Origin of the sequence: Kitasatospora sp. NPDC049258 (assembly GCF_040678895.1) — a bacterium.
Taxonomy (GTDB): domain Bacteria; phylum Actinomycetota; class Actinomycetes; order Streptomycetales; family Streptomycetaceae; genus Kitasatospora.
On record NZ_JBFAQT010000004.1, the window covers coordinates 56,854 to 114,524 of the forward strand.

Consider the following 57,671-nt stretch of genomic DNA (forward strand, 5'->3'; position numbering starts at 1 on the left):
GGGCCGCCTGTGCACCCCCAGCGGGAGCGCAGGCGGCCCGCCGTCTGCCCGCGGTGCGCCGGGGCGTGAGCAGCGCTACGGCGCGAGCCGCTACGGCGCGAGCCGCTACGGAGCGACCGCGTAGGCCTCCACGCCCCACAGCGAGTACCCGTAGGCGGTCGCCCTGGTCACCCCCTGCACCCGCAGGTACTGGGTGTCCGGCGCGTCGAAGCGCACCGTCTCGGTGCCGCCGGTGCTGTCCTCGACCGTGGCGACGGTGGTCCAGCTGACCCCGTCCGCGGAGGTCTGCAGCCGGTACGAGGAGGCGTACGCCTCCTGCCAGTGCAGCACCGCCGAGCCCAGCCGGACCTTCGCCGGCAGCCGGACCTGCACCCAGGCGTCGTCCACCGCCTTGGCCGCCCAGCGGGTCTTCGGGTCGCCGTCGGTGACGGCGGAGGCGGGCTGGGAGGCGGCCGCGTCGCCGGAGGAGCTGGCGGTGCCGGTCCTGGCCAGGTCCGGACCGCCGGTGGGCGGCACCACGTGCACCAGCAGCACCTGGCGCGCCGTCAGCGTGCCCGAGGTGAAGGTGACCGGCACCTGGTAGGTCCCCGAAGGGGTGCCTGCGGCTGCGGTGACCAGCAGCGGAGCCCCGACCTTCGCACCGCGCGGCACGGTGACGGCCGCCGCGGGGGTGACCGTCAGCCCCTTGGCCTCGGCGGGCACCTCGGCCTTCAGCTGGCCGGTCGCCCCTTCCGGCCGGCCCGCCTCCAGCACCGCCTTGGCCTGCGCCGGGGTCGGCTGGCCGGCCACCACGTCCAGCGGCGCGGCGGGCAGGCTCAGCCGGGCCGCCGGCACGTCGGCGTACCAGGGGATGATCTGGTTGACCACCGGCGCGTCGCCGCCCGCCGCCCAGACCAGACGGATCGCCTCGGCCGCGCCGCCACCGGCCGGCAGCTCGTTGTACCCGGGGTTCACCGGGCCGATCGGCACCCAGCTGCCGTCCGGGCGGCGCACCTGCGCGGTCGCGGTGGCCCGGACGGTGGGGTCGGTGAGCACGGTCACCCGGTCCAGCGGGCGGGGTGCGCCGAGCTCGACGGTGAGCGGTGCGGTGCTGTTGCTCGGCACCCCGGCCGCCCGCCAGGCGGTGTCCGGGTCGCCGTCCAGCACCGCGGCGGCGGAGGAGCCCGGTGCGGCCGGCGGCGCGCTGACCGAGGCCGGGCTGTCGCCGGGCGCCGCCACGCCGAACTCGCGGATCGCCACCGCGGTCTTCTGGCCCGCCGTGGCCCGCAGCCGGACGGCCTTGACCACCGTGCCGGCCGGGACGTCCACCGAGATGCTCGGCTGGTTGTGCACCTTGGCCAGCTGGTGCCAGCCGCCGGAGCCGGTGGAGTACTCCAGCACCGCGTCGTGCAGGTAGTCGCCGGCCGCGGCGGCCGCGTCCGGGGAGTCGCCCCAGGAGCCCATCAGCACCGTGACCCGGCCGATCGGCCGGGCGGTGCCCAGGTCCAGGCCGACCGTGTCGCCCGGCTGCGGCGGGCCCGCACTCCAGTAGAAGGTGCCGGCCTCGCCGTCCGCCATCAGAGCGGGCACGTGGTCGTGCGCGCTGCCGAAGGTGCTGCTGGCGGTGATCCCGCCGGCCGTTATGCCGGACCAGGTGTCGGCGGACTGCACCGCGCGCTCCAGGAAGCCGTCCAGCACGTCCGCGCCGACCGTCACCGGGCTGCCGTCCAGCCGCTCGCGCAGGCTGCGCAGCCGGACCCGGGCGTCCCAGGCGGCGTTGCCGTCGCCGCCGCGCTGCGCCAGCAGCATGTCGACGGCGGCCTGGCCGGCCTGGCCGTACCCGGCGAGCTTGGTCAGCCAGGGGCCGGTCTCCGGCCCGATCGGGTCGTCGCCGAGGGTCTGCGGGGCCGCGGCCATGGTGCGGAAGGCGTCCCGGAGCGGGCCGGCGGCCTCGGTCAGCCGGGCCAGGTCGGGGGTGTTGCCGGCGGTCGGCTCCAGCGCGGCCCAGAAGTGCTCCAGCAGCGGCAGCAGGTAGCTCGACTCCTGCCGGGACAGCGGGGACGAGGAGCTGTTGCCGGCCAGGGCGGTCAGCGCGGCCAGCTCGGCGTCGTTCGCGGCCAGCGAGTGCAGCGCCGAGCGCCAGGAGTCCAGCGGCTGGTAGCCGTCCGGCTGCCAGCCGAAGTCCGCCGCGGTCGCCAGCGGGATCCGGGAGGCGACCGGCTGGCTCATCGCGGCGGTCAGCAGGACGGCCGAGCGCTTCGCCACCTCGGGGTCGCGGCCGGCGTAGCCGCCCAGGTAGAGCCGCTCCGGGGTGGAGTCGTTCACCGGGTAGTTGTCCATGGTGACCAGCGGACGGCCGAACAGCCCTGCGGTCTCGTCGAACTGACTGCCCGTCACCTTCGCCGGGATCGCCGCGCCTCCGCTCCAGGCGACCTGGACGTCCTTGGGCAGCGCCGCCGCCAGCGCAGTCCGGTACGGGGTGGCGCCCTGCTTCTGGTACTCGGTCGGCATCACCGAGAGCGGGGCCGGCTCGGGGTGCTTGGCCAGCCGCTCGCGGACCTTGCCCACCAGCGCGGCCTGCGCCTTGGCCGCGGCCGCCGGACCGGTGCCGTACGCCTTCCGGTCGGCGCCGCAGTGCCATTCGTCGTAGCTCACGTCGAGGAACTGCAACTGGAAGGCGCGGAAGCCCAGTTGGCGCAGCGCGTCGAGCTTGTTGAGCAGCGCGTCCAGATCCTTGCCGGAGCTGTAGCAGAACGACTGCCCGGGGTCGATCGCATAGCCCAGGGTGACGTGGTTGGCCCGGGCCCGGGCGGCCAGCGCGCGCAGCTCCTCCGCCTGGGCGGCCGGGTAGGCCTCGCGCCAGCGCGACAGCCGGTACGGGTCGCCGCCCGGCGCGTAGAGGAAGAAGTTCTGCTTGGTGCGGCCGAGGAAGTCGATCTGGTCGAGCCGCTCCTCGGCGCTCCACGGGGTGCCGTAGAAGCTCTCGGCGGTGCCGCGGACGGCGGCGCCGCTCGGCCAGTCGCGGATGGTCAGGCCGGGGAAGCCCTTGGCCCCCTCGCCCTGCCCCTGGCCGGGGGCGAGCGGCGAGAGCAGCTGCCGCAGGCTCTGCGCGGCGTAGAAGGTGCCCGCGCCGTCGACGCCGGACAGCACCACGGCGCCGTAGCTGCCGCCCCCGGGGGCGGGCAGCTGACCGGCGGCCAGCACGTAGCCGCCGGCCGGGAGTCCGGCGGCGCTCTGCTGCTCGGCGCCGCCGGCCGCGGCCAGGTCGTGCAGCAGCCGGTCCGCCTGCTCGCCCGGTCCGCCCAGGTAGACCACCAGTGCGCCGGCGGCCGGGGCGGGGGCCTCCGGCACCGGGGTGACCTCGGTGGCGCCGGCGGTGCCCAGCACCTGCCGGACCGCGTCCAGCGCCGCGTCGTCCGCACCGTCACCGGTGACCAGCGTGACGGCCTGCGGGACGCCGACCGGCCGTCCGGCCGCCCGGAGCTGCTGGGGGCGCGGGTACACCTGCGGGTCGGCCAGCGAGCCGAGCGGGGTGACGGCGGCCGGGGCGCTCATGGCCCGCCGGTCGCCGACCGGTGCGGCGTACCCGGGCGGCGCGCTGATCAGCAGGCCGCCGACCACCGCGGCGGCCGACAGGGTGGCGGCCAGCTGGAGGGCGCCGCTGCGGCGGCCGGCCTTGCGTTCCGCCCGTACCGAGGCGAGCAGCGGCCGGGTGCCCTTGATGTCGGCGATGAAGCGGTCGGCGGCCTTGGGCGCCAGCTGACGGGCGGTCCGGGCGGCCGTCCGCCGGGCGGTCAGCGCGGCCGGGTGCCACAGCACCTCGCGCAGCGCCTGGCTGTGCTCGATCCGGTGCCTCAGCCGCCGTCCCGCCGCCTCAGAAACGCGCGCCTGCACAGGAGCCTCCTCGCACCGAAAGCGCAGCTCACCGACGCCGCCGCCGCGGATCACCGAACTGCCGCACCACCCTTGACCCGCCTCGCCGCCACAGCCCACCAGTTGCCCGGGGCGGTGTCAACGTCACCGGCGTGTATGTCTGATATATCCGGAAAGCGGCAACGATCGGCCCGCCCGGGCGCCGTGGCGACGGTGCCGGCGCGGGAGCCGGCCGCCGACCGGCGGGCCCCCGGTGGCCGCCGCGGCGCTGTCCTCGTGTCGGTCGGGGTCGCGGGCCCCCGGGACGGGTAGGACTGTGGCTGTTCACCATTGGGTGCCCTCCAGACCACAGGGAGCCGCAGCGTGGCCGCATTCCTGGACCGTGACGAGACCGGCAGCAACGGGCAGCAGGTGCCCGCCGAGGACAGTCCGGCACCGCCGCCGGAACTGGTCGCGCTGGCCCACGCGTACGGGGTGGACAGCACGTACGACCCGGGCAGCGGCCCGGTGCCGGTGGCGCCGGACACGCTGGTGGCGGTGCTCGCCGCGCTCGGTGTGGACGCCGCCACCCCGGAGTCGGTGCGCGCCGAGCTGGAGCGCCACCGGGCCGAGCAGGCCGCCAGGTTGCTCCCGCCGTGCGTCGTGGCCCGGGCCGGTCGGCGCACGGCGCTGGACGTGCCGGCCGCGGCGCAGTTGAGCATCGAGCTGGAGGACGGCGGCAGCTGGACGCTCCCCACCGGCCACTCGCACTGGCTCCCGGCCGACCTGCCGCTGGGCCGGCACCGCCTCACCGCCCGGCTCGGCGCTCGCGCGGGCAGCGCCGCGCTGATCGTGGCGCCGCAGCGGGTGCCGGAGCCGGCCGGCGGCGGCTGGGGCTTCCTCGCCCAGCTGTACTCGGTGTTCTCCGAACGCTCCTGGGGCATGGGCGACCTGGGCGACCTGACCGAACTGGTGCAGTGGGCCGGCAACGAGCTGGGCGCCGACTTCGTCCAGCTGAACCCGCTGCACGCCGGCCTGCCCGGGGCCCCCTGCGACCCGTCCCCGTATCGCCCCTCCTCCCGGCGCTTCGCCGATCCGGTGCACCTGCGGATCGAGGCGGTGCCCGAGTACGCCTACGCCGACCTCGGTGAACTGCCGCGCCGCGCCGAGCACTTGCGTGCCGAGGTGCTCGAACACGACGGGCTGATCGACCGTGACGCGGTCTGGGCGCTGAAGCGCCAGGCGCTGGAGGTCCTGCACCGGGTGCCCCGGGGGGTGGGCCGGGACGCCGCCTACCGGGCGTTCGTCCACCGCGAGGGCCGCTGGCTGGAGCAGTACGCCATCTGGTGCGCGCTGGCCGAGGTGCACGGCAGTGACCGGCACCACTGGCCGAAGGGCCTGCGGCATCCCGACAGCCCCCATGTGCGGCTGGCCGCGCAGGAGTTGGCGGACCGGGTCGAGTTCCACCGCTGGCTCGCCTGGCTGGTGGACGAGCAGCTCGGCGGGGCGCAGCAGGCCGCCGAGCGGGCCGGGATGGGCGTCGGCCTGATCCACGACCTGGCCGTCGGCGTGCACCCGGACGGCGCGGACGCCTGGGTGCTCCAGGACGTCCTGGCCGAGGGCATCTCGGTCGGCGCCCCGCCGGACGCCTTCAATGCGCACGGCCAGGACTGGGGCCTGCCGCCGTGGCGCCCCGACGCCCTCGCCGAGGCCGGCTACGCGCCCTACGCGGAGCTGCTGCGGTCCTCGGCCCGGCACGCCGGGGCGATCCGGATCGACCATGTGATGGGCCTGTTCCGGCTCTGGTGGGTGCCGGCCGGCCAGCCGCCGACCCGTGGGGCGTACGTCCGCTACGACGCCGAGGCGATGCTCGGGGTGCTGGCGCTGGAGGCGCACCGGGCCGGCACCCGGGTGATCGGCGAGGACCTCGGCACGGTCGAGCCCGGGGTGCGCGAAGAGCTGACGGCCCGCGGCATCCTCGGCACCTCGGTGCTCTGGTTCGAGCGGGACTGGCAGGACAAGGGGGCGATCCTGCCGCCCGAGCGCTGGCGCTCCGGCTGCCTGGCCACCCTGACCACCCATGACCTGCCGAGCACTGCCGCCCGGCTGACCGGGGAGCACGTCGAGCTGCGGCACCGGCTGGGGCTGCTGGCCCGGCCGCTGGGCGAGGAGCAGGCCGAGGCGGCGGCCGAGCTGACCGAGTGGCACGCCGAGCTGGTCCGCATCGGGCAGCTCGCGGCCGAGGACGACCTGACCCCGGAGGCGCTCTACGGCTTCCTGCTGGCCACCCCGGCTCAGCTGGTCGGCGTCTGGCTGCCGGACGCGGTGGGCGACCCGCGCCCGCAGAACCTGCCCGGCACCTGGGACCAGTACCCCAACTGGCGGCTCCCGCTGGCGGACGCCGCCGGGGTGCCGGTCACCCTGGCGCAGCTGGCCGCCGCGCCCGGCACCGCCCGGCTGGCGGCGGCCATGGCGGGGCGCACCGCGGCGGGGCCCGCCGTCCCGGTGCGTACCGGAAGGCCCACCCCGGCGCGCGGGGGCCGGTAGACGGCCGGTACCGTGGAAAACGTGGACAAGAGGAACGCTTTGCGCGCTGGTGCGGTCTCCGCAGCGGCCACGCTGATGATGCTGCTGATGTCGTCGCCCGCCATGGCGCTGATCCGGGACGACGGCGACGACCCGGGCCAGGGTCTGACCGTCGCGCAGACCCTCGGTCTGTTCGTCGGGATCCCGGTCCTGTCGTTCGTCGTGATCGCCGGCCTGTGCATGCTCTCGGCGCGCCGGCACGGCAGCAAGTAACCGACCGCCGTCCGGCGCTCGGCCGCCGGGCGAAGCAGCAGACCCCCGCCACCTCCTCCGAGGTGACGGGGGTCTTGCGTGCTCCCGACCGTCAGTGGCCGAGCGCCCGGGCGCCGGCCGCGCGGTCGGCCTCCTGGGCCTTCAGCGCGCGCTCGATGCCCGCCCGGGATTCGACCACCTGGCGGCGCAGGGCCGGCGCCGGGTCGGCCGAGGCCAGCCAGGCGTCGGTGGCGTCCAGGGTGGCCTGCTCGACCTGGTAGGACGGGTACAGACCGACGATGATCTGCTGCGAGATCTCGTGGCTGCGGGTCTCGTAGATCCCCTTGACCGCCGCGAAGTACCGGGCGGTGTACGGGGCGAGCAGCCCACGCTGGTCGGACTGCTGGAAGCCGCCGATGACGGCCTCCTGGACGTAGTTGGTGAGCTCGTCCGACTCCACCACCGAGGCCCAGGCCTCGGCCTTGGCCGCGGCGGTCGGGCGGGCGGCCCGGCAGCTGGCGGCGTGCTCCTGCCCGGCGGCGGTGTTGTCACGGGCCAGCTCGGCCTCGACGGCCTTGTCGTCCGCGCGGCCGGTGGCCACCAGGCGGCCGAGCAGGGTCCAGCGCAGCTCGGTGTCGACGGCCAGGCCGTCCACCGTGGCGGAGCCGTCCAGCAGCGCGGCGAGCAGCGCGAGCTGCTCGTCGGAGCGGGCGGCGGAGGCCAGCGTCCGGGCCCAGGCCAGCTGGTGGTCGCTGCCGGGGGCGGCGGCGCGCAGCTGCTCCTCGGCGGCGGCGGCCCAGCGGGCCAGGCCCTGCTCGCGCCAGGCCGGGTCGGCGTAGGCGTCCAGTGCCACCTTGACCTGGCGCTGCACCGACTGGACCACGCCGATGTCGGACTCCCGGCCGAGGCCGGACAGCGCCAGCGCCAGGTAGTCGCGGGCGGCCAGCTCGCCGTCGCGGGTCATGTCCCAGGCCGAGGCCCAGCACAGCGCGCGCGGCAGCGAGTCGGTGAAGCCGCCCAGGTGCTCGGTCACCGCGGCCAGCGAGCCCTCGTCCAGGCGGACCTTGGCGTAGGAGAGGTCGTCGTCGTTGAGCAGCAGCACGGTGGGCTTGCGGCGGCCGACCAGCTGCGGCACCTCGGTGCGCGCGCCGTCGACGTCCAGCTCGATCCGGTCGGTGCGCACCAGCGTGCCGTCCTGCAGCTCGTACGCGCCGATCGCGATCCGGTGCGGGCGCAGCACCGCCTCGCCCTTGGCGCCGGCGGGCAGCGCCGGGGCCTCCTGGAGCACGGCGAAGGAGGTGATGGTGCCGTCCTCGGCCAGCTCCAGCTCCGGGCGCAGGATGTTGATGCCGGCCGTCTCCAGCCACGCCTTGGACCAGGTCTTGAGGTCGCGGCCGCTGGCCTTCTCCAGCGCGCCGAGCAGGTCGCCGAGGCGGGTGTTGCCCCAGGCGTGCTGCTTGAAGTAGGCGCGGACGCCCTCGAAGAAGGCGTCCTGGCCGACGTAGGCCACCAGCTGCTTGAGCACCGAGGCGCCCTTGGCGTAGGTGATGCCGTCGAAGTTGACCTGGACGTCCTCCAGGTCGTTGATCTCCGCCATGATCGGGTGGGTGGAGGGCAGCTGGTCCTGCCGGTACGCCCAGGTCTTCATCTGGTTGGCGAAGGTGGTCCAGGAGCCGGGCCAGCGGGAGCCGGGGGCCTCGGCCTGGCAGACCGCCTCGGCGAAGGTCGCGAACGACTCGTTCAGCCAGAGGTCGTTCCACCACTCCATGGTGACCAGGTCGCCGAACCACATGTGGGCCAGCTCGTGCAGGATGGTGGCGGCCCGGGCCTCGTACGAGGCGTCGGTGACCTTGGAGCGGAACACGTACTGGTCGCGCAGGGTGACCGCGCCCGCGTTCTCCATCGCGCCGGCGTTGAACTCCGGCACGAAGAGCTGGTCGTACTTGGCGAACGGGTAGGCGAAGTCGAACTTCTCCTGGAAGTAGTCGAAGCCCTGCCGGGTGACCTCGAAGATCGCGTCCGCGTCCAGGAACTCGCGCAGCGAGGGGCGGCAGTAGACGCCGAGCGGCACCCGCTGGTCGCCCTTGACGTACTCGTCGAACACGCCGACGTACGGGCCGGCCACCAGCGCGGTGATGTAGGTGGAGATCCGCGGGGTGGGCTCGAAGGCCCAGACCTGGGTCTCGCCCTCGCCGGTCGGGGTCGGGGTGGGGGAGTTGGAGACCACGACCCAGCCGCGCGGGGCGGTCACGGTGAAGGTGAAGGTGGCCTTCAGGTCGGGCTGCTCGAAGCTGGCGAAGACCCGGCGGGCGTCCGGCACCTCGAACTGGGTGTAGAGGTAGGTCTCGCCGTCCACCGGGTCGACGAAGCGGTGCAGGCCCTCGCCGGTGTTGGTGTACGCGCAGTCGGCGACCACCCGGAGCTCGTTCTCGGCCGCCAGGCCCGGCAGGGCGATCCGGCTGTCGGCGAAGTTGGCCAGGTCCAGCGGCCGGCCGTTGAGCACGATCTCGGACACGCCGGGCGCGACCAGGTCGATGAAGCTGTCGGCGCCCGGCGTCGTGGCGGAGAACCGGACCACGGTGGTGGACCGGAACGTGCCTCCCGCCCGGGCGGTGCCCAGGTCGAGATCGATCTCGTACGCGTCCACGTGCAGGAGCTGGGCCCGGGTGCGGGCCTCCTCACGGGTCAAGTTGGTGCCAGGCACTCGCAGGACTCCTTTGTCAGGCTCGGATGCACAGGCATCCTCCCATGCCCGGTCCGGCGTGGACCTGCGTATATCGGGGGTGGCCGAGGGCCCCGGCGCAGGTTTCAGAACGGTCCCGGTTGGCGCTTGACCCGGCGGAGGGCGGCGGCTGAGCCTAGAGTTCAGAAGTTGAAGCTGAACAGTTGGTTGAGGGATCAACACCGTCAGGTGACGATCACCGAGGCCACCGGAGCTCCGCCGCAAAGGCGCGGCAGGGGCGGGGACGGTCGAGTCCCCGTGCCCTGGGAGGGTGAATCATGTCGATGGACACACCGGGATCGCAGTCCTCGTTGCACCGGGCCAATCTCGAACGGGTGCTGCGCGCGGTGCGGATGGCCGGCTCGCTCACCCAGGCCGAGATCGCCCGGGGCACCGGGCTGTCGGCCGCCACGGTGTCCAACATCGTCCGGGAGCTCAAGGAGAGCGGCACCGTCGTGGTCGCCGACACCTCCTCGGGCGGGCGCCGGGCGCGCAGCGTCTCGCTCAGCGGCGACGCCGGGATCGTGGTCGGCGTGGACTTCGGCCACACCCACCTGCGGGTCGCGGTGGGCAACCTGGCGCACCGGGTGCTCGCCGAGGAGAGCGAGCCGATCGACGTCGACGTCTCGGCCCAGCAGGGCTTCGACCGGGCGGAGGCGCTGGTCGAGCGGCTGCTGGCGCAGGCCGGCTTCCGCCCGGACAAGGTGATCGGCGTCGGCCTCGGCGTGCCCGGGCCGATCGACCTGGAGACCGGGGCGCTGGGCTCCACCGCGATCCTGCCCGGCTGGACCGGCATCGCCCCCGGCAAGGAGCTCTCCCAGCGCCTCGGCATGGAGGTGTACGTCGACAACGACGCCAACCTCGGCGCGCTGGGCGAGCTGGTCTGGGGCGCCGGGCGCGGCCTGAGCGACCTGGCGTACATCAAGGTGGCCAGCGGTGTCGGGTCCGGGCTGGTGATAAACGGTCAGATCTACCGCGGCCCGGGCGGCACCGCCGGCGAGATCGGCCACATCACCCTGGACGAGGCCGGGCCGGTCTGCCGCTGCGGCAACCGCGGCTGCCTGGAGACCTTCGTCGGCTCCCGCTACCTGCTCAACCTCTTGAACGCCAACCACCCCGGTGAGCTGACCCTGACCAAGGTGGTGCAGCTGGCCCAGCAGGGTGATCTGGGCTGCCGCCGGGTGATCGCGGACGCGGGCCGGCAGATCGGGATGGGCGTGGCGACCCTGTGCAACCTGCTCAACCCGCGCCGGATCATCCTCGGTGGCGACCTGGCGGAAGCCGGTGAGCTGGTGCTTTCCCCGATCCGGGACTCGGTTGCCCGGTATGCGATCCCCAGTGCCGCCCGGCAGCTCTCGGTGGTTCCGGGCACCCTCGGTGGCCGCGCCGAGGTGCTGGGCGCGCTGGCGCTGGTGATGAGCGAGATGGGCGAATCGGGCGCAATCCGGCACACCGGCGTCACCGCGGCCGCCCAGGCCTGACCCGGCGACAGAGGCGGCGCCGGGGCCTGCGCCACCTGCATGGTCTCGGCTTCGCCTTCAGGAAGATAACGAAAGGGTTCGAATTTTCGGTCTTCCGGTTTTACTTATTGACGACAAGCGGACGATCCGGGTTGACTCCCTTCCACCTCGCCGCAACGTTGCGGCTCTGTCAGGGAGGCACCCCCACCATGAACGCAATGATGCGTCGCGCTGTCATCGGTACCGCCGCGGTTTCGATGGCCCTCTCCATGGCCGCCTGCGGCAAGGCCGGCAGTGACAAGAAGGACAGCGCCGCGTCCGGCGACACCAAGTCGATCGGCCTGCTGCTCCCCGAGAACGCCTCGTCGACCCGCTACGAGTCCTTCGACAAGCCCTTCATCGAGGCCAAGGTCAAGGCCCTCTGCGCCGACTGCAACGTCAAGTACAGCAACGCCGAGGGTTCCGCCGCGAAGCAGAAGCAGCAGTTCGACACGCTGATCGCGCAGGGTGTCAAGGTCATCATCCTGGACGCGTTCGACGCCAAGTCGACCCAGTCCTGGGTCAAGGAGGCGGCCGACAAGGGCGTCAAGGTCATCGCGTACGACCGCCTGGCCACCGGCCCGGTCTCCGCCTACGTCTCGTTCGACAACGAGAAGGTCGGCGAGCTCCAGGGCCAGGCCCTGGTCGACGCCCTGGGTGCCAAGGCCGCCGACGCCAACATCGTCATGATCAACGGTGACGACGCCGACCCGAACGCCGGCAAGTTCAAGTCGGGTGCCCACAAGGTCCTCGACGGCAAGGTCAAGAAGGTCGTCTACGAGCAGTCCGGTGAGTGGAAGCCCACCGTCGCGGGCCAGAAGGTCGGCGCCGCCATCACCCAGCTCGGCAAGGACGGCTTCCAGGCCGTCTACTCCGCCAACGACGGCATGGCCGCCGCGATCATCACCCAGCTCAAGGGCGCGGGCATCACCGTCCCGGTCGGCGGTCAGGACGCCGGCCTCGACGCGATCCAGCGTCTGGTCTCCGGCGACCAGGCCTACACCATCTACAAGGCCTACAAGCCGCTCGCCGACTCGGCCGCCGAGCTCGCCGTCGACCTGCTGCAGGGCAAGGACATCAAGTCCGTCGCCTCCTCCACCATCGACAGCGACACCGACAAGGCCATCCCGGCCAAGCTGCTGGAGCCGAAGGTCGTCACCAAGGCGAACATCCAGGACACCGTGATCGCCGACGGCCTGTACAAGGCCGCCGACATCTGCACCGGCGACTACGCCGCCGCCTGCGCCACGGCCGGCCTGAAGTAACCCCACCAGCGGGCGACGCTCCCCTCCGGGAGGGCGTCGCCCGCCCTGGCGCGGCGTGCGGACTTCCCGCCTTCCACCGGTGAAGGCGGTCCGCCGCGCCCCCAAACCTTTTCGCACTACCCCTTCGCGCCCGGGTCGGCGCGCGGTGGCCGTGCCCTGCCCACCAGAGCAGGCGGCGCGGGAATGAAGGAGATGGTTCACGTGACAGGCGCACCCGTACTGGCGTTGCGCGGGGTCTCCAAGCGCTTCGGTGCCGTCCAGGCGCTGACCGACGTCCACCTGGAGGTGCACGCCGGTGAGGTGGTCGCCCTGGTGGGCGACAACGGCGCCGGCAAGTCGACGCTGGTGAAGACCATCGCCGGCGTCCACCCGATCGACGAGGGTGCCATCGAGTGGGAGGGCGCGCAGGTCGGCATCAACCGGCCGCACGACGCCCAGGCACTCGGCGTCGCCACCGTCTACCAGGACTTGGCGCTCTGCGACAACCTCGACGTGGTCGGCAACCTCTTCCTCGGCCGCGAGCTGAAGCGCTTCGGCACGCTGGACGAGGTCGCCATGGAGAAGCGCGCCAAGGAGCTGCTCGACACCCTGTCGATCCGCATCCCGAGCGTGCGGATCCCGATCGCCGCGCTCTCCGGCGGTCAGCGCCAGGTGGTCGCGATCGCCCGCGCCCTGGTGGGCGACCCGAAGATCGTCATCCTGGACGAGCCGACCGCCGCACTCGGCGTCGAGCAGACCGCCCAGGTGCTCGACCTGGTCGAGCGGCTGCGCGACCGCGGCCTCGGGGTGATCCTGATCAGCCACAACATGGCCGACGTCAAGGCCGTCGCGGACACCGTCGCGGTGCTCCGCCTGGGCCGCAACAACGGCGTCTTCGAGGTGGCCACCACCTCGCACGAGGAGATCATCTCCGCCATCACCGGCGCCACCGAGAACGCCGTGACCCGGCGTCAGGCACGTCTCGCGGAGGACGCGAAGTGACCACCAACCAGACCACCACCGACACGCCGCCGGCCGCGATCGACCCCCGGCTGCTGGTCCGCGAGGCGGGCTTCGCGGGCTACGTCGAGGAGTTCAAGCGGAAGATGAAGAGCGGCGACCTGGGCTCCGTCCCGGTCGTCCTCGGCCTGATCCTGATCGCCGCCATCTTCCAGACCGTGTCGGGCGACTTCCTGAACGCGGACAACCTCACCAACATCACCAAGTGGATCGCCGGCCCCGGCCTGATCGCGGTCGGCATCGTCTTCGTGCTGCTGCTCGGTGAGATCGACCTGTCGCTCGGCTCGGTGGCCGGCGTGTCGGCCGCGATCGCCTCGGTGCTCTCGGTGCGCTCCGGCATCAACGAGTGGCTGGCCGTCCTGATCGCGATGGCGGTCGGCATCGGCATGGGCGCGCTGCACGGCTTCTTCTTCGCCAAGATCGGCGTCCCGGCCTTCGTGGTCACCCTGGCCGGCATGCTGGCCTGGATGGGCCTGCAGAACTCGGTGCTCGGCGACAAGGGCACCGTCAACCTGCTCAACGACGGTGTGATCGCCAAGCTGGACACCTACTTCCTCGGTGACGGCGACGTCTTCTTCACCTGGGCCTTCGCCCTCCTGGGCATCGTGCTGTTCGGCGCCGGCCAGCTGATCGACAGCCGCCGCCGCGCCGCCGCCGGCCTGTCCGCCCGCCCGATGAGCGAGATCGCCCTGCGCACCGGCGTGATCGCCGTGATCGGCCTGGTCGCGGCGTACATGCTGAACCAGGACCGCGGCCTGCCGCTGCCCCTGGTGGTGTTCTTCGGCATCGTCGTCATCACCGACTTCGTGCTGCGCCGCACCTCCTACGGCCGGCAGATCTTCGCGGTCGGCGGTGGCGTCGAGGCCGCCCGCCGGGCCGGCATCAACGTCGCCTGGGTCCGGATCTCGGTCTTCATGATCTCGGCCGGCATGGCGGCCCTGGGCGGCCTGTTCATCGCCTCCCAGCAGGGCTCGGCGGACAAGCTGCTCGGTGGCGGCAGCGTGCTGATGAACTCGATCGCCGCGGCGGTCATCGGCGGCACCAGCCTGTTCGGCGGCCGCGGCAAGACCTGGTCGGCGCTGCTCGGCATCCTGGTGATCCAGTCGATCATCACCGGCCTGGACCTGGTGCACGTCAACCAGGCCATCCAGTACATGATCACCGGCGCGGTCCTGCTCGGCGCGGTCGTGCTGGACTCGGTCTCCCGCCGCACCCAGAAGTCCTCCGGCCGGGGCTGACCCCCGCGTACGGTGTGAGGCTCGGCACCCGAACCGATCGGGTGCCGGGCCTCGTCGTGTTCATCGGTGCTGATAGGACTGTGCGGACGGACCGGAAGGCCGCCGAGGCAGTGGCGGTGTGACAGTACGACAACCGCCGTGCCGCGTGGCGTCCGGCAGGCGGACATTAGACTCGACCGGTCAAGGGTGTGCCGGTCCGCGCCGATGCACCCCGCACCCACGGGCGACGGCGCCCATCGGGCCCGCCCTGGGTCCGGGAACTGTGAACGAGGAGGAACGGGTGGCCCTGCTGACCCGCATTAGGGGACCGCGCGATCTCGACCGGCTCACCCCGGCGCAGCTGGCCGACCTGGCCGAGGAGATCCGCGGCTTCCTGGTCGAGGAGGTCTCCAAGACCGGTGGCCACCTCGGGCCGAACCTCGGCGTGGTCGAGCTGACCATCGCGCTGCACCGGGTCTTCGACTCGCCGCGCGACCGCATCCTCTTCGACACCGGCCACCAGAGCTACGTGCACAAGCTGCTCACCGGCCGCCAGGACTTCTCCCGGCTGAAGATGAAGGGCGGCCTGTCCGGCTACCCGTCCCGGGCCGAGTCCGAGCACGACGTGATCGAGAACTCGCACGCCTCCACCGTGCTCGGCTACGCCGACGGCCTGGCCAAGGCCAACAAGATCCAGGGCCACCGCGACCGTCCCGTGGTCGCCGTGATCGGCGACGGCGCGCTCACCGGCGGCATGGCCTGGGAGGCGCTCAACAACATCGCCGACGCCAAGGACCTGCCGGTCGTCATCGTCGTCAACGACAACGAGCGCTCCTACTCGCCGACCATCGGCGGCCTGGCCAACCACCTCGCCACCCTGCGCACCACCCAGGGCTACGAGCGCTTCCTGTCCTGGGGCAAGGACGCGCTGCAGCGCACCCCGGTGGTCGGCCAGCAGCTGTTCGAGACCCTGCACGGCGCCAAGAAGGGCCTCAAGGACTTCATCGCCCCGCAGGGCATGTTCGAGGACCTCGGCCTCAAGTACATCGGCCCGATCGACGGCCACGACCTCACCGCACTGGAGTCCGCGCTCACCAAGGCGCGCGGCTTCGGCGGCCCGGTGATCGTGCACTGCCTCACCGAGAAGGGCCGCGGCTACCACGCCGCGGAGAACAACGACGAGGACCGCTTCCACGCGGTCGGTGTGATCCACCCGGAGACCGGCCTGCCGATCAAGACCTCGGGCAAGGACTGGACCTCGGTGTTCGGCGAGGAGATGGTCGCCCTCGGCCGCGAGCGCCGGGACATCGTCGCGATCACCGCGGCGATGCTGCACCCGGTGGGCCTGGCCCCGTTCGCCAAGGCCTTCCCGAACCGGATCTTCGACGTCGGCATCGCCGAGCAGCACGCCGCGGTCTCCGCCGCGGGCCTGGCCACCAACGGCCTGCACCCGGTGGTGGCGGTCTACGCGACCTTCCTCAACCGGGCCTTCGACCAGGTCCTGATGGACGTCGCCCTGCACAAGCTGGGCGTCACCTTCGTGCTGGACCGCGCCGGCGTCACCGGCACCGACGGCGCCTCGCACAACGGCATGTGGGACATGTCGATCCTGCAGGTCGTCCCCGGCCTGCGGCTGGCCGCCCCGCGCGACGCCGACCAGGTCCGCGCCCAGCTGCGCGAGGCCGTCGAGGTCGACGACGCGCCGACCGTGGTCCGCTACTCCAAGGGCACGGTCGGCCCCGCCGTGCCGGCCGTCGGCAAGGTCGGCGGGATGGACGTGCTGCGCGAGAACCCCGCGCGCGAGGACGGCGACCGGCGGGCCGACGTGCTGATCGTCTCCGTCGGCGCGATGGCCCCGGTCTGCCTGGAGACGGCCGAACTGCTGGCCGCCGAGGGCATCACCGCCACCGTGGTCGACCCGCGCTGGGTCAAGCCGGTCGACCCGGCGCTGCCGGGCCTCGCCGCCGAGCACCGGGTGGTCGTCACGGTCGAGGACAACGGCCGGGCCGGCGGCGTCGGCTCGGCGATCGCCCAGACGCTCCGCGACGCCGGCGTGGACCTGCCGCTGCGCGACTTCGGCATCCCGCAGGAGTTCCTGGACCACGCCAGCCGCGGCGAGATCATGGCCGAGATCGGCCTGACCGCCCCGGACATCGCCCGCCAGGTCAGCGCGCTGGTCTCGCGGCTCGGCGCCCGGGCCGTCCAGGCCTGACCCCGGCCGGGAGCCCTCGCCCGACGGCCCCGGGAGCGGCACCGCCCGTTCCCGGGGCCGTCGTGCGCCGGCCCCGACCCCAGCCCGCGCCCCGACCCCAGCCCGCGCGCCGACCCCAGCCCGCGCGCCGTCCTCCGCGATCGGACTATTGTCGTACCGATGCCGGGACCGGCAGCGTCATCGCAGAAACCGCCCGGTAGGTTGTCACCTGTGCCCCTCAACACCAGCCGCCTCGCCGCCCTGACCGCACGCGTGCCCGAGCGCGTCCGGACGGGGTACTGGACCAGGCTGGTCCCGGTGCTCGCGCTGCTCGCGGTGGTCACCCACATCCCGTCCTTCCTGCGGCCGGTGTGGAGCCCGGACGAGGGCTACCTCGCCACCCAGGCCCGGATGCTGGCCGACGGCGGCGTGCTCTACGACACCGTGGTGGACCGCAAGCCCCCGCTGCTGCCCTGGCTCTACGAGGCCTGCTTCGCGGTCTTCGGATCGGCCTCGCTGTGGCCGCTGCGCACCCTGGCGATCGTCGCCCACCTGCTCACCGCGGTGCTGCTGGCCTCGCTGGCCCGCGGCCGCTGGGGCAACCGGGCCGGCGCCGGAGCGGGCCTGCTCTACCTGCTGCTCTCCATCGGGCTCTCCCCGGAGGACACCCAGGCGGCGACCTTCGAGGTCTTCATGCTGCCCGCCATGGTCGCCGCCTTCCGGTACGCCGAGCGGCGGCGCTGGCTCGCCGCCGGGATCGCCGTGGCGCTCTGCTCGCTGACCAAGCAGACCGGCGGCGCCGTGATGCTGCCGGTGCTGTGGATGCTGTTCCAGGACGCCCGGCACCGCGGGGTGCGCTGGCAGCCGGCCCTGTTCAAGATCGGCTTCGGCTTCGCGCTGCCGATAGCGCTGGTCGCCGCGATCCTGACCAAGCCCAAGGGCTTCCTGTTCTGGGTGGTCACCGGCAGCGGGGACTACGCCACCCTGGGCTCCAACTGGCTCCAGATGCTCGGCCGCGCGCTCGGCAACTCCGGCATCCTGCTGGCGGCCGGCCTCGGCTTCCTGGCCCCGGTCGGCTACCGGCTCTGGCGGCGCCGGCGGCGCGGGCTGCCGGCGGCCGCCGCGGCCGAGGAGCACGGCTCCACCAGCGACCTGTGGATCTGGCTGCTCTCCTCGGCGGTCGCGGTCAGCGTCGGCTTCCACTTCTTCGGCCACTACTACCTCCAGCTGATGCCGCCGCTGGTGATGCTGGGGGTCGGCGCCGTCTCCACCTCGGCCGTCTGCTGGCGCCCGGTGATGGCGTACTCGGCCGTGGCCGCGACCTTCTTCTGGGGGCTGGCGGTCTTCTGGCCCGGCCAGCGGCTCGTCCAGACCACCGAGGTGGCCACCGCGGTGGCGGCCCAGACCACGCCCAAGGACACCGTGCTGGTCTGGGGCATGCACCCCGAGCTGTACTGGCTGGCGGATCGCCGCCCCGCCTCCCGCTACCTGACGGCCGGCTTCCTGACCAACTTCAGCGGCGGCAAGGACGGCCAGCAGGTCGGCGAGCAGTACAGCGTCTCCGAGGCCTGGCAGACCTTCGACGCCGAGCTCCAGGCCAAGGGGCTGCCCGAGGTGGTGGTGGACGACTCCGGCACCGCCCCGTACAACCCCGAGCTGGTGCCCCGGATCGAGAGCCTCCTGGAGTCCCACTACGAGGTGGTGGGCATGACCGGCGACACCGTCATCTACCGCCTCAAGCGCTGACCCCCACCACGGACTCCCGCCCGGCGGCATCCACCTCCCGCCCGGCGGCATCCATCTCCCGCCCGGCGGCAGCCGCAACGCAGAACGGCGGAGCAGCCCCCGCCGGGGCCACTCCGCCGTCCTTCAGGCCGTGGTTCAGACCGGGATCGAAGCCAGACCCGGGGCCAGGAACCGCTTGCCGTTGACCCGCTCCGAGACGCCCTCACGGTCCAGGTACGGGGTGATCCCGCCCAGGTGGAAGGGCCAGCCGGCGCCGGTGATCATGCACAGGTCGATGTCCTGCGCCTCGCCGACGACGCCCTCGTCCAGCATCAGGCCGATCTCCTGCGCGACGGCCTCCAGGGCCCGGGCGAGGACCTGCTCCTCGGTCAGCGCGGTGTCGCCGAACGACAGCAGCGCCAGCACCTCGGGGTCCAGCACCTGCTGGCCGTCCTGCCAGACGTAGAAGCCGCGCTTGCCGGCCTTGACCAGCTTGCCGAGGTTCTCGGAGACGGTGAACCGCTCCGGGAAGGCCGCGGCCAGGGTCTCCGACACGTGCAGGGCGATGGCCGGGCCGACCAGCTCCAGCAGCACGATCGGGGACATCGGCAGGCCGAGCGGCAGCACGGCCTTCTCCACCGTCTCGATCGGGGTGCCCTCGTCGATGGCGCCCTGGATCGCGTCCATGAAGCGCAGCAGGATCCGGTTCACCACGAACGCCGGGGCGTCCTTGGTCAGCACGGCCGTCTTCTTCAGCTTCCGGGCGACCCCGAACGCGGTGGCCAGCGAGGCGTCGTCGGTCTTCTCGGCGCGGACGATCTCCAGCAGCGGGAGGATCGCGACCGGGTTGAAGAAGTGGAAGCCGACGACCCGCTCCGGGTGCTCCAGCTTCGAGGCCATCTCGGTGACCGACAGCGAGGAGGTGTTGGTGGCCAGGATGGTGGTCGGCGAGACCACCGCCTCCAGCTCGGCCAGCACGTTCTGCTTGACGCCCATCTCCTCGAACACGGCCTCGATCACGAAGTCCGCGTCCCCGAAGGCGACCGCCTTGTCCAGGTGACCGGAGACCAGGCCCTTGAGCTTGTTGGCCTTGTCCTGGCCGATCCGGCCCTTCGCCAGCAGCTTGTCGACCTCGGCGTGGACGTAGCCCACGCCCTTGTCGATCCGCTCCTGGTCGATGTCGGTCAGGACGACCGGCACCTCCATCCGGCGGGCGAAGAGCAGCGCCAGCTGCGAGGCCATCAGGCCCGCGCCGACCACGCCGACCTTGGAGACCGGGCGGGCCAGCGACTTGTCCGGGGCACCGAACGGGCGCTTGGCCCGGCGCTGCACCAGGTTGAAGGCGTAGATGCCGCTGCGCAGCTCGCCGCTCATGATGAGGTCGGCCAGGGCCGCGTCCTCGGCGTCGAAGCCCGCCTGCAGGTCCTGGTCCTTGACCTGGGCGATGATGTCCAGCGCCTTGTAGGCGGCCGGCGCGGCGCCGTGCACCTTGGCGTCGGCGACCAGGCGGCCCCAGGCGACGGCGTCGTCCCAGGCCTTGCCGCGGTCGATCTCCTCGCGCTCCACCACGGTGGCGCCGGTGAGCACGGCGGCGGCCCAGTTCAGCGACTGCTCCAGGAAGTCGGCCGGCTCGAAGATCGCGTCCGCGATGCCGAGCTCGAACACCTCCTGGCCCTTGAGCTGCTTGTTCTGGCTCATCGAGTTCTCGATGATGACCTTGACGGCCTTCGCCGGGCCGATCAGGTTCGGCAGGATGGTGCAGCCGCCCCAGCCGGGGACGAGGCCCAGGAAGACCTCGGGCAGCGAGAACGCCGGGACGCCCGAGCTGATGGTGCGGTAGGTGGCGTGCAGGCCGACCTCGACACCGCCGCCCATCGCCGCGCCGTTGTAGAAGGCGAAGCTGGGGACGGGCAGCGCGGCGATCCGCTTGAAGACGTCGTGGCCGCCCTTGCCGATGGCCAGCGCGTCGCTGTGCTCCTTGAGCACCTCGACACCCTTGAGGTCGGCGCCGACCGCGAAGATGAACGGCTTGCCGGTGATCGCGACGGCGACGATGTCAGCGGCGGCGGCCTCGGCCTCGACCTGGTCCAGCGCCTCGGACAGCTTGGCCAGCGAGCCCGGGCCGAAGGTGGTCGGCTTGGTGTGGTCGAAGCCGTTGTCCAGGGTGATCAGCGCCAGCTTGCCGGCCGCGAGCGGCAGGTCCAGGTGGCGTACGTGCGCGGTGGTGACGACCTCGCCGGGGAACAGCTCGGCGGCGCGCTTCAGCAGCTCAGTGGTGCTCATGGTCACTTACCACCCTCGAAGTGCGGGTTCTCCCAGATGATGGTGCCGCCCATGCCGAACCCGATGCACATGGTGGTCAGGCCGTAGCGGACGTCCGGGCGCTGCTCGAAGCGGCGGGCCAGCTGGTTCATCAGGCGCACGCCCGAGGAGGCCAGCGGGTGGCCGAAGGCGATCGCGCCGCCGAACGGGTTGACCCGCTCGTCGTCGTCGGCGATCCCGTAGTGGTCCAGGAAGGACAGCACCTGGACCGCGAAGGCCTCGTTGACCTCGAAGGCCTGGATGTCGTCGATCGTCAGGCCGGCCTTGGCCAGCGCCTTCTCGGTCGCCGGCACGGGGCCGATGCCCATCACCTCGGGCTCGACGCCCGCGAAGGCGTACGAGACCATGCGCATCTTGACCGGGAGGCCGAGCTCCTCGGCGACGTCCTCGGCGGCCAGCAGCGAGGCGGTGGCGCCGTCGTTCAGACCGGCCGAGTTGCCCGCGGTGATGTTGCCGTGCGGGCGGAACGGGGTCTTCAGGTTCGCCAGCGACTCCATGGTGGTGCCCGGGCGCATCGGCTCGTCCGTGGTCGCCAGGCCCCAGCCGGTCTCGCCGACCTCGGGGTTGGTGTTGCGGATCGCGATCGGCACCAGGTCGGGCTGGATGTCGCCGTTGGCGTACGCCTTGGCGGCCTTCTCCTGGGAGCGCACCGCGTAGGCGTCGCAGCGCTCCTTGGTGAGGTGCGGGAAGCGGTCGTGCAGGTTCTCGGCGGTCATGCCCATGAACAGGGCGGACTCGTCGACCAGCTTCTCCGAGACGAAGCGCGGGTTCGGGTCCACGCCCTCGCCCATCGGGTGCCGGCCCATGTGCTCGACGCCACCGGCGACCACGATGTCGTAGGCGCCGAAGGCGATGCCGCCCGCGGTCGCGGTGACGGCGGTCAGCGCGCCGGCGCACATCCGGTCGATGGAGTAGCCCGGGACGGACTTCGGCAGGCCGGCCAGCAGCGCGGCGGTGCGGCCGATGGTCAGACCCTGGTCGCCGATCTGCGTGGTGGCCGCGACGGCGACCTCGTCGATGCGCTCGACGGGCAGGTTCGGGTTGCGGCGCACGAGCTCCCGGATGCACTTGACGACCAGGTCGTCGGCGCGGGTCTCGTGGTAGATGCCCTTCGGGCCGGCCTTGCCGAACGGGGTGCGGACGCCGTCAACGAAGACGACGTCCCTCGCGGTACGAGGCACGGGGGCTCTCCTCCCAGGGGGACATGACGTTAAACGCAGACCTCGGCTCACGGGTGGAGCAGCGCTGCTTCACGGCCATGCTACCCGCCGGTAACTAGGTTGCCCATAGCTCACCACCGGATCTGCCCGTGTGTCCCCCGACACGTGTCCGCAGGAGAGCGCGCAGGGGCGCCGGGGGTGTCCCCGGCGCCCCTGCGGTGCGGCCCGCCGCCTACTCGGCCGGGGCCGGCGGCTCGTTGAACGCGGTGGCCAGCGCCGGGCCGACCAGATCGGTCTGCCACCCGCGGGCACCCAGCCGGCGCAGCGCCGCCGAGACGGTCTCGGCCGTCGCCTCGGCCGGCGGCTCCCAGGACACCCGGCGTACCAGGTCCGGGGTGATCAGGTTCTCGGCCGGCAGGTTGTGCTGCTCGGCCAGCGCCGCGACGGCCGCGCGGGCGCCGGTGAGCCGGGCCGCGGCCACCGGGTCCTTGTCCGCCCAGGCCCGCGGCGGCGGCGGACCGTCGTGCGGCGCGGAGGACGGCGGCAGCTGGTTCTCCGGGATCTCCCGGGCCCGCTGCAGCGCGGCCAGCCACTGGTCGAGCTGCCGGCGGTTCACCCGCGGACCGAAGCCGGACACGGCCAGCAGGGCCGGGGCGTTCAGCGGCATCGCCAGCGCGGCGTTGACGATCGCCAGGTCGGGCAGCACCCGGCCGGGGGAGACGTCGCGCTCCCGGGCGATCCGGTCGCGGGTCTGCCAGAGCTCGCGCACGGCGGCCAGCTGCCGGCGGCGGCGGACCTTGTGCAGCTGCGAGGTGCGCCGCCAGGGGTCGACCCGGGGGGCCGGCTTCGGTGCGTCGACCAGCGCGGCGAACTCCTCCAGCGCCCAGTCGAGCTTGCCCTGGGCGGCCAGCTCCTGTTCGAGCGCGTCCCGCAGCTCGACCAGCACCTCGACGTCCAGGGCCGCGTACCGCAGCCAGGGCTCGGGCAGCGGACGGGTGGACCAGTCCACCGCCGAATGCTCCTTGGCCAGCGAGAGCCCGAGCACGTTCTCCGTCATCGGACCGAGCCCGACCCGGGGGAACCCGGCCAGTCGCCCGGCCAGTTCGGTGTCGAACAGCCGGCGCGGCCGCATGCCGACCTCGGCCAGGCAGGGCAGGTCCTGGGTGGCCGCGTGGACCACCCACTCGGTGTCGGCCAGCGCCTCGCCGAGCCCGCTCAGGTCCGGACAGGCGATCGGGTCGATCAGCGCGGTGCCGGCCCCCGCCCGCCGGAGCTGGATCAGGTAGGCCCGCTGGCCGTAGCGGTAGCCGGAGGCCCGTTCGGCATCGACGGCGACCGGGCCGGTGCCGGCCGCGAAGGCGGCGACGGTCTCGGCCAGTGCCTCCTGGTCGGCCACGACGGGTGGCAGCCCCTCCCTCGGCTCGAGGAGCGGGACCGGGGCTGCTTCTTCTGGGATGGCTGCTACGGCGTCGGTCACCCCCCAAGGGTACGACGGCACCCGCTCCCGGGAGTGTTGTCGGACTGGTCAGACCGGGTTCGGACATATGCCGGAGACCGGGCCGGGCCGCCGGGAAGGGGAGGGACGGTGAAAAAGGCGGCGGCCCGGAGGAAACGTTCCTCCGGGCCGCCACCGCTGTGTCGGGGATGTGTGGGCCGGATCAGTGGATGATGCCCGTCCGCAGTGCGACGGCGACCATGCCCGCCCGGTCGCCGGTGCCCAGCTTGCGGGCGATCCGTGCCAGGTGGCTCTTGACCGTCAGCGCGGACAGGCCCATCGCGACGCCGATCGCCTTGTTGGACTGGCCCTCGGCGACCAGCCGGAGCACCTCGACCTCGCGGCCGGAGAGCTCCCGGTACGCCGAGGTCTGGGCGCCGGGAGCGCCGGGCGCACCCGGGGCACCGGGCGCTCCGGCCGCACCGGGCACCCCCGGCATGCCGGGCCGCCGCATCCGGCCGGCCATCCCGGCCGCACCGAGCGGCATCCCGGGGCGGCCGGGCATCGCGACGTTCGTCCTGGTCCCGGTGACCACGTAGCCCTTGACGCCGCCGGCCAGCGCGCTGCGGACCGCGCCGATGTCGTCGGCGGCGGAGAGCGCCAGACCGTTGGGCCAGCCCGCGGCGCGGGTCTCGGCGAGGATGGTCAGCCCGGAGCCGTCCGGGAGGTGGACATCGGCGATGCAGATGTCACGGGGGGTGGTGACCCGGGGGCGGGCCTCGGCAATCGAGGAGACCTCGATGACGTCGCGCACACCCAGGGCCCACAGGTGGCGGGTGACGGTGTTTCGGACGCGTGGGTCGGCGATGACCACCATGGCGGTGGGCTTCGTCGGACGGTACGCGACCACGTTTGCGGGGTGCTCGAGAAGGACCGACACCAGGCCTCCTGTGGGGAGTGGCGGACGGAACCCCGATGGGGCGGTCGGAGTGTTCCGCGTATGGAAAGGGTCACTGACACCTTCGGCAGCATGCGTGCCCGGCTTTAGCGAATGATCACGATCTAGTGAGTAACAATACGGACAATTCGCGCAGGTGACTGATGCGACATGCCCAGAAATCGCACAGGCTCGATCGATCTCCGACCTCAGATGGTCAAGTTTGGTCGGGTAATTGACACAGACCGCGACGGAAGTCACACTCCGTCAGCCCTGCGGGTGGCGTGGCGTCCAGCGTGCGGGGATGCCCTCTCAGTGGGGGCGCGGACGGCGGCGCGCGGGCATCGGCACCACTCCGCCGAGTGACGGGGCGTCCGGCAGCGGCAGCGGGGTCGGCACCGCCGGCGGCAGGCCGGCGCAGATGCAGAGCAGGTCGCCCCAGGCCGCCAGGTGCCGTTCGAACCGGCCGTCGGACGGGGTCCAGGAGGCGCGCAGCTCGATCTCGGTGGAGGACGGCCGGTCGGCGAGCGCGCCGAAGTACTGCGAGGCGCACCGGGTCACCGTGCCGCCCGGCGCCGTGTACCCGGCGCCGTGCGCCTGCAGCGCGTCCATCAGCCAGGCCCAGCCGACCTCGGTGAGCATCGGGTCGCCGGCCATCTCGGGCTCCAGCTCGGCCCGCGCCATGGTCACCACCCGGAAGTCGCCGTGCCAGGGCTCCTGGCCGGCCGGGTCGTGCAGCAGCACCAGCCGGCCGTCGGCCAGCTCCTCGCCGTCCACCTCGACCGTCGCGCCGATCGCGTACGCGAACGGGGCCAGCCGGCGCGGCGCGGGGGTGGGGGAGAGCACCAGCTCGGGGCGCAACCGAGCCCCGGCCAGCGCCTCGACCGCGTCCCGGAACTCGATCGGCGCCGACTCCTTGCCCGTTCCTCCACCGTGTGCGGGGTGCCCGCCGACCGCTGCCATGGTCTGAAGACTAGGTGGCGCGGCGCCGCATTCCGAGTACCTTTCGCCGGTCCGGCGTGCCGGGCGGGCCGCGAGCCGGGCATCTTGGACGAATCCACTACCCGCCCGGGCCGGGGGCGTGCCGGGCGCGTGCGAAGATTTGGAGCGTGAGCGAGACTTCCGCGGCCACCCCCGCAGCCCAGACCGGTCAGCAGCCCCTCGCGCGCCGCGGCGCCGCGTACGACTCCGCTTTCCTGCGGGCTGCCCGGGGTGAGCCGGTGCCGCACACCCCGGTGTGGTTCATGCGGCAGGCCGGCCGCTCGCTGCCGGAGTACCTGAAGGTGCGTGAGGGGATTCCGATGCTGGAGTCCTGCATGCGGCCGGAGCTGGTGAAGGAGATCACCCTGCAGCCGGTGCGCCGGCACGGGGTGGACGCCGCGATCTTCTTCAGCGACATCGTCGTCCCGCTCAAGGCGGTCGGCATCGACGTCGAGATCAAGGGCGGGGTCGGCCCGGTGATCGCCGACCCGATCCGCACCGCCGCCGACCTGCAGCGGCTGCGCCCGCTGGAGCCGGACGACATGCCGTACATCACCGAGGCCGTCGGCCTGCTGGTGGACGAGCTGGGTGGCACGCCGCTGATCGGCTTCGCCGGCGCCCCGTTCACGCTGGCCAGCTACCTGGTCGAGGGCGGCCCGTCGAAGAGCTACGAGAACACCAAGGCCATGATGTACGGCGCACCCGAGCTGTGGGCCGAGCTGGTGGACCGGCTGGCGGGCATCACCGCCGCCTTCCTGAAGATCCAGATCGAGGCCGGCGCCTCCGCGGTCCAGCTCTTCGACTCCTGGGCCGGCGCGCTCGCCCCCGAGGACTACCGTCGCTCGGTGCTGCCCGCCAGCAGCAAGGTGTTCGACGCGGTCGCCCCGTACGGCGTGCCGCGGATCCACTTCGGGGTCAACACCGGCGAACTGCTCGGCCTGATGGGCCAGGCCGGCGCGGACATCGTCGGGGTGGACTGGCGGGTGCCGCTGGACGTCGCCGCCGAGCGGGTCGGCCCCGGCAAGGGCCTCCAGGGCAACCTGGACCCGGCGGTGCTGTTCGCGCCCACCGCGGTGGTCGAGGCCAAGGCCCAGGAGGTGCTGGACGCCGCGGCCAAGGCGGTCGGCGACAGCCACCACATCTTCAACCTGGGCCACGGCGTGATGCCGAGCATGGACCCGGACGCGCTGAGCCGGCTGGTCGCCTACGTGCACGAGGCCAGCACCCGCTGAGCCCTGGCCGCCCGGTGCCCCCTCCGCCTGGACGGGGCACCGGGCGGCGTCGTCACTGCGGCGGGGCGGGAGCGGCCTGCGGCTCCGGCGGCGCGGTGGGCTGCGCCGGGACGGCCCCGGCCTCGGCCTCGGCCCCGGCCGGGTTCCCGGCGCGCCGCCGCCGCCGGCGCGGCCACCACAGCAGCAGCCCCGCCGGCACCAGCACCAGCAGGAACGGCGCCAGCGCGGCCAGCGCCACCAGCAGGCCCTGGACGATCGCGACCAGGACGTGCCAGCCGCCGCCCGCCGCGTGGCCGACCGAGGCCCACAGCCCGTCCTTCCTCGGCTTCGCCGGGGCCGGTTCGGCGGTCCGCTCGGCGTGCAGCTCCAGGGTGATGGTGGAGAACGAGGTCCGCGCGGACAGGGCCTGCTGCTGGCTCTTCAGCGACTCCAGATCGGCCTCGCGGCGGCTCAGCTCGCTCTCCAGCGAGACCACCTCCGCCAGCGTCTTCGCGTCCGCCATCAGCGCCCGCACCCGGTCCACGCTGGCCTGCTGGGTCTTCACCCGGCTGTCCACGTCCACCACCTGCTGGGTCAGGTCGTCCGCCTGGCTGGTCAGCCTGAGCGTCCGGGTGCCGAGCGCGGCCAGCTGGTCCAGGGCCCGCTGGTGGCCGCTGGAGGGCACCTTCAGGGTGAGCTGGGCGTCCTTGCCGGAGACGTTCTGGTTGGCGAGGTAGCCGCCGGCGGCCTGCGCCGCCTCGGTGGCCGCCGTCACCGCCTTGTCGATCTCCTTCACCTCCAGGCTCAGCTGCGCCTTGTACTCGATGTACCTCGGATCCGGGGCCGGGGCCGGGGCCGCCGACGGCTGGGCGGCGGGCTGGGCGGCCCCGCCGCCGGGGGCCGCCTTCCCGTCCGCCGGCGCCTTGCCGTCCGCGACGGCCGGCTTGCCGCCCTCCGCGACGGCGGCGGGGGCCGCCGCCTGGTCGCCCGCCGAGGCGCTGCTCCCGCCGGACCCGGCGCCGCACCCGCTCAGCAGCAGGACCGCCGCCACCCCCAGCGCGACCACAACTCTTCGTTCCGCCATGCTTCCTGGCCCTCCCCGTTGTCTTGGCACCGCCGTCGGTGGGCGGGCACTGCCGATTCGACGCGGCCGTGTCCCCGCAGGATCCCGCCGGTTGATCCCAACTCGGTCACGTACCGGCCGCGTTCGGATGTAGGCCGGGGGAGTCGGACGGCCGGTCAACCTCCGTGCACGCGCCCGTCGGTATCGTCCGGGCGAAGCCGGAGCGGCCGGCGCCCCGCCCGGTCGCGGTCGATCCGGACGGGCTGGTCCTGGGGCGCCGGGTAGGACCTGGGAGACTTCCAGGCATGGCAGAACCTCATGTCGTGGTGGTCGGTGGTGGCATCGCGGGGCTGGCCGCGGCCGCGTTCCTGAGCTCCGGAGCGGGCCGGGTCACCCTGCTGGAGGCCTCCGGGCGGCTCGGCGGGAAGCTGATGGCGGGGGAGGTCGGCGGCGTCCGGGTCGACCTCGGGGCGGAGTCGATGCTGGCCCGTCGGCCGGAGGCGGTGGAGCTCGCCCGGCTGGTCGGGCTGGGGGCGGAGCTGGAGCCGCCGAGCACCGCCAAGGCGGCCGTGTGGACCAGGGGCGGCCTGCGCCCGCTGCCCGCGGGGCAGGTGATGGGTGTCCCCGGCGACCTGGACGCGCTGGCGGCCTGCGGGGTGCTCTCGCCCGAGGGGCTGGAGCGGGCCCGGCACGAGGTGGCGGCCGAGGCGGGCGAGGACGTCGCGATCGGCGCCTACGTCGCGGCCAGGCTCGGCCGCGAGGTGGTCGACCGGCTGGTCGAGCCGCTGCTCGGCGGCGTCTACGCGGGCCGCGCCGACGAGATCTCGCTGCGCGCCGCCGTCCCGGCGCTGCTGCCGATCGCCCAGGGGGGCGGTTCGCTGGTCGAGGGCGTGGGCGCGCTGGCCGGCCGGGCGAAGGACAGCGGCCCGGTCTTCCAGGGGCTGCGGGGCGGCATCGGCACCCTGCCCGAGGCCGTCGCGGCCTACTGCCGCAAGGCCGGCGCCGAGCTGCGCACCGACAGCCCGGTGACCGAGCTGCGCCGCACCCCCGAGGGCTGGCAGCTCGTCACCGGCGGCGAGGTGCTGTCCGCGGACGCGGTGGTGCTCGCCGTCCCGGCCCCGCGGGCGGCCGCGCTGCTGCGGCCCGACCTGCCGGGCGCGGCCGGCGAGCTGGACGGGATCGAGTACGCCGGGATGGCGCTGGTCACGATGGTCTTCCGGCGCGCCGAGCTGGCCGCGCCGCTCACCGGCAGCGGCTTCCTGGTACCGCCGGTCGACGGCCGGTCGATCAAGGCGTCGACCTTCTCCTCGAACAAGTGGGGCTGGCTGGACCGCGCCGCCCCGGACGCCTTCCTGCTGCGCACCTCGCTCGGCCGCTACCGCGAGGAGCAGGCGCTCGCGCTGGCGGACGAGGAGCTGGTGGCCCGGTCGCTCGCCGACCTGGCGGAGGCGGTGGGCCTGCGCGCGAAGCCGTACGACACCGCCGTCACCCGCTGGGCCGGCGGTCTGCCGCAGTACCCCGTCGGGCACCTGGACCGGGTGGCCCGGATCCGGGCCGCCGTGGCGGGGGCCGGCGCTCTGGCGGTGTGCGGCGCGGCGTACGACGGGGTGGGCATCCCGGCCTGCATCGCCGGTGCCCGCCGGGCGGTGGCGCAGCTCGCACAGCACGTCGGCGGGCCGACCCCGGCGCGGGGCGGATCCGGTACGGAAGGGACAATGGGCGCATGACTGAGACCACTGAAGAACAGCCTGTGAAGAAGAAGGCCCGCGACCTCAACCAGGTCATCCGCTACACCATGTGGTCGGTGTTCAAGCTGAAGGGTGAGCTGCCCGAGGACCGGGCCGCGCTGGCCGCCGAGGTGGAGGAGCTGTTCGCGCAGCTGGACGCCAAGGACGTCACCGTCCGCGGCACCTACGACGTCTCCGGCCTGCGCGCCGACGCCGACCTGATGGTCTGGTGGCACGCGGAGGACTCGGACGACCTCCAGGAGGCGTACAACCGCTTCCGCCGCACCGCCGTCGGCCGGGTGCTGGAGCCGGTCTGGTCGAACATGGCGCTGCACCGCCCGGCCGAGTTCAACAAGTCGCACATCCCGGCGTTCCTGGCCGACGAGCGCGCGCGCGACTACGTCTGCGTCTACCCGTTCGTCCGCTCCTACGAGTGGTACCTGCTCCCGGACGAGGAGCGCCGGGCGATGCTCGCCGAGCACGGCATGATGGCCCGCGGCTACCCGGACGTGCGGGCCAACACGGTCGCCTCCTTCGCGCTCGGCGACTACGAGTGGCTGCTCGCCTTCGAGGCGGACGAACTGCACCGGATCGTCGACCTGATGCGTGACCTGCGCCCGTCCCGGGCCCGGCTGCACGTGCGCGAGGAGGTCCCGTTCTTCACCGGGCGCCGCAAGCCCGTCGCGGAGCTGCTGGCCGGCCTGGTCTGAGCCACCGCTCCCGGCCGCCGATCGGGCGGGCGGCGCGCGGCGCTCAGTGCCGCAGCGCCGCCCGCAGCCGGGCGTCGGTGACCGCCTCGGGACCGACCATCGCCACCGCCGTGAGCAGTTCCCGCTCGGCCTCGTCCACCGGGCCGCCGTGCTGCTGCGGCAGCGTGGCCGAGCGCAGCGCCTGCTCCCCGGCCGGCGCGGCCCACCGGGTGTAGGGCTGGACGTCGACCCGGGCCATCAGCAGGGTGCCGCCGGTGAGGATCAGCGGTAGCGAGAACCAGGCGAGCGCCGCCCCCGTGTCGCCCGGCTCGGTGCTCCCCGGCAGCAGCGCCGCCGCCAGCAGGGCCAGCCCGAGCAGAAAGGCGTGCCGCACCCGGCGGACCGCCAGCGAGGTGCGCTCGCGCACCTCGGCCGGGGTGGCCAGCCCGGCGGCCGCGAGCCGCTCGCCGATCTCCAGCACGGTGGCGTGTCCGGCCAGCGCGGCCCGCAGCTGGGCCGTCCGGCACTGGCCGTCGCCGCCGACCGCGCCGATCACCGCTCGCTCCAGCCGGCTGCGGCCCTGCGGGTCCACCACCGTGGTCCAGCCGGTGTGGGCCAGGTGCAGCCGGCCCCGGCCCGCCATCAGCACCAGGACCAGGTCGACCACCCTGGTCGGCCCGCCGGCCAGGTACGCGGTCTCGTACAGCCCGACGCCGGCCAGCTGGTCCGGCCGGGCCACCGCGCTGCCCGCGACCGGGTCGAAGGTGGCCGCGACCCGGACCAGCCGCAGACAGGACAGCACGGCGGTGAAGCAGGCGGGGATCAGCAGGATCAGCCACATGTGGCTGTTGTAGACCGGCCCGGGACACCGCGGAAGCGGAACCCCGGACCGCGATACCGAACTGTGACCGCGCCGGGCAGGTCAGGAGCCGCAGCTGCTGCCGCCACCGCAGCTGGACCCGCAGCTGGAGGAGCTGCCGCAACTGCTGGACGAGCCGCAACTGCTGCTGGACGAGCCGCAGCTGGACGAGGAACTCCCGCAGCTGCTGCCCGACGCACCGCAGCTGCTGGACGAGCCGCAGCTGGACGAGCTGCCGCAGCTGGAGGAGGAGCTGCAACTGCTGGAGGACGCCCCGCACCAGGTGGTCGAGCTGCCGAAGTCGGAGCCGGACGAGGCCGCGGTGCCGGCCTGGACCCGGGCCAGCATCGCGTCCCGCAGCACCTCGTCGGTCAGCACCGCCGCGCCGCCGAGCGCCACCCCGCCGTACAGCAGCAGGTCCCCGGCGGCGCCGGACACGTCGTGCGGGCGCCAGGGCGAACCCTGCTGCATCAGCGACAGCTGGCGCCGGCCCGCCGGGGTGATCCGGGCCGGCCCGGGCCGGGTCGCCACCAGGCCGATCACCCCGACGATCAGCAGCAGCGCGAAGGCGGGGAACGGCGGGAAGGAGACGCCGGCGGACCCTTCGGAGATCTGCCGCACCCAGGAGACCGAGCCCACCACGGCCAGCACCAGCGTGGCCAGCATCGCCAGCCACCAGAACCGCCGGGCCCGGACCACCGCGCGGTGCAGGTCGGGGCGGCGCATCAGCCCGCGGGCGGCCAGCCGGTCACCGATCTGCTGCACCGCGGGCGCGCGGACCGCCACCTTGCGCAGCGCGGCCAGCTCCAGCCGCCGCGCCGGTCCGGCGGCCTCGATCAGCGCGGCCTCCACGGCGTCCCGGGGCGCCGGGTCGGTGATCGTGACCGTCTTGTCGCGGGCCACCACGGCCCGCCCCTCGCGCTCCATCCGGACGATCACGGTGTCGACCACCCGGGTGGGGCCGCCGGCCAGGAAGGCGGCGTCCAGCAGGGCCAGCCCGCGGCCGGGCAGCCCCTGCGGGTCGGTGACCCGCCGCATCCGCCGCAGCGCGATCGAGGTCCAGAGCATGGCGGCCGCCACCAGCGCGGCGGCGATCATGAATTCGGTGTGCCACATGGCGATTTCCCCCGTAGAACGTGTCGATGTGTGGAGCCCCGACGGGGCCGGGCCGGTCGTCGGACCGGCCGTCGGGCCCGGGGCGGCCGAGAGGCTAGCGGATGCCCCACCGGCGGCGGGGTCGGCGCTCGTCCGCCGGCCGCAGCCACTGCCCGAGCGCGCCGCGCCACGGGGTGGCCGCCTCGTGGGCCAGCGCCCACTCGGCGAAGGCCCGGGCGTCCGCCCGGTAGCCCCCGGTCTGCCGGTGCTGCGCGGCGTACCGGCGGAACAGCGGGTGGTACGCCTCGCCGAGGATCGCCGCCAGCTCGGGCGCCACCCGGGCCACCGTGTCCCGGCGCTTGGCGGCCAGCCCCTCGGCCTGGATCCGGACCTGCGCCGGGTCGAAGCCCTCCGGCACCGGGCCGCCGTCGACCAGCGCCGCCACCAGTGCGGCCTGCCGGTGGGCCAACCCGGCCCGGGCCACGACCAGTTCGGCGTCGCCGCCCTCGCCGCGGCGCAGGTACTCGTCCTGCTCAGACATGCTGCACCCGCCGCTCCAGCACCCGGCGGATCTCCGCCAGCTCGCCCGCCAGCTCGGCCGGGGGCGGGAAGTTCTCGTCCCGCTCCAGCAGCACGCCGGGCGGGTCGGTGCGCGCGCACAGCTCGGCGAGCACCTCCAGGACGGGCGCGCCGACCGGGTGCGCGTGGGTGTCGTGCCAGACGCCGTCGCGCTCGACCCCGCCCGCCACGTGCACGTAGGCGATCGCCTCCAGCGGCAGCCGGTCCAGCTCGGCGGTGACGTCCAGGCCGAGGTTGACCCGGTTGGTGTGCAGGTTGGCGACGTCGATCAGCAGCCGGACCCCCGTCCGCTCGACCAGCTCCGCCAGGAACTGCCCCTCGGTCAGCTCGTCCTCGGGCCAGCGCAGGTGGGCCGCGACGTTCTCCAGGGCCAGCGGCACCGGCAGCTCCTGCTGGGCGATCCGGATGTTCTCCGCGATCACCACCAGCGACTCCCGGGAGCGCGGCACCGGCAGCAGGTGGCCCGCCTCCAGACCACCGGCCCGGACGAAGGCCAGGTGCTCGGTGACCAGCGGCGCCGCCACGGCCTCGGCCACCTCGGCGAGCCGGGCCAGCCGGCCCCGGTCCGGGAGTTCGGCCCCGCCGAGGCCCAGCGAGACGCCGTGCGGCACCACCGTGACGCCGCGCGCCCGCAGTGCGTGCAGCGACTCCGGCAGATGGCCGGCGCAGATGTTCTCGGCCACCACCTCGACCCAGTCCAGGTCGGGCAGCCGTTCCACCGCGGTGTCGATCTCCGACCGCCAGCCGATGCCGACGCCCAGCCGGGGTGTTCCGGATCCAACGGACTTCATGTGTGACGCCTCCTTCCGGAGGACTTGCCGAACGGCGGGAGGAAGGTGTGGGACCGGTGCGGGCGGGGGAGCCTCGTCGCACATCCGCCCCGTTGCTGAGGGTGTATCCCCGGCGCCCCGCTGCCAACCCGCACCCGGCAATCTCAGAGCTGAACTTGAGCTTTCCGCGGGGCCACGGGTTATTCAGCGGCGCTTCAGCACCGGAGTGGCTAACGTGACGCCCCTATGACCGTGACCGTCCGTGCCTTCCGCCCCGGCGACGCCCCCGCCGCGGCCGCCGCCTACCGGGCCGGCCGCCCCCACCTGGTGATCACCCCCGAGGTGGTCGGCTGGCTGGCCGCCCGTCCGCACTACCACCTGCTGGTCGCCGAGTCGGACCACCGGGTGGTCGGCACGGCGCGGTTCGGGCCGCTGACCGACAGCGCCGAGGCCGGCCAGGCCTTCCTCAACGTCAGCGTGGAGCCCGAGCACCGCCGCCGCGGCGCCGGCGGCGCCCTGCTGCGCGCCGCCGAGCGGGCGCTGGCCGACCTCGGCACCGTCACCGCGCACGGGTGGGTCGACGACCTGCCGGGCGCCCTGGCCTTCGCCGCCCGGCACGGCTACCGGGCCGGCCGGGACGCGCACTTCGGCGCGCTGGACCTCACCGCCGGCCTGCCGCCGCTGCCCGGGCCGCCCCCGGGTGTGGAACTGCGCCGGGCCGCCGACTACCTGGACGACCCGTACCCGCTCTACCTGGTGGACGTGGCCGGCGCGCTGGACGAGCCCGGGGACATCGCCCTGAACGCGCAGCCGTACCAGGAGTGGCTCGCCGAGATCTGGCAGCGGCCGGACCTCGACCGCGACCTCACCACCGTCGCCGTGGTGGACGGCGCCCCGGCGGCCTTCAGCTCGGTGCAGACCGACGGCGCCCGCCGCTACTGGTCGGCCTTCACCGCCACCCGCCCGGAGTACCGCGGCCGGGGGCTGGCCAAGCTCGCCAAGCTGGACTCCCTCCACCGGGCCCGGGCGGCCGGCTGCACGGCCGCCTACACCAGCAACGACGGCTCCAACGCGCCGATGCTGGCGATCAACGAGTGGCTGGGCTACCGCCGCTGCGCCACCGAGTTCAAGCACAGCCGGGACCTCTCGGCCTGACGCGGGCCCTCACTCGATGTCCACCCCGTGCGCGCGGGCCAGGCCCGCCAGGCCGTCCGCCCAGCCCTGGCCCACCGCGCGCAGCTTCCACACCTCGTCCGCGGCGCCCGCCCGGTGCCGGTAGACCTCGGCCACCAGCATCGCCGAGATGCCGGGATCGGCCGGCGGGGCGAAGGCCCAGCCGGCGCCGGCCGCGCCGCGCACCTCCAACCGGGCGTCCCGCAGCTGCCCGCAGTCCGCGTCGGAGTCGGCGTCCATGTTCACCGAGACGGCGATCCGGTGCACGGCGGCCGGCAGCGCGGTCGGGCGGATCACGGCGGTCTCGGTGGCGACGCCCTCGGCGACGGTCCGCCGGCCGAGCGCGACCGCTCCGCCGACCGCGCTCGGCTGGTGGTAGAAGACGAAGTCCTCGTCGGCGCGTACCCGCCCGTCCGCGGTGAGCAGCAGCAGGGTCAGGTCGGCGTCGGCGCCGGCCGAGCTGAACGAGACGGTCAGCTCGGCGAGTTCGGCGCTCGGCAGGACGGTGTTCTGGCCCGGCGCCAGCGGCTGCGCCGGGCTCCGGCGGGCCCGGGCGGGCCGGGCGCCGAGCCGGCCCCGCAGGCCGTGCTCGTGCAGCAGCTCCACCAGCTGGGCGCCGTCGACCAGGGTCAGCGGCTTGCCCTTGACCCAGTCCCGCGAGCCCTTGCCGAAGGTCGCGGTGGTCACCAGGATGCCCTTGTTGGCACCGTGGTGGACCCGGGTGGCGTCCAGGTCGCGGACGGCGGTCGGATCGACCCGCCCGCGGTAGCGCTTGGCCTGGATGACGATCTGCCCGCCGGTGATCGGGTCCGGGTCCTCGGCCACCACGTCCACGCCCTGGTCGCCGCTGCGCGCCGTGGTCCTGGTCACGAAGCCGCGCCGGCGGAAGAGTTCGGCGACCAGCTCCTCGAAGACCAGCGGGTCCATCACGAAGAGGTCCGGCTCCTCGCCGTCCACCGACGGCTCGTACGCAGGGGCGGCCGGGGCGGCGGGCTCCGCCGGCCGGTCGGCCGGATCGGCGGTGCGCCCGACCGGGACGGCCAGCAGCTTCTCCGGACGGGCGGAGAGCCGGCCGCCCAGCCCGTCGACCAGGCAGCTCACCGGTTCGACCCGGTCCAGCGCGAGCGCCCGGAAGGCGTCCCGGGTGACGGTCACGGTCAGCAGGAAGCGCCGGCCGGGCTGCCCGGTGGCCGGATCGGGCGCCTGCACGTAGCCGTTCAGCGTCACGGAGTCGAGCAGCCCGTCGGCGTCCGCCCGGTACAGCTCGGTGAGCACCCGCAGCGCGCACTGGGCCAGCACCTCGCGGTAGACCTCCTTGCGCTCGGTGGCCGAGCGGGGCATCTCGGCCTCGCGGTCGTCCACCTTGACGTACCGGTACCGGGCGAGGCCGGGCACGATCGAGGGCTCCGGCAGCTGCCGGTCGACCACCAGGTGCCGCTCGGCCGCGTCCCAGGCGGCGGCGCACTCCTGCGGCATCTCGTCGGGCCAGTCCCCCCGCCAGGCCAGCGCGGTCTCGAAGTACTCGGCCACGGCGGTGCTGGAACCCGAGCCGAGTTCGGCCGCCAGCCGCCGGGCCGGCTCACCCTGCGCGGCGGCGGCTCGGCGCTGCCCGGCCGCCCAACTCTCGTACTGCGCGCGGTACTCGGCGAGCTGCCCGAGGCGCTGGCGCTCGGCCTCCTGGGCCGCGTACCAGTCGTGCTCGAAGCGGGCCCGGGCGTGCGCGAGCCGCTCCTCGTACTCCCGCCGGATCCGGGGGTCGAACAGCTGCTGCTCGGTCGGCGGGACCACCTGGTACCAGGACTGGTCGGGCAGCGGGACGGGCAGGCCCAGCCGGCCGGGGTCGAACGGCGCGGGCTCGGCCGCCCGCCCGAGCTCGGCGAGCCGGAAGGCCGGGCCGGCCAGCCCCTGGGCCAGGATGCCGCGCAGCTCTGCCATCCGGGCGTCCAGCTCGGCCGTGCGACGCGCCGCGTCCGCCTCCCTGGCCTGCTGGTAGGCGCGCAGCGCCTCGCGCTGCCCCTGGGCGGCCGCCCGCTGCGCGGCACGCTGCTCGCGTTCGTACCGGGCCTGGGCGGTGGCGGCGGCCTTGCGCTGCGCCTCCGCCTGGCGATGCTGCTCCAGCTGGGCCTGCGCCAGCATCGCCAGTACTCCAGTGCCGTGCCGTGCCACCGTGCTCCTCCCGCCCTGCCTGACCGATGATCAGTCTGGCACGGCCCGGGGAGCCCGGTGGCGGCGGTGATCGTACGGTTACCCGGCGGACTCCTGCACGGGCCGCAGCGTCAGCGAGATGCTGTTGATGCAGTACCGCTGGTCGGTCGGCGTCCCGTAGCCCTCGCCCTCGAAGACGTGGCCCAGGTGGCCGCCGCAGTTCGCGCAGCGCACCTCCACCCGGCGCATGCCCAGCGTGGTGTCCTCGATGTACTCGACCCGGTCGCCGGCCAGCGGCGCGTAGTAGGACGGCCAGCCGCAGTGGCTGTCGAACTTGGTCTCGCTGCTGAACAGCTCGCTCCCGCAGGCGCGGCAGGCGTACACCCCGACGGTCTTGGTGTCGGTGTACTCGCCGACGAACGGGCGCTCGGTGCCGGCCTCGCGGAGTACGTGGTACTCCTCGGGGGACAGCTGCGCGCGCCACTCGGCGTCGGTCTTCTGGATCTCGTAGCTCACGGCTGGCTCCCCGGGTCGGCTGGTGTCAGTCCCTTGCTGCAACGCCGCCGAGGGCCTCCAGAATTTCGGGGCCGAGGTTGGTGACGTCACCGGCGCCCATGGTGAGCACCAGGTCGCCGGGCCGGGCCAGGGTGGCGAGCAGGGCGGGGGCGGCCGGGAAGGAGTGCTCGGCGGTGACCTCGGCACCGGCCCGGCGGGCCGCGTCGATGATCAGCTCGCTGGTGACCCCGGGGATCGGGTCCTCGCGGGCCGGGTAGATGTCGAGCACCACCGAGGCGTCGGCCAGCGCCAGCGCCTGGCCCATCTCCTCGGCCAGCTGCTGGGTCCGGCTGAACAGGTGCGGCTGGAAGACCACCAGCACCCGGCCGGCGGCGGCCTCGCGGATCGCCTCCAGGTCGGCGGCCATCTCGGTCGGGTGGTGCGCGTAGGAGTCGATCACCTGGACGCCGGCGGCCTCGCCCTTGAGCTGGAGGCGGCGCCGGACCCCGGTGTAGCTGCCGATCGCCTTCGCCAGATCGGCGGCCGGCACCCCCAGCGCGACGCCGGCGGCCAGGGCCGAGGCCGCGTTGTGCGCGTAGTGCCGGCCGGGCACCGAGACGGTGAAGCCCAGCTCGGCCCCGTCCAGCTCGACGGTGACCTCGCTGGTCATCCCGCGCGCCACCACCGAGCGCACCCGCAGGTCGGCGTCCTCGGCGGCGCCGACGGTGACGATGTTCAGCCCCGGCCGGCCGGCCACCCGGGCGGTCAGCTCCCGGGCCCCCGGGTGGTCGGCGGAGACCACCAGGGTGCCGCCGGGCGCGATCCGCCCGACGAAGGTCTCGAAGGACTCGTAGATCTCTTCCATCGAGGCGTAGTTGGCGTGGTGGTCTAGCTCCACGTTGAGCACGATCGCCACCTCGGGCGCGTACTTGTGGAAGCTGCGGTCGCTCTCGTCCGCCTCGGCGACGAAGATGTCGCCGGTGCCGTGGTGGGCGTTGGAGCCGGGGGCGTCGAGGTCGCCGCCGATCGCGTACGACGGGTCCAGGCCCAGCTCGCCGAGGCTGACCGCGAGCATGCTGGTGGTGGTGGTCTTGCCGTGGGTGCCGGCCACCGCCAGCGCCCGGCGGCCGCCCATCAGCGCGGCCAGCGCGTCGGAGCGGTGCACCACCGGGATGCCGCGCTCGCGGGCGGCGGCCAGCTCCGGGTTGTCGGCGCGGATCGCGCTGGAGACCACGATGCTGCTGGTCCCGGCCGGGACGTTGGCCGCGGCGTGGCCGATGTGCACCTCGGCCCCGAGCGCGCGCAGCGCCAGCACCGTCTCGGACTCCTTCGAGTCGCTGCCGGACACCCTGGCGCCGCGCACCGCGAGGATCTTCGCCAGGCCGGACATGCCGGCGCCGCCGATGCCGATGAAGTGCGGGGCGTGCAGGTCGTGGGCGGCGTCGTTCAAGAGAGTGCTCCGTACTCGGGTGCGGCGGGCAGGCCGTGGCGGCCGGACGGCGAATCGTCCTCGCGGAGGTTCCGCAAGGACGATTCTGCACTACCGGGCGGTGGCCCCTAGGAGTCGCGGGCGAACAGCTTCAGCACCGGGACACCCACCTTGTGGCGGGCCTGCGAGGCCCAGTCCCGGTGGAAGAACTCCTCCACGAAGTGCGGCGAGGTGAGCACCAGCACCTCGTCGGCGCCGTGCTGCTCGACCACCCCGCGCAGCCGCTCCAGCGGGTCGTCCTCGATCACGACCCCGCTCGCCTCGGCACCGGCCCGCCTCAGGTGGCGCAGGCTGTGCTCGAGCGATTCGCTCGCAAGAGTGGGGCTGTCGGCGTCATCGTGCTCGTGCACCGCCTTGTCGAGATGGCCGAGGGCCACGTCGTCGAGCGCGCGCAGCAGCTCGTCCTGCCGTCCGCGCGGTTGCATCAGCACGACGAACGAGACCTTCTCCTCGCCGTGGAGCGTGGTGACCAGCTCCACGTCGGCGTCGGAGAGCGCCTTTTCGATCATCAATACGGTCTTGAACACGTGAGTCCCTTCGCTGTCGCAGGCCCCCGGGTCCGGTGTCCCTTCTCATACTGCCCGGAGGAAGCTTTCCTCACGCTGCCCACGCGCCACATGGGCCACGGGCGCAGGCGATCACCGGACGTCGGGGGCCGGGTCCGCCGCCGCCCGCGTGTAGCGGGTGAAGAGGAACCCCTCCTGCTCGATCAGCGACACCAGCCGCATCCGCTGCGCGGCCGGCAGCCGCGGCCCGGCCACGATCCGCGGCGAATCCCCGCCGGAGACCAGCGGTGCCAGCGACAGGCAGAGCTCGTCCAGCAGCCCGGCCGCCGCCAGCTGCCCCAGCAGCCGGGGCCCGCCCTCGGTCAGCTGCCTGGTCCACCCCCGGTCGGCCAGCTCCGCGACCGCCGCGGGCAGGTCCACCGAGGAGGTGCCGGCCACCACCAGATCGGCCACCCGGGCCAGCTCCCGGCGTGCCCCGGCCGGCGAGTCCTCGCAGGTCACGACCACGGTCCGGACCAGCGGGTCGGTGAACAGCGGGGCCGTCGGATCCAGCTCCAGCCCGCGCGAGACGATCGCGATCGCCGGCGCCGGCCGCTGGCCCGCCGCCTCCCGCGCCGCCGCGAACTCCGCCCGCGCCCGGGCCGGCCGGTACCCCTCGGCCCGCACCGTCTGCGCGCCCACCAGCACCACGTCGGACAGCGCCCGGAGCACCCCGAAGATCCGCTTGTCGGCGGCGCCGGAGAGCCCCTCGGACAGACCGTCCAGCCGGGCCGCGCCGTCCAGGCCGGACACCATGTTGGCGCGCAGCCAGGCCCGGCCCCGCCGGACCTGCTCCGGGTAGGCGTACACCTCGGCCAGCGACTGGAGCGACCACAGGTCCTCCACCGGCCCCGACAGGGGGTTGATCAGCTGCTGCATGCTCCCGAGTCTTCCACTCCCGCACCCGTGGGAGGCCCGGCAGGAGGGGCGTACCCTTTCCACGTGTCTGCTGCCCCTCACCCCGAGACCGCCGAAGCGATAGCCGCGCCCCGACCGGCCGCGCTCGCCGACCGGCGCCCCGTCGTGTCCGCCGAACGCCTGGTGGCCGAGATGGTCCCGCCGCCGCGCTTCACCGGAGTCAGCTTCGGCAGCTACATCCCGGACCGCACCCAGCCCAGCCAGTACGAGGCGGTGCAGGTCCTGGAGCAGTTCGCCGCGAGCCTCAACGCCGCCGCGGACGGCGCCCCCAGGCGGAGCTGGTTCCGCCGCTCCGCCCCGGTGCCCGCCGGCCCGTCCGGCATCTACCTGGACGGCGGCTACGGCGTCGGCAAGACCCACCTGCTGGCCTCGCTCTGGCACGCCACCCCCGGCCCCAAGTCCTTCGGCACCTTCGTGGAGCTGACCAACCTGGTCGGCGCGCTCGGCTTCCAGCAGGCCGTGCAGACCCTCTCCGGGCACCGGCTGCTGTGCATCGACGAGTTCGAGCTGGACGACCCGGGCGACACCGTACTGGTCTCCACCCTGCTCGGCCGGCTGGTGGACAACGGGGTCAAGCTCGCCGCCACCTCCAACACCCTCCCGGAGAAGCTCGGCGAGGGCCGGTTCGCGGCCACCGACTTCCTGCGCGAGATCCAGGGCCTGTCCGCGCACTTCCGCCCGCTGCGGATCGACGGCCAGGACTACCGGCACCGCGGCCTGCCCGAGGCCCCGCCGCCGTACTCCGACGCCGAGGTGACCGAGCGGGCCGGCCGGGCCCCGGGCGCGGTGCTGGACGACTTCGACGGGCTGCTGGAGCACCTCAAGGAGGTCCACCCGAGCCGCTACGGCGCCCTGCTGGACGAGGTCGGCGCGGTCTTCCTGCACGGCGTGCACCAGGTCGACGACCAGTCCACCGCGCTGCGCCTGGTGGTGCTCGCCGACCGGATGTACGACCGGGAGCTGCCGATCACCGCCTCCGGCGTCCCGTTCGACCAGGTGTTCCCCGAGGAGCTGCTGCGCGGCGGCTACCGCAAGAAGTACCTGCGGGCGATCTCCCGCCTGGTCGCCCTGGCCCGCGACAGCGCCAAGGCCTGACCTGGCCGCACGGCGCCGCGTCCTACCGGGCGGAAGGCCGGGACCCCGGCAGAATCGGGGTGCGGGGCCGCCCGACGGCGGCCGCGGTCGCCGACCCGAGAGGACCTCGTCATGCCCGACTTCCAGCCGAAGCAGGACCGCCTGATCGTCAAGCCGATCGGCGGCGCCGGCCAGGGCGACGCCGACACCCGCCGGGGCGAGGTGATGGCGGTCGGGCCCGGCCGGGTGCTGGAGAGCGGCAAGCTGCACCCGCTGGACGTCAAGGTCGGCCAGGTGATCCTCTTCACCGCCTTCGCCGGCTCCGAGGTCGAGGTGGGCGGTGAGACCTATGTGGAGATCCCCGAGGACGAGATCCTGGCGCTGTCCGCCGAGGACTGAGACCCGCCGTCGGCCGCCCCGCGCGCTCAGCCGGCCGGCAGCAGCCCGGCCCGCCGGGCCGCCGTCCGCCAGGCGGCCGACACCGCCGCGTACGCCTGCGCGGTGGCCGCTTCGGTGTCGCCGGTCAGCCGGAGGGGCGCGCCGACGTGCACGTGCAGGGCCGGCCGGCGCAACGGTGCGGTGGCCAGCCCGGCCAGCTGCTTGGCCCGCGATCCGGAGCTGATCCGCCGGGAGCCCGCCTGCCCGACCGGTACCACCGGCGCGCCGGTGGCCGCCGCGAGCCGGGCCAGGCCGGTGCGGAACGGGCCGGGCGCGCTCTCCCCGGCGTCCACCCGGCGCGGCAGCCGGCCCTCGGGGTAGATCACCACCACCCGGCCGGCCGCCAGTGCCTCGGCGGCCGCCGCCAGCGACTCGGCCGCCCGCTCGCTGCCCCGGTGCACCGGGATGTGCCCGCCGCGCACCAGGGCCCCGGCGAGCACCGGGATCCGCCACAGCCCGGCGGTCGCCAGCACCACCGGCCGCACCCCGAGCCGGTCCACCGCGGCCAGCACCACCCCGGGGTCGACCAGCGCGGAGTGGTTGGCCGCCACGATGCTGCCCGGCGCGATCGCGGCGCCCTCCTCGGTGCTGACCCGCAGCCGGCCGAGGGCCGGGACGGCGGTGCGGGCGACGGTGCTGAGCATGGGCTGGTCCTCGGGTCGGTGCGGCGTCGGCACCACAGTGTCCCGCCCGCCCCGCACCGCCCGCCTGAGCCCCCGTACTCAACCCGCGGCGGGCCCGGCCCGACCCCGCGCCGCCGGATCCCGGCCCGGCCCGACCCCGCGCCGCCGGATCCCGGCCCGGATTGTCGGTGCCGGGTCGTACGGTGGTCTCGTGCGACCCATCACGAGTATCGAGCGGTCCGTGGCGCCTTTCGAGGTCGTCAGTCCCTACCAGCCCAACGGCGACCAGCCGGCGGCCATCGCCGAGCTGGAGCGCCGGATCCGCGCGGGCGAGAAGGACGTCGTCCTGCTCGGCGCCACCGGCACCGGCAAGTCGGCGACCACCGCCTGGATGATCGAGAAGCTCCAGCGGCCCACCCTGGTGATGGCGCCGAACAAGACCCTGGCCGCCCAGCTGGCCAACGAGTTCCGCGAGCTGCTGCCGAACAACGCGGTGGAGTACTTCGTCTCGTACTACGACTACTACCAGCCCGAGGCCTACGTCCCGCAGACGGACACCTACATCGAGAAGGACTCCTCGATCAACGAGGAGGTCGAGCGGTTGCGCCACTCGGCGACCAACTCGCTGCTCACCCGCCGTGACGTGGTGGTGGTCGCCTCGGTCTCCTGCATCTACGGCCTCGGCACCCCGCAGGAGTACGTCGACCGGATGGTCCGGCTCAAGGTCGGCGAGGAGGTCGACCGGGACGCCCTGCTGCGCCGCTTCGTCGACATCCAGTACACCCGCAACGACCTGGCCTTCACCCGCGGCACCTTCCGGGTCCGCGGCGACACCATCGAGATCTTCCCGGTGTACGAGGAGCTCGCCGTCCGGATCGAGATGTTCGGCGACGAGATCGAGGCGCTCTACACCCTCCACCCGCTGACCGGCGAGATCATCAGCCAGGACGACTCCATCTACGTCTTCCCCGCCTCGCACTACGTCGCCGGCCCCGAGCGGATGGAGCGCGCGGTCAACGACATCGAGAAGGAGCTGGAGGACACCCTCGCCCGGATGGAGAAGCAGGGCAAGCTGCTGGAGGCCCAGCGGCTGCGCATGCGGACCACCTACGACATCGAGATGCTGCGTCAGATCGGCACCTGCTCCGGCGTGGAGAACTACTCGATGCACTTCGACGGCCGCGAGCCCGGCTCCCCGCCGAACACGCTGCTGGACTACTTCCCGGAGGACTTCCTCCTGGTGATCGACGAGTCGCACGTCACCGTCCCGCAGATCGGCGCGATGTACGAGGGGGACGCCTCCCGCAAGCGGACCTTGGTCGAGCACGGCTTCCGGCTGCCCTCCGCGATGGACAACCGCCCGCTGAAGTGGGAGGAGTTCCTGGGGCGGATCGGGCAGACGGTCTACCTCTCGGCCACCCCCGGCAAGTACGAACTCTCGCGCGGCGACGGCGTGGTGGACCAGATCATCCGCCCGACCGGCCTGATCGACCCCGAGGTGATCGTCAAGCCGACCGAGGGCCAGATCGACGACCTGGTGCACGAGATCCGCACCCGGGTGGAGAAGGACGAGCGGGTCCTGGTCACCACCCTGACCAAGAAGATGTCCGAGGACCTCACCGACTACCTGCTCGGGCTGGACATCCGGGTCCGCTACCTGCACAGCGACATCGACACCCTGCGCCGGGTCGAGCTGCTGCGCGAGCTGCGCGCGGGCGAGTACGACGTGCTGGTCGGCATCAACCTGCTCCGGGAGGGCCTCGACCTCCCCGAGGTCTCCCTGGTGGCGATCCTGGACGCGGACAAGGAGGGCTTCCTGCGCTCCGGCACCTCGCTGATCCAGACCATCGGCCGCGCCGCCCGTAACGTCTCGGGCCAGGTCCACATGTACGCCGACCGGATCACCCCGGCGATGGAGCTGGCGATCTCGGAGACCAACCGGCGCCGCGAGGTCCAGCAGGCGTACAACACGGCCAACGGCATCGATCCGCAGCCGCTGCGCAAGAAGATCGGCGACATCCTCGCCACCATGTCCCGGGAGGACGTGGACACCGAGGAGCTGCTCGCCACCGGTTACCGCGGGCAGGGCAAGGGCAAGGCCCCGGTGCCGGCCCTGGGGGCCGGGCGCAAGCCGGCGAAGAGCCTGCCCGCCACCGAACTGGCGGAGCTGATCCAGGAGATGACCGACCGGATGCACACCGCGGCCGGCGAGCTCCAGTTCGAGGTCGCGGCCCGGCTGCGGGACGAGATCCGGGAGCTGAAGAAGGAGCTCCGGCAGATGCGGGAGGCCGGGATGGTCTGAGGGCCGCCGGCTTTGTCTCAGGACCGCCACAAAGCGGGGCACCGGCGCGGGCGGCCGCTCGTCAGGCCGTTAGGGTAAGGCGCGGGGAGCTCTGCGCCCCACCCGTACGGGCCTCGACCGGATGACGGCACCGAGGCCATCCGAGAGAGGACAGCACCGTGTCGGTGAACCTGGCAAAGGGCCAGAGCGTCAGCCTCCAGAAGTCCACCGGTGAGTCGCTGACCGTCGTGCGGATGGGCCTCGGCTGGAAGGCCGCCGCCCGCCGCGGCCTGTTCGGCCGCCGCACCAAGGAGGTCGACCTCGACGCCTCCGCCCTGCTCTACGCCGAGAAGACGCCCTCCGACGTGGTGTTCTTCCAGCACCTGGTGAGCAACGACGGCTCCGTCCGGCACACCGGCGACAACGTGGTCGGCGGTGTCGGCGCGGGCGGTGACGACGAGTCGATCCTGGTCGACCTGGTCCGGGTGCCGGTGCACATCACCCAGATCGTCTTCACGGTCAGCTCCTACACCGGCCAGACCTTCCAGGAGGTCGAGAACGCCCACTGCCGCCTGGTCGACGAGACCAACGGCACCGAGCTGGCCCGCTACGAGCTCGCCGGCGGCGGCGCCCACACCGGTCAGATCATGGCCAAGGTGGTCCGGGACGGCTCCGGCTGGCGGATGACCGCGATCGGCGCGCCCGCCAAGGCCCGCACCTTCCAGGACATGCTCCCCGACATCGCGCCCTTCCTCTGATCCGGCCGGCCGGCCCCGTGCGGGCCGGCCGTCGGGAGGGGAGACGACAGCGGAGAGGAACAGCGCCATGGCCGCCGAGCTCGTGCGGGGGCAGAACCTCCCGCTGCCGCACACCGGAGTGAGCATCCGGGTCACCGCGGCCGGTGGGCCGGCCGCGGTGGTCCTGCTGCTCGACGCCGACGGCCGCCTCCGCGGCCCGGGGCACCTCGCCCACCCGGGCGAGCCCGAGCTGCCGGGTGTCCGGCTGACCGGGGCGGGCGCCGGGCGGCCGGAGGTCTCCGTCGACCTCGGCGCGCTGCCCGCCGGCACCGAGCGGCTGTCGGTGGCGCTGGTCCTGCCGCCGGGCGCAGCGGCCTTCGGGGCCCTCGCCGCGCCGGTCGCTGCCGTCGCCGGGCCGGACGGCGCGGAGTTCGCCGCCTTCACCCTCACCGGGCTGGGCACCGAGACCGCCGTGACGGCCCTGGAGCTGTACCTGCGGGGCGGGGTCTGGAAGCTCCGCGCGGTCGGCCAGGGGTACGCGGGCGGCGCCGAGGCGCTGCTGCGCGACCACGGCGCGGCCGACGCCGCCGCGCTGGCGGACGCCCTGCTGCCCGTGCCGGTCGTGCCGGTCGCGCCGGTCGCTTCGGCCGGCGCCGCCCCGGCCGCGGCCACCCCGTTGAACATCGCGCACCCGCGTCGCCCCGCCCCCGGCAGCACGCCATCCCCGGTCGCGCAGGCCGCGCCGGCCGGCCCGCCGGCAGCCGGGCCGGCCACCGGCCCCGAGGCGCCGGTGGCCGGTGACGCGCCCGGCTGGACGATGGACGAGCGGCTCTACAACCAGGTCTGGGGCATCTTCGAGGACGCCGCCCGCTCCGCCGCCGCCTACCGCTCCGCCGTGGCCTACGCGGACCAGCGCCAGGACCAGGAGATCGAGGCGCTGCTCGCCGACCCGCGCGGCCGGTTCGGCGCCGACGCCGAGCTCGGCCGGATGCGGGCCAGGGCCCGCCGCGACGACCTGGAGTCCCGCGCCCGGGAGGTGCTGGAGCGCGACACCGCCCAGTTGCTGGCCGAGCTGGAGGTGGTCGAGGCGGCCATGCCCGCCCCGATGGCGGGCTGGGACGCGCCGGCCTGGGCCGACTGGCGGCCGCCGGCCGAGCCGCCGTACGGGGTGCGGATCGGCGAGCTGCACCTACCGGAGAATCCCGGGCTGCGCGTCCCGTTGCTGCTGCGCTTCCCGCTCGCCCGCGGGCTGTGGGTGGACAGCGGGGCGTCGCCGGACGGGCCCGCCGCGTCGGTCGACCGGGCCGAGCTGAAGGCCGCCGCCGGCACGCTGGCCGCGGCCACCGCGGCCCGGCTGCTGGCCTGCCACCCGCCGGGCGGGCTGCTGCTGCACACGGTGGACCCGGCCGGAGCCGCCGGCGCGGCACTCGCCCCGCTGGCGATGGCCGGGCTGCTGGCCGGCCCGCCCGCCACCGGCGCGGCCGCGATCGGCGCGCTGCTGGACTCCCTGGTCGAGCGGGTCGACCTGATGCAGATGGCCCGCCGGGCGGGTGCCGGCGACGCGCTGGGGCCGCAGGTGGACCCGGCCGCCCGGCTGCTGCTGGTGCACGACTTCCCGTACGGTTTCGACGACGGCACCGTGGCCAAGCTCCGCTACCTCTCCGAGGAGGGGCCGGAGGCCGGGGTGCACCTGCTGGTGGTGGCGGACCGGGCCGAGGCCCGGGAGTACGGCCCGGTGCTCGACCGGTTCTGGCGCGGCCTCACCCGGATGGCCCCGGTGCCCCAGGAGTACCTCGCGGACCCGTGGGTCGAGCACCTGTGGACCTACACGCCTGCCGCCCCCGCCCCCGGCACCCTTGCGTTGCCCGCCCTGCTGGAGCGGGTCGCGCAGGCGCGCCGGCCGGCCCGCTGAGGCGGGTTCCGGCCACCTTTTTACCTTCCGGGAAGATCTCTTTACCTTCTCTTGGTGTTCTTTGGTACGGTGGGTTGAAGCGGAGGGGAGTACTCCCGTCGCAGTGCGTCCGTCATCACGGCCCCCGGTCAGCCCGGGTGGCCCGGGCCACTGGTCCGCGCGCCCCACTGGTCGGGCGCGGCGGGCGGAGGAGACCTCCGGCAGACGACGTGTGTCCCGCCGACCTGCCGGAGGAGCAGCAGTGGACGTTTCCGTAGCAATGTGGGCCGGCACGATCGGGGTTCTGGTTGCCCTGATCGTGGCCGACTTCTTCATCGGCGGCCGAAAGCCGCACGAGGTGTCGATCAAGGAAGCGGGGATCTGGACGGCCGTCTGGGTCGCCCTCGCCGCGGTGTTCGGCGGCTTCCTGTGGTGGCACTCGGGTTCGCAGCCGGCCGGCGAGTTCTTCGCGGGCTACATCACCGAGAAGTCGCTGAGCGTCGACAATCTCTTCGTCTTCATCCTGATCATGGCCAAGTTCGCGGTGCCGCGGATCTACCAGCAGCGGGTGCTGATGGTCGGCGTGATCATCGCCCTGGTGCTGCGGGCGGTCTTCATCGCCGGCGGCGCGGCCCTGGTGACCACCTTCTCCTGGGTGTTCTACATCTTCGGCGCCTTCCTGATCTGGACCGCCTGGAAGCTGATCAAGGATGCCCGGGCGGACGAGGAGGACGAGGAGTTCGAGGAGAACCGGCTGCTCAAGTCGATCGAGCAGCGCTTCCCGTCGACCGACAAGTACCACGGCACCAAGCTCTTCATCCGGGAGAACGGCCGCCGGCTGATGACGCCGATGCTGATCGTGATGCTCGCGATCGGCACCACCGACGTCCTGTTCGCGCTGGACTCCATCCCCGCGATCTTCGGCCTGACCCAGGACCCGTACATCGTGTTCACCGCCAACGCCTTCGCCCTGATGGGCCTGCGCCAGCTGTACTTCCTGATCGGCGGCCTGCTGAAGAAGCTGGTCCACCTCAGCTACGGCCTGTCGGTGATCCTCGGCTTCATCGGCGTGAAGCTGGTGCTGCACGCCCTGCACGAGAGCGGCCTGCACGTGCCGGAGATCGGCATCCCGCTCTCGCTCGGCTTCATCGTGGTGGTGCTCGCCGTGACGACCGTGACCAGCCTGATCTCCTCCGAGCGGCAGCAGGAGCGCGAGCAGCTGGAGCAGCGGCAGAAGCTCGACGCCTGACCGGGCGCCGCCGCCCGGCGGCGCACCGGCGAAGGGCCCGCGACCGGAAACCCGGTCGCGGGCCCTTTCGTGTGCCTCGCCGTCCGGTCAGCCGTCCGGTCAGCCGTCCGCGGCCGTGGACGGCCCGGGCGCGGCCGGGCGGCCCGCCAGGCAGCCGGGGCAGTCGACCAGGCTCCAGTCCGCGGCGGCACGGTAGTTCCCGGTGCGGAAGTCGTCGAGGGTCAGCTCGATGCCGCACACATAGCTGGCGAGTTCGGTCTCGGCCTCGTAGTGGGTCAGGGACATGGCGGCACGCTCCCGCGGTCGGGCGGGGCCGCCGTGCCCGGGCGACCCCGCCGGATGGTCACCAGCCGCGCTCGCGCCACTCGGCGAGGTGCGGGCGCTCGGCGCCCAGGGTGGTGTCGTTGCCGTGGCCGGGGTAGACCCAGGCCTCGTCCGGAAGGGCGTCGAAGATCTTCTCGTTGACGTCCCGGAACAGGCTGGCGAAGGCCTCCGGATCCTTCCAGGTGTTGCCGACGCCGCCGGGGAAGAGGCAGTCCCCGGTGAAGACGTGCGGGTGCCCCTGCGGGTCGTCGTAGACCAGCACGATCGCGCCCGGGGTGTGCCCGACCAGGTGGCGGACGGTCAGCTCGATCCGGCCGAAGCCGAGCACCTGGCCGTCCTCCAGCGCCAGGTCGGTCGGCACCTCGATGCCCTCGGCGTCGATCCGGCCGGCCGCCGTGCGGGCGCCGGTCGCGGCGACCACCTCGGCCAGCGCCCCCCAGTGGTCCTGGTGGCGGTGGGTGGTGACCACCGTGTCCAGCCGCTCGCCCACCGTCTCCAGCAGTACCGGGGCGTCCGCCGCCGCGTCGATCAGCAGCTGGGTGTCGGTGGCCCGGCAGCGCAGCAGGTAGGCGTTGTTGTCGAAGGGGCCGACCGCCACCTTGCTGATGATGAGATGGGCCAGTTCCCGCACGTCCGGGGGACCGCCGACCTTGACCGCTCCGTGGTACGTCATCGTGCCGCTCCTCGTCTCCGATTACCGATCATCCGCATGATGCCCCGCTCAGCCCATCGCCGGCAGCCGGGGCAGCGCGGAGCGCGCGTCGGCCAGCTGCTCGCCGCCGCGGTGGACCTGCAGCCCGTCGCCGTCCGAGCGGCCGGAGAGCCAGCCGGTGAGCGCCCGCACCGGGCCCTCGACGGTCAGCCCGGGCTCGCCGACGGCCGGCCCGAGGTGCTCGCGCAGCTCGACGTCCTCGGCGACCAGCAGCGCGGACGGCAGGCCCTCGGCGGTGCGGAAGAGCTCGGCCAGCCGCGGGAACTCGGCCGTCGCGAAGGATTCCGGCCAGTGCGCGGGGGTGTGCCCGGCGGCCAGGTCGACATGGTGGTACTCGACCTCCGCGAGGCGCTTGAAGGGCAGCTGGTGGGCCGGGAAGAGGTAGCCGGCCCGGTGCCGCAGCTGCGCGTGCCAGGCCTTTGCGGGCAGCTCGGCGGCGACCGCGAGAAAGCGCTCATGGCTGTGCCGCAGGTCCGCCAGCTGCTCGTCGAGCGGGCGGGCGGCGCCGTCCCGGATGCCCTGCTCGCGGGCCTCGGTGCTGGCGTACTGGGGGATGTCCAGCCCGGTGCGGGCCGACTCCAGCAGGTTGACCAGCGAGTCCGCGTTGCGCGACAGGTGGGCCAGGACGTGGCCGCGGGTCCAGCCGGGCAGCGCGGAGGGCTCGAACACGGCCTCCGGCGCCAGCTCGGCGACGGTGCGCAGCAGCAGCTCGGTGCTCTCGGTGACCCTCCGCAGGTCGTCGGCGGCGGACCGGGCGGCGGTCCGGGCGGCGGTCGTCTCGGTCATGGGGTTGCTGGCCTCCGAATGGCGCGTTTGGGGCGTTGCCCGGGCGGGCGGTCGGTCGTTGACGGTGGTGACGCTACTCCCGAAACCATGGCTGAACAGGGGCTTCGGGCAGGTCGGCGGTGCGGTGCCGAGCGAGGCCTTCACTCGTTCGGGTGGACTGGGCTGGACGGGCTCGATAATCGAACGTCTGAGCTAGTAGGCTGCCTGCGGCAAGCTGGAAGAAACAGCCCATCTCGCACGTTGGTCCCCCTGGAGGGGACATCAAGCCACCTCTCCCCGGAGAAAGGCGCCAGAAGCAGTGGCCGACCGCCTCATCGTCCGCGGTGCTCGCGAGCACAACCTGAAGAACGTCTCGCTCGACCTGCCCCGCGACTCCCTCATCGTCTTCACGGGCCTCTCCGGGTCCGGCAAGTCCTCGCTGGCCTTCGACACGATCTTCGCCGAGGGTCAGCGCCGGTACGTCGAGTCGCTGTCCTCCTACGCCCGGCAGTTCCTGGGCCAGATGGACAAGCCCGACGTGGACTTCATCGAGGGCCTCTCGCCGGCCGTCTCGATCGACCAGAAGTCCACCAGCCGCAATCCGCGCTCCACGGTCGGCACCATCACCGAGGTCTACGACTACCTGCGGCTGCTGTTCGCCCGGATCGGCAAGCCGCACTGTCCGCACTGCGGCCGCCCGATCGCCCGGCAGTCCCCGCAGGCCATCGTCGACCGGGTGCTGGAGCTCGCCGAGGGCACCCGCTTCCAGGTGCTCAGCCCGGTGGTCCGGGAGCGCAAGGGCGAGTTCGTCGACCTCTTCGCCGACCTCCAGTCCAAGGGGTACGCCCGCGCCCGGGTGGACGGCTCGACCGTCCAGCTGACCGAGCCGCCGACACTGAAGAAGCAGGAGAAGCACACCATCGAGGTGGTCATCGACCGCCTCACCGTCAAGGAGAGCGCCAAGCGCCGGCTGACCGACTCGGTCGAGACGGCCCTCAAGCTCTCCGGCGGCATGGTGGTGCTCGACTTCGTCGACCTCCCGGAGGACGACCCGGAGCGCGAGCGGATGTTCTCCGAGCACCTCTACTGCCCGTACGACGACGTCTCCTTCGAGGAGCTGGAGCCGCGCTCCTTCTCCTTCAACTCGCCGTTCGGCGCCTGTCCGGAGTGCTCCGGCCTGGGCAACCGGATGGAGGTCGACCCGGAGCTGGTCGTGCCGGACGAGGAGAAGTCGCTGGAGGAGGGCGCGATCCACCCGTGGTCCCAGGGCCACACCAAGGAGTACTTCCAGCGGCTGGTCGACGCCCTGGCCGGCGAGCTGGGCTTCCGCACCGACCTGCCCTGGGCCGGGCTGCCGGCCCGGGCCCGCAAGGCGCTGCTGTACGGCCACAAGACCCAGGTCGAGGTCCGCTACCGCAACCGCTACGGGCGCGACCGCTCGTACACCACCTCCTTCGAGGGCGCCGTCCCGTTCGTCACCCGCCGCCACTCGGAGTCGGAGAGCGACTCCAGCCGTGAGCGGTTCGAGGGGTACATGCGCGAGGTGCCCTGCCCGGCCTGCTCCGGCACCCGGCTCAAGCCCGTCGTGCTGGCCGTGACGGTGCAGGACAGGTCGATCGCCGACGTCGCCGCGATGTCGATCAGCGACTGCGCCGAGTTCCTCGGGGCGATGCGGCTGACGGCGCGGGACAAGCAGATCGCCGAGCGGGTGCTCAAGGAGGTCAACGAGCGGCTGCGGTTCCTGGTCGATGTCGGCCTGGACTACCTCTCGCTCAACCGCGCGGCCGGCACCCTGTCCGGCGGCGAGGCCCAGCGGATCCGGCTGGCCACCCAGATCGGCTCCGGCCTGGTCGGTGTGCTGTACGTGCTCGACGAGCCGTCGATCGGCCTGCACCAGCGCGACAACCACCGCCTGATCGAGACCCTGGTCCGGCTGCGGGACATCGGTAACACCCTGATCGTGGTCGAGCACGACGAGGACACCATCAAGACGGCCGACTGGGTGGTCGACATCGGCCCCGGCGCCGGCGAGCACGGCGGCAAGGTGGTCCACTCCGGCTCGCTCAAGGACCTGCTGAAGAACGGCGAGTCGCTCACCGGCCAGTACCTCTCCGGCAAGCGCGCGATCCCGATCCCCGCCGCCCGCCGCCCGCAGGACCCGAAGCGCCGGATCACCGTGCACGGCGCCCGCGAGCACAACCTCAAGGACGTCACGGTCGGCTTCCCGCTCGGCACCTTCACGGCCGTCACGGGCGTCTCCGGCTCGGGCAAGTCGACGCTGGTCAACGACATCCTCTACACCCACCTGGCCCGCGAGCTGAACGGCGCGCGCAGCGTCCCCGGCCGGCACACCCGGATCACCGGCACCGACCTGGTGGACAAGGTGGTGCACGTGGACCAGTCGCCGATCGGCCGCACCCCGCGCTCCAACCCGGCCACCTACACCGGCGTCTTCGACCACGTCCGGCGGCTGTTCGCGGAGACCCAGGAGGCCAAGGTCCGCGGCTACCTGCCGGGCCGGTTCTCCTTCAACGTCAAGGGCGGCCGCTGCGAGAACTGCTCGGGCGACGGCACCATCAAGATCGAGATGAACTTCCTGCCGGACGTCTACGTCCCGTGCGAGGTCTGCCACGGTGCCCGGTACAACCGGGAGACCCTGGAGGTGCACTACAAGGGCAAGTCCATCGCCGAGGTGCTGGACATGCCGATCGAGGAGGCGGTCACCTTCTTCGAGGCCGTCCCGGCGATCGCCCGCCACCTGCGCACGCTGCACGACGTCGGCCTCGGCTACGTCCGGCTCGGCCAGTCCGCGCCGACCCTCTCCGGCGGCGAGGCGCAGCGCGTCAAGCTCGCCTCCGAGCTGCAGAAGCGTTCCACCGGGCGGACGGTCTACGTGCTGGACGAGCCGACCACCGGTCTGCACTTCGAGGACATCAGCAAGCTGATCCGGGTGCTCGACGGGCTGGTGGAGAAGGGCAACACCGTCATCGTCATCGAGCACAACCTCGATGTGATCAAGACCGCGGACTGGGTCGTCGACATGGGCCCCGAGGGCGGCAGCGGCGGTGGCGACGTGGTCTGCGAGGGCACCCCGGAGGAGGTCGCGGCCGTCCCGGCGAGCCACACCGGCAAGTTCCTCCGCGACATCCTCGGCGACCTGCCCGTCCAGGCCTCCCCGGCCAAGGCCAAGGCGCCCGCCAAGGCATCGGCGAAGGCATCGGCCAAGGCCCCGGCGAAGGCGCCCGCCAAGCCGGTCCGCAAGCGGGCGGCGGCGGCCAAGAAGTAGCCCGCGGCGCCTGAGCGGCCCGCTCCGGGCACTCCGGGGCGGGCCGCTCAGGATCCGGGCATAGACTGCCGCCCGATCCTGCCCGCGCCGACACCGGAGCGCCCGATGCCCGAGGCCCACGAGAGCCCCGCCCCCTCCCGTCGCACCCTGCTCTGCTGCGCCGCCGCCCTCGCGGCCGGCGGCGGCACCGTCGCGCTCGCCGGCTGCTCCTCCGCGTCCTCGGACGGGGCGAAGGGCGGTTCGAGTGCCCCGGTCGAGCTGGGCGCCGCGACCGAGGTGCCGGTCGGCGGTGGCAAGGTCTACCGCGAGCAGAAGATCGTGGTCACCCAGCCCGAGGCCGGGCAGTTCAAGGCCTTCAGCGCCAAGTGCACCCACGCGGGCTGCGTGGTGGACCAGGTGAAGGGCGGTCAGATCCTCTGCCCCTGCCACGGCAGCAAGTTCGCGATCGCCGACGGCGCCGTGGCCGACGGCCCGGCGCCCACCCCGCTGCCCGCGTACGCGGTCACCGTGCAGGACGGCAAGCTGCAGGTCACCCCCGCCTGAGCCGACCGGGCCGGCGGCCGCGGGTGCTCGCACCCGGTGGGCCCGCTGCCCGCGCCCCCCACGGCTCCGGTGCCCGCACCCCCGTGGCGGGCACCGGAGCGGGCCCCGTCGTCCGGCGTCGACGTGGCTCAAGTCTGCGGGGTGCGGCCGTCGTCGCCCACGCCTTTCGACGCTGCCTTAAAGGCCCTGCTGGACGGCGGTTCGGGCGGCCGGTGAGAATGGCCGCAGCACCGGGTCGGCGACCGGCCCGCCTGGGGGAGGCACCACGTGTTACGGATCCACCTGACAGCCGACGACCTGATCCGGACCAGGTTCACGGCCACCGCCGGCCCGCTGGTCGAGACCTTCAACAGCCTCCACCTGCTCGCCGGGTGCCCCGCCGGTCTGCCCTTCCGGCCGTGGCGCAGACGGCTCCCGACCCGGCTGAGCGAGGCGAGCCGCCCGCTCTGGTCGCTGACCGGCCCGGGCCCCTGGCTGGACGTCACCGGGCTGGTCGGCAGCGACCCTGCCGTGGAGGCCGGGTTGGAGTCCCTGCTCGGCGCCCCGGACGAACTGCTGCGCAAGGAGCTGGCGCACATCACCGCGCCGCGGGCCGACCGCCGCTGGCTGACCGAGCTGAGCGATGGCGACCAGGCCGCCCGCCAGGTGCTGGTGGACTCCATGCACGCCTGCTACCGGGAGCTGATCGGTCCGCACTGGGGCCGGATGCGGGCGCACCTGGACGCCGTCCGGGCCGACTGGGCGAGGACCCTGCTGGACGGCGGCATCGAGCGGCTGCTGGAGACCTTCTGCCCGGACGTGGTGCGCTGGCGGCCCCCGGTGCTGGAGGTGCGCTTCTCCAGGGAGCTGGACCATCGCCCGGCCGGTCGCGGTCTGGTGATCACCCCGATGGTCTTCCTGCCGGGCGGCCCGGAGCTGATGATCGACCTGAGCGACGAGGCGGCGCCGGCCACCCTGCTCGTCCCCACGCTCCGCGACCCGCTGGTCGCCGCCGAGCTGTGGGCCGGGCCGGCCGAGCAGGGCGCCCGCCCGCTCGCCGCCCTGCTCGGCCGGACCAGGGCCGCCGCCCTGGGCATCCTCGCCGAGGGCTGCTCCACCACCGAGCTGGCCCGCCGGCTCGCGGTCTCGCCGGCCTCCGCCAGCCAGCACACCGCCGTGCTGCGGGACGCCAACCTGATCACCACCCGCCGCCGCGGCGGTGCGGTGCTGCACACCCTGACCCCGCTCGGCACCGATCTGCTGCACCGCGGCGCCGCCCCGGGCTGAGCGCCCGGCGGGGAAGAAGGTGCGCGAGAAGACGCGGGAGAAGTGGATCAGGCCACGGACTGTCACCGGCAATCGGTAGGGTGAATCCCATGGCTGACCCGTCCACCTACCGTCCGGCGCCCGGCGAGATCCCGGTCTCACCCGGGGTCTACAAGTTCCGTGACGCGCACGGCCGGGTCATCTACGTGGGCAAGGCGAAGAGCCTGCGCCCGCGGCTGTCCTCGTACTTCCAGGACATCGCGGGCCTGCACCCGCGGACGGCGACGATGGTCACCACCGCCGCCTCGGTGGAGTGGACGGTGGTGGGCACCGAGGTCGAGGCGCTCCAGCTGGAGTACTCCTGGATCAAGGAGTTCGACCCCCGGTTCAACGTCAAGTACCGCGACGACAAGAGCTACCCCGAGCTCGCGGTCACGCTGAACGAGGAGTTCCCCCGCGTGCAGGTGATGCGCGGGGCGCACAAGAAGGGCGTGCGCTACTTCGGTCCGTACGGTCACGCCTGGGCGATCCGCGAGACGGTGGACCTGCTGCTGCGGGTCTTCCCGGTCCGCACCTGCTCCAACGGCGTCTTCAAGCGGGCCCAGCAGGTCGGCCGCCCCTGCCTGCTCGGCTACATCGGCAAGTGCGCCGCCCCCTGCGTGGGGAAGGTCGACGCGGCCGAACACCTGGAGCTGGCCGAGGAGTTCTGCGAGTTCATGGCCGGCCGCACCGGTGGCTTCCTGCGCCGCCTGGAGCAGCAGATGCAGCAGGCCGCCGAGGAGATGGAGTACGAGCGGGCGGCCCGGCTGCGGGACGACATCGGTGCGCTCAAGCGCGCCATGGAGAAGAACGCGGTGGTCCTCGCCGACGGCACCGACGCCGACCTGTTGGCGCTCGCCGAGGACGAGTTGGAGGCCGCGGTGCAGATCTTCCACGTCCGCGGCGGCCGGGTCCGCGGCCAGCGCGGCTGGGTCACCGACAAGGTCGAGGACGTCGACACCGCCGCCCTGGTCGAGCACGCCCTCCAGCAGCTGTACGGCGCCGGCACCGAGCCGGTGCCGCGCGAGGTGCTGGTCCCGGCGCTGCCCGAGCCGGCCGAGCCGGTCCGCGAGTGGCTGTGCGGTCTGCGCGGCGGCCAGGTGGACCTGCGGGTGCCCCAGCGCGGCGACAAGAAGGACCTGATGGCCACCGTCGGCCGCAACGCCCAGCAGGCGCTGGCGCTGCACAAGACCAAGCGCGCCGCCGACCTCACCACCCGCAGTCGCGCCCTCCAGGAGATCACCGACGCGCTGGAGCTGGACTCCGTCCCGCTGCGGATCGAGTGCTTCGACATCTCGCACCTGCAGGGCGAGGACGTGGTGGCCTCGATGGTGGTCTTCGAGGACGGCCTGGCCCGCAAGAGCGAGTACCGCCGCTTCCAGATCAAGAGCTTCGCCGGGCAGGACGACGTCCGCTCGATGCACGAGGTGATCACCCGCCGGTTCCGCCGCTACCTCCAGGAGCGCGAGCAGACCGGCGAGTGGGCCGTTCCGGAGGCGGACGACGAGGGCCCGGCCGGCCCGGTCGAGGAGTCCGGCCGCCCGCGCCGCTTCGCCTACCCGCCCCAGCTGCTGGTGGTCGACGGCGGCCAGCCGCAGGTCGCCGCCGCCCGCCGGGCGCTGGACGAACTGGGCATCGACGACGTCGCGCTCTGCGGCCTGGCCAAGCGGCTGGAGGAGGTCTGGCTGCCCGGCCAGGACGACCCGGTGGTGCTGCCGCGCAGCAGCGAGGGGCTGTACCTGCTCCAGCGGGTGCGCGACGAGGCGCACCGCTTCGCCATCCGCTACCAGCGCACCAAGCGTTCCAAGCGGCTCACGGCGGGGGAGCTGGACTCCGTCCCCGGCCTCGGAGAGACTCGCCGCCAGGCCCTGCTCAAGCACTTCGGTTCGCTGAAGCGGCTGCGTGCGGCCACCGTGGACGAACTGTGCGAGGTCCCGGGCATCGGCCGCCGCACGGCGGAGACTGTTGCGGCAGCGTTGTCCTCCCGTACACCCGCCACATTCGCGGTGAACACCGCCACGGGCGAGATCATTGACGACGGTGTCGAGCCCGGCGGCGCCGGTCCGAGCACGATCGACGCGGCCCGGCCGACGCCAGCACCCCAGGAGACGCCATGACGGTCGACGTCGCCCGTCAACACCGGTGCCCGGGCATCGCCCGGCCGAGTGAGCCGGGGAAGCCCGGCGGTGCCGAGCGCGTTCTCCACAGCAGAACCACCGAGAGCGGGGAACCGAAGTGACTGTGTCCAGTACGGGCGAGGCCGCCCCGGAGCTGGTGATCATCTCCGGCATGTCCGGGGCCGGCCGTAGCACCGCCGCGAAGTGCCTGGAGGACCTGGGCTGGTTCGTGGTGGACAACCTGCCGCCGGCCCTCATCCCGACCATGGTCGACCTCGGCGCACGGTCCCAGGGCGCGGTGCCCCGGATCGGTGCCGTGGTCGACGTCCGTGGCCGGACCTTCTTCGACGACCTGCTGACCTCACTGGAGGAGTTGGAGAAGCGCGGCGTCCGGCTGCGGGTGGTCTTCCTGGAGTCCTCGGACGACGCCCTGGTGCGCCGCTTCGAGTCGGTCCGCCGCCCGCACCCGCTGCAGGCGGACGGCCGGATCGTGGACGGCATCGCGCGCGAGCGCGACCTGCTGCGCG

The 57,671-nt window shown here is 73.5% G+C and carries 42 protein-coding genes and 1 pseudogene (1 of these 43 running past the window's edge); 23 read left to right on the plus strand and 20 right to left on the minus strand.

The features are described from left to right. Window positions 1–105: 105 nt before the first annotated feature. On the minus strand, window positions 106–3,873 hold the full coding sequence (locus AB0K43_RS05070) for a beta-N-acetylglucosaminidase domain-containing protein (RefSeq protein WP_363635892.1): 3,768 nt from the start codon (window positions 3,871–3,873) through the stop codon (window positions 106–108). Window positions 3,874–4,263: 390 nt separating this feature from the next. On the opposite strand from AB0K43_RS05070, the gene malQ reads away from it, so the two are divergent. Both malQ and AB0K43_RS05080 read left to right on the plus strand, forming a co-directional pair. After that, window positions 4,264–6,378 (plus strand): 4-alpha-glucanotransferase, encoded by a 2,115-nt coding sequence (gene malQ, locus AB0K43_RS05075; RefSeq protein WP_363636270.1) that lies wholly within the window; start codon window positions 4,264–4,266, stop codon window positions 6,376–6,378. Between the two features lie 21 nt (window positions 6,379–6,399). Then, on the plus strand, window positions 6,400–6,630 hold the full coding sequence (locus AB0K43_RS05080; protein WP_363635894.1) for a hypothetical protein: 231 nt from the start codon (window positions 6,400–6,402) through the stop codon (window positions 6,628–6,630). Between the two features lie 91 nt (window positions 6,631–6,721). On the opposite strand, the gene pepN is transcribed toward AB0K43_RS05080, so the two are convergent. Continuing rightward, window positions 6,722–9,313 (minus strand): aminopeptidase N, encoded by a 2,592-nt coding sequence (gene pepN, locus AB0K43_RS05085; RefSeq protein ID WP_363635896.1) that lies wholly within the window; start codon window positions 9,311–9,313, stop codon window positions 6,722–6,724. Window positions 9,314–9,615: 302 nt separating this feature from the next. Here pepN and AB0K43_RS05090 point away from each other — a divergent pair, with 302 nt between their 5' ends. From AB0K43_RS05090 to AB0K43_RS05115, 6 genes are all read left to right on the plus strand, one after another. Next, window positions 9,616–10,812, plus strand: a complete 1,197-nt coding sequence (locus tag AB0K43_RS05090; protein WP_363635898.1) for an ROK family transcriptional regulator — start codon at window positions 9,616–9,618, stop codon at window positions 10,810–10,812. Window positions 10,813–11,000: 188 nt separating this feature from the next. Next, window positions 11,001–12,095, plus strand: coding sequence for a substrate-binding domain-containing protein (locus tag AB0K43_RS05095; protein ID WP_363635900.1), 1,095 nt, complete (start codon window positions 11,001–11,003; stop codon window positions 12,093–12,095). A 192-nt stretch (window positions 12,096–12,287) separates the two neighbouring features. Then, window positions 12,288–13,076, plus strand: a complete 789-nt coding sequence (locus AB0K43_RS05100; RefSeq protein WP_363635902.1) for an ATP-binding cassette domain-containing protein — start codon at window positions 12,288–12,290, stop codon at window positions 13,074–13,076. Next, a complete protein-coding gene (locus AB0K43_RS05105; RefSeq protein ID WP_363635904.1) occupies window positions 13,073–14,332 on the plus strand; it encodes a sugar ABC transporter permease in 1,260 nt (419 codons plus the stop codon). The genes AB0K43_RS05100 and AB0K43_RS05105 overlap by 4 nt, the downstream gene beginning before the upstream one ends. A gap of 280 nt (window positions 14,333–14,612) precedes the next feature. Next, window positions 14,613–16,523, plus strand: a complete 1,911-nt coding sequence (gene dxs / locus AB0K43_RS05110) for a 1-deoxy-D-xylulose-5-phosphate synthase (protein ID WP_363635906.1) — start codon at window positions 14,613–14,615, stop codon at window positions 16,521–16,523. Between the two features lie 210 nt (window positions 16,524–16,733). Continuing rightward, entirely contained in the window at window positions 16,734–18,248 is a 1,515-nt protein-coding gene (locus AB0K43_RS05115; protein WP_363635908.1) for a glycosyltransferase family 39 protein, read from the plus strand. A gap of 135 nt (window positions 18,249–18,383) precedes the next feature. Here AB0K43_RS05115 and AB0K43_RS05120 read toward each other — a convergent pair whose 3' ends face one another. The 5 genes from AB0K43_RS05120 to AB0K43_RS05140 form a co-directional block, all read right to left on the minus strand. Beyond that, window positions 18,384–20,510: a 3-hydroxyacyl-CoA dehydrogenase NAD-binding domain-containing protein gene (locus AB0K43_RS05120; protein WP_363635910.1), complete on the minus strand. Its 2,127-nt coding sequence runs from the start codon at window positions 20,508–20,510 to the stop codon at window positions 18,384–18,386. Between the two features lie 2 nt (window positions 20,511–20,512). Continuing rightward, window positions 20,513–21,730: an acetyl-CoA C-acyltransferase gene (locus AB0K43_RS05125; RefSeq protein WP_363635912.1), complete on the minus strand. Its 1,218-nt coding sequence runs from the start codon at window positions 21,728–21,730 to the stop codon at window positions 20,513–20,515. 211 nt (window positions 21,731–21,941) lie between these two features. Continuing rightward, the gene (locus tag AB0K43_RS05130; RefSeq protein ID WP_363635914.1) at window positions 21,942–23,186 is read right to left on the minus strand and encodes a ribonuclease D; all 1,245 of its coding nucleotides are present in this window, start codon (window positions 23,184–23,186) and stop codon (window positions 21,942–21,944) included. 181 nt (window positions 23,187–23,367) lie between these two features. Beyond that, entirely contained in the window at window positions 23,368–24,084 is a 717-nt protein-coding gene (locus tag AB0K43_RS05135; protein WP_363635916.1) for a response regulator transcription factor, read from the minus strand. A 309-nt stretch (window positions 24,085–24,393) separates the two neighbouring features. Further along, entirely contained in the window at window positions 24,394–25,044 is a 651-nt protein-coding gene (locus tag AB0K43_RS05140; RefSeq protein WP_363635918.1) for a DUF3000 domain-containing protein, read from the minus strand. A gap of 233 nt (window positions 25,045–25,277) precedes the next feature. On the opposite strand from AB0K43_RS05140, the gene hemE reads away from it, so the two are divergent. After that, on the plus strand, window positions 25,278–26,294 hold the full coding sequence (hemE, locus tag AB0K43_RS05145; RefSeq protein ID WP_363636272.1) for a uroporphyrinogen decarboxylase: 1,017 nt from the start codon (window positions 25,278–25,280) through the stop codon (window positions 26,292–26,294). A gap of 52 nt (window positions 26,295–26,346) precedes the next feature. Here the strand turns inward: hemE and AB0K43_RS05150 are convergent, their stop codons facing one another. Beyond that, on the minus strand, window positions 26,347–27,357 hold the full coding sequence (locus AB0K43_RS05150) for a DUF4349 domain-containing protein (RefSeq protein WP_363635920.1): 1,011 nt from the start codon (window positions 27,355–27,357) through the stop codon (window positions 26,347–26,349). 284 nt (window positions 27,358–27,641) lie between these two features. On the opposite strand from AB0K43_RS05150, the gene hemG reads away from it, so the two are divergent. Both hemG and hemQ read left to right on the plus strand, forming a co-directional pair. Then, window positions 27,642–29,063, plus strand: a complete 1,422-nt coding sequence (gene hemG, locus AB0K43_RS05155) for a protoporphyrinogen oxidase (RefSeq protein ID WP_363635922.1) — start codon at window positions 27,642–27,644, stop codon at window positions 29,061–29,063. After that, window positions 29,060–29,773: a hydrogen peroxide-dependent heme synthase gene (hemQ, locus tag AB0K43_RS05160; protein WP_363635924.1), complete on the plus strand. Its 714-nt coding sequence runs from the start codon at window positions 29,060–29,062 to the stop codon at window positions 29,771–29,773. Before hemG ends, hemQ begins: the two co-directional genes overlap by 4 nt. A 43-nt stretch (window positions 29,774–29,816) precedes the next feature. Here the strand turns inward: hemQ and AB0K43_RS05165 are convergent, their stop codons facing one another. The 3 genes and pseudogenes from AB0K43_RS05165 to AB0K43_RS05175 all read right to left on the minus strand — a co-directional run bounded on the left by AB0K43_RS05165 (window position 29,817) and on the right by AB0K43_RS05175 (window position 33,076). Then, window positions 29,817–30,593, minus strand: coding sequence for a TIGR04222 domain-containing membrane protein (locus AB0K43_RS05165; RefSeq protein ID WP_363635926.1), 777 nt, complete (start codon window positions 30,591–30,593; stop codon window positions 29,817–29,819). Between the two features lie 81 nt (window positions 30,594–30,674). After that, complete coding sequence (locus tag AB0K43_RS05170) at window positions 30,675–31,727, minus strand: TIGR04222 domain-containing membrane protein (RefSeq protein ID WP_363635928.1); 1,053 nt, start codon at window positions 31,725–31,727, stop codon at window positions 30,675–30,677. Next, window positions 31,706–33,076: pseudogene (locus AB0K43_RS05175) on the minus strand (DUF692 domain-containing protein). Before AB0K43_RS05175 ends, AB0K43_RS05170 begins: the two are co-directional and overlap by 22 nt. A 225-nt stretch (window positions 33,077–33,301) precedes the next feature. Here AB0K43_RS05175 and AB0K43_RS05180 point away from each other — a divergent pair. Continuing rightward, window positions 33,302–34,210, plus strand: coding sequence for a GNAT family N-acetyltransferase (locus AB0K43_RS05180; RefSeq protein WP_363635930.1), 909 nt, complete (start codon window positions 33,302–33,304; stop codon window positions 34,208–34,210). A gap of 9 nt (window positions 34,211–34,219) precedes the next feature. Here AB0K43_RS05180 and AB0K43_RS05185 read toward each other — a convergent pair whose 3' ends face one another. The 5 genes from AB0K43_RS05185 to AB0K43_RS05205 all read right to left on the minus strand — a co-directional run bounded on the left by AB0K43_RS05185 (window position 34,220) and on the right by AB0K43_RS05205 (window position 39,781). Beyond that, the gene (locus AB0K43_RS05185) at window positions 34,220–36,364 is read right to left on the minus strand and encodes a restriction endonuclease (protein WP_363635932.1); all 2,145 of its coding nucleotides are present in this window, start codon (window positions 36,362–36,364) and stop codon (window positions 34,220–34,222) included. Between the two features lie 108 nt (window positions 36,365–36,472). Then, complete coding sequence (msrB, locus tag AB0K43_RS05190) at window positions 36,473–36,889, minus strand: peptide-methionine (R)-S-oxide reductase MsrB (RefSeq protein WP_363635934.1); 417 nt, start codon at window positions 36,887–36,889, stop codon at window positions 36,473–36,475. 25 nt (window positions 36,890–36,914) lie between these two features. After that, window positions 36,915–38,318 carry a UDP-N-acetylmuramate--L-alanine ligase gene (gene murC / locus AB0K43_RS05195; RefSeq protein WP_363635936.1) on the minus strand — a complete coding sequence of 468 codons (1,404 nt, stop codon included), beginning with the start codon at window positions 38,316–38,318 and terminating at the stop codon, window positions 36,915–36,917. Window positions 38,319–38,425: 107 nt separating this feature from the next. Continuing rightward, entirely contained in the window at window positions 38,426–38,884 is a 459-nt protein-coding gene (locus AB0K43_RS05200) for an indole-3-glycerol phosphate synthase (RefSeq protein WP_363635938.1), read from the minus strand. Between the two features lie 111 nt (window positions 38,885–38,995). Beyond that, on the minus strand, window positions 38,996–39,781 hold the full coding sequence (locus AB0K43_RS05205; protein ID WP_363635940.1) for a pyrimidine reductase family protein: 786 nt from the start codon (window positions 39,779–39,781) through the stop codon (window positions 38,996–38,998). Window positions 39,782–39,844: 63 nt separating this feature from the next. On the opposite strand from AB0K43_RS05205, the gene zapE reads away from it, so the two are divergent. Together zapE and AB0K43_RS05215 are read left to right on the plus strand one after the other, a co-directional pair. Continuing rightward, a complete protein-coding gene (gene zapE, locus AB0K43_RS05210; RefSeq protein WP_363635942.1) occupies window positions 39,845–40,915 on the plus strand; it encodes a cell division protein ZapE in 1,071 nt (356 codons plus the stop codon). 111 nt (window positions 40,916–41,026) lie between these two features. Further along, window positions 41,027–41,293, plus strand: coding sequence for a co-chaperone GroES (locus tag AB0K43_RS05215; RefSeq protein ID WP_363635944.1), 267 nt, complete (start codon window positions 41,027–41,029; stop codon window positions 41,291–41,293). 26 nt (window positions 41,294–41,319) lie between these two features. Here the strand turns inward: AB0K43_RS05215 and AB0K43_RS05220 are convergent, their stop codons facing one another. Then, window positions 41,320–41,976: a lysophospholipid acyltransferase family protein gene (locus AB0K43_RS05220; protein WP_363635946.1), complete on the minus strand. Its 657-nt coding sequence runs from the start codon at window positions 41,974–41,976 to the stop codon at window positions 41,320–41,322. 190 nt (window positions 41,977–42,166) lie between these two features. Between AB0K43_RS05220 and uvrB the strand changes: the two genes are divergently transcribed. The 4 genes from uvrB to AB0K43_RS05240 all read left to right on the plus strand — a co-directional run bounded on the left by uvrB (window position 42,167) and on the right by AB0K43_RS05240 (window position 48,113). Further along, window positions 42,167–44,257 carry an excinuclease ABC subunit UvrB gene (uvrB, locus tag AB0K43_RS05225; protein ID WP_363635948.1) on the plus strand — a complete coding sequence of 697 codons (2,091 nt, stop codon included), beginning with the start codon at window positions 42,167–42,169 and terminating at the stop codon, window positions 44,255–44,257. Between the two features lie 158 nt (window positions 44,258–44,415). After that, complete coding sequence (locus AB0K43_RS05230) at window positions 44,416–44,994, plus strand: TerD family protein (RefSeq protein ID WP_363635950.1); 579 nt, start codon at window positions 44,416–44,418, stop codon at window positions 44,992–44,994. Between the two features lie 67 nt (window positions 44,995–45,061). Beyond that, window positions 45,062–46,885, plus strand: coding sequence for a TerD family protein (locus AB0K43_RS05235; protein WP_363635952.1), 1,824 nt, complete (start codon window positions 45,062–45,064; stop codon window positions 46,883–46,885). 241 nt (window positions 46,886–47,126) lie between these two features. Then, window positions 47,127–48,113 carry a TerC family protein gene (locus AB0K43_RS05240; protein WP_363635954.1) on the plus strand — a complete coding sequence of 329 codons (987 nt, stop codon included), beginning with the start codon at window positions 47,127–47,129 and terminating at the stop codon, window positions 48,111–48,113. Window positions 48,114–48,212: 99 nt separating this feature from the next. Here AB0K43_RS05240 and AB0K43_RS05245 read toward each other — a convergent pair whose 3' ends face one another. From AB0K43_RS05245 to AB0K43_RS05255, 3 genes are read right to left on the minus strand one after another with little or no spacing between them, the layout of a single operon-like run. Further along, a complete protein-coding gene (locus AB0K43_RS05245) occupies window positions 48,213–48,398 on the minus strand; it encodes a hypothetical protein (protein ID WP_363635956.1) in 186 nt (61 codons plus the stop codon). A gap of 58 nt (window positions 48,399–48,456) precedes the next feature. Next, entirely contained in the window at window positions 48,457–49,110 is a 654-nt protein-coding gene (locus AB0K43_RS05250) for an MBL fold metallo-hydrolase (RefSeq protein ID WP_363635958.1), read from the minus strand. Between the two features lie 48 nt (window positions 49,111–49,158). Next, window positions 49,159–49,935, minus strand: coding sequence for a maleylpyruvate isomerase family mycothiol-dependent enzyme (locus AB0K43_RS05255; protein ID WP_363635960.1), 777 nt, complete (start codon window positions 49,933–49,935; stop codon window positions 49,159–49,161). Window positions 49,936–50,233: 298 nt separating this feature from the next. Here AB0K43_RS05255 and uvrA point away from each other — a divergent pair, with 298 nt between their 5' ends. From uvrA to rapZ, 5 genes are all read left to right on the plus strand, one after another. Further along, a complete protein-coding gene (gene uvrA / locus AB0K43_RS05260) occupies window positions 50,234–53,200 on the plus strand; it encodes an excinuclease ABC subunit UvrA (protein ID WP_363635962.1) in 2,967 nt (988 codons plus the stop codon). Between the two features lie 105 nt (window positions 53,201–53,305). Further along, entirely contained in the window at window positions 53,306–53,743 is a 438-nt protein-coding gene (locus AB0K43_RS05265) for a Rieske (2Fe-2S) protein (RefSeq protein WP_363635964.1), read from the plus strand. 267 nt (window positions 53,744–54,010) lie between these two features. Then, window positions 54,011–55,009 (plus strand): winged helix-turn-helix domain-containing protein, encoded by a 999-nt coding sequence (locus tag AB0K43_RS05270; RefSeq protein ID WP_363635966.1) that lies wholly within the window; start codon window positions 54,011–54,013, stop codon window positions 55,007–55,009. An 89-nt stretch (window positions 55,010–55,098) separates the two neighbouring features. Beyond that, window positions 55,099–57,144, plus strand: a complete 2,046-nt coding sequence (gene uvrC / locus AB0K43_RS05275; RefSeq protein WP_363635968.1) for an excinuclease ABC subunit UvrC — start codon at window positions 55,099–55,101, stop codon at window positions 57,142–57,144. 124 nt (window positions 57,145–57,268) lie between these two features. Next, window positions 57,269–57,671, plus strand: partial view of an RNase adapter RapZ gene (gene rapZ, locus AB0K43_RS05280; RefSeq protein WP_363636274.1) — the beginning only. It continues 476 nt past the right edge of the window; only the first 403 of its 879 coding nucleotides appear in the window; it begins with the start codon at window positions 57,269–57,271; its stop codon lies off the right edge, out of view.

What these genes read in the sequence shown, in the direction of transcription:
- AB0K43_RS05090 (WP_363635898.1), top strand. Translation starts at nt 9,616, where the DNA reads ATGGACACACCGGGATCGCAGTCCTCGTTGCACCGGGCCAATCTCGAA.
- AB0K43_RS05095 (WP_363635900.1), top strand. Translation starts at nt 11,001, where the DNA reads ATGAACGCAATGATGCGTCGCGCTGTCATCGGTACCGCCGCGGTTTCG.
- AB0K43_RS05100 (WP_363635902.1), top strand. Translation starts at nt 12,288, where the DNA reads ATGGTTCACGTGACAGGCGCACCCGTACTGGCGTTGCGCGGGGTCTCC.
- AB0K43_RS05120 (WP_363635910.1), bottom strand. Translation starts at nt 20,510, where the DNA reads ATGAGCACCACTGAGCTGCTGAAGCGCGCCGCCGAGCTGTTCCCCGGC.
- AB0K43_RS05140 (WP_363635918.1), bottom strand. Translation starts at nt 25,044, where the DNA reads ATGGCAGCGGTCGGCGGGCACCCCGCACACGGTGGAGGAACGGGCAAG.
- AB0K43_RS05150 (WP_363635920.1), bottom strand. Translation starts at nt 27,357, where the DNA reads ATGGCGGAACGAAGAGTTGTGGTCGCGCTGGGGGTGGCGGCGGTCCTG.
- hemG (WP_363635922.1), top strand. Translation starts at nt 27,642, where the DNA reads ATGGCAGAACCTCATGTCGTGGTGGTCGGTGGTGGCATCGCGGGGCTG.
- hemQ (WP_363635924.1), top strand. Translation starts at nt 29,060, where the DNA reads ATGACTGAGACCACTGAAGAACAGCCTGTGAAGAAGAAGGCCCGCGAC.
- AB0K43_RS05165 (WP_363635926.1), bottom strand. Translation starts at nt 30,593, where the DNA reads ATGTGGCTGATCCTGCTGATCCCCGCCTGCTTCACCGCCGTGCTGTCC.
- AB0K43_RS05170 (WP_363635928.1), bottom strand. Translation starts at nt 31,727, where the DNA reads ATGTGGCACACCGAATTCATGATCGCCGCCGCGCTGGTGGCGGCCGCC.
- AB0K43_RS05180 (WP_363635930.1), top strand. Translation starts at nt 33,302, where the DNA reads ATGACCGTGACCGTCCGTGCCTTCCGCCCCGGCGACGCCCCCGCCGCG.
- AB0K43_RS05185 (WP_363635932.1), bottom strand. Translation starts at nt 36,364, where the DNA reads ATGCTGGCGCAGGCCCAGCTGGAGCAGCATCGCCAGGCGGAGGCGCAG.
- AB0K43_RS05205 (WP_363635940.1), bottom strand. Translation starts at nt 39,781, where the DNA reads ATGCAGCAGCTGATCAACCCCCTGTCGGGGCCGGTGGAGGACCTGTGG.
- AB0K43_RS05215 (WP_363635944.1), top strand. Translation starts at nt 41,027, where the DNA reads ATGCCCGACTTCCAGCCGAAGCAGGACCGCCTGATCGTCAAGCCGATC.
- AB0K43_RS05220 (WP_363635946.1), bottom strand. Translation starts at nt 41,976, where the DNA reads ATGCTCAGCACCGTCGCCCGCACCGCCGTCCCGGCCCTCGGCCGGCTG.
- AB0K43_RS05235 (WP_363635952.1), top strand. Translation starts at nt 45,062, where the DNA reads ATGGCCGCCGAGCTCGTGCGGGGGCAGAACCTCCCGCTGCCGCACACC.
- AB0K43_RS05245 (WP_363635956.1), bottom strand. Translation starts at nt 48,398, where the DNA reads ATGTCCCTGACCCACTACGAGGCCGAGACCGAACTCGCCAGCTATGTG.
- AB0K43_RS05250 (WP_363635958.1), bottom strand. Translation starts at nt 49,110, where the DNA reads ATGACGTACCACGGAGCGGTCAAGGTCGGCGGTCCCCCGGACGTGCGG.
- AB0K43_RS05255 (WP_363635960.1), bottom strand. Translation starts at nt 49,935, where the DNA reads ATGACCGAGACGACCGCCGCCCGGACCGCCGCCCGGTCCGCCGCCGAC.
- AB0K43_RS05265 (WP_363635964.1), top strand. Translation starts at nt 53,306, where the DNA reads ATGCCCGAGGCCCACGAGAGCCCCGCCCCCTCCCGTCGCACCCTGCTC.
- uvrC (WP_363635968.1), top strand. Translation starts at nt 55,099, where the DNA reads ATGGCTGACCCGTCCACCTACCGTCCGGCGCCCGGCGAGATCCCGGTC.